Origin of the sequence: Burkholderia sp. ABCPW 11 (assembly GCF_001523445.1) — a bacterium.
GTDB lineage: Bacteria > Pseudomonadota > Gammaproteobacteria > Burkholderiales > Burkholderiaceae > Burkholderia.
The window spans coordinates 1-57,671 of sequence record NZ_LOVM01000093.1 but is presented as its reverse complement, the minus strand read 5'-3'; the positions used below and the strand labels follow the sequence as shown (position 1 = coordinate 57,671).

The following is a 57,671-nucleotide window of genomic DNA, read 5'->3' as shown; positions in this document are numbered from 1 at the left end:
ATCGGATACGGTGCCGGGCATCACCGAGCGTTTCGAGCTGTTCATGACCGGCCGCGAGATCGCGAACGGCTTCTCGGAGCTGAACGACCCGGAAGACCAGGCCGCGCGCTTCAAGAAGCAGGTCGAGCAAAAGGATGCGGGCGACGAGGAAGCGATGTTCTTCGACGCCGACTACATCCGCGCGCTCGAATACGGGATGCCTCCGACGGGCGGCTGCGGGATCGGCATCGACCGTCTCGTGATGCTGCTGACCGACAGCCCGACGATTCGCGACGTGCTGCTGTTCCCGCACCTGCGCCGCGAAGACTGACGCCGTGCCCCCGTATGCGCCGCGCTACGCGGTGCATACGGATCGGCTTTGTAACCGCGCGTAAATCCTGCCTGCCGGCGTTCGCCGGCTTTCGCTCCTCTCCCGTTTTATTCCCTCGTCGCGCCGGCCTTCTCCGGGTTTTCCCGATGGCGCCCGCCGCGCCCGTGCTGCAATTCGTTACACCTTGATACGGCGCGCCGCTTGGCCGTGGACGACACTCCTGTTGCGTCACCACGCATGACCACGGGACCAGAACGAGGCGCCGGAACGCCAAGTCTGCTCGCTCCCGAGCGTGGGATCCTGCTCCGGCCAGTGTGCCGATCCGGATCGACATTGGAGAACAAAATGGACAACCAGAATCAGACCACGCCGCAAAAGCAACGCCTCCACCCGCTCATCGCCACCGCGGCCGGCGCCGTCATCGTCGCCAGCCTCGCGGCGACCGCAGCGATCACGGGCGTCTTCCCGAAGGCGAGCAGCAGCAACGAACAGAACGGTCAGACCCAGGCCGCGCTGATCGCGTCGCAGCCGGCCGTCGACACGGCCGCAGCCGCCAGCGCCGCACTGGCTGCGCAAGCGCAGCGGCAGGCAGCAGAACAGGCCGCCGCGCAGCAGAAGGCCGCCGTCGCGCAGGCCGAACCGAAGCCGGCGCCGCGCCCCGCTGCACCGCACCGCCGTCACGCGACCGCCCCGCAGCCGCCGCAATACGCGCAGCAGCCGTCGGCGCCCGCGCAAGCCTACTGCCAGAGCTGCGGCACGGTCGTCGCGATCACGCAGACGCGCACGCCGGGCCAGAGCTCGGGGATTGGCGCCGTGGGCGGCGCGGCGGCGGGCGGCCTGCTCGGCAACCAGTTCGGCCACGGCAACGGCCGCACCGCGATGACGATCATCGGCGCGCTGGGCGGCGGTCTCGCCGGCAACCAGGTCGAGAAGCAGGTCCGCGCGGAAACCGACTATCAGGTGCAAGTACAGATGGAAAGCGGCGCGACGCGCACGTTCACGTACCGCAACCCGCCGCCGTTCGGCCAGGGCCAGCGCGTGCGGATCGAGAACGGCACGCTGGTCGGCGTGTAAGTACTTACCTGATCGCGCCATCGTCGGCGCCCCTGCCCGCACACCGTGCGCGGGCGGCTCGCCGAAAACGAAAACGGCTCGCGAGCAAACGCTCACGAGCCGTTTTTCATTCGCGCGGCGTGCACCGTTGCGGCGCACGCCGTGACCGGTCGGTCAGTCTTCGTCGTCGAAATCCGATTCGTCGATCCAGTGTGCCTGGATCGCCTCGAGGATCTTCTCGCCGGAGTGCGCGGGATCGTCGGCGAAGCCGTCGAGTTCGAGCACCCACTGGCGCAGATCGACGAAGTTGATCCGCTGCGGGTCGATGTCCGGATACTTGTCCGCCAGCGCAATGGCTATTTCACGCGAATCGGTCCATTTCATCGCCTGCCTCCGGTTCCTGTCAGTGATTTTCCTTCGCGTGGTTGATCGAGTACTTCGGAATCTCGACCACCAGGTCCGAATCTTCCTTCACGATTGCCTGGCACGACAGGCGCGACGTCGGCTCGAGGCCCCATGCCTTGTCCAGCAGATCGTCCTCGTCCTCCTCGGACGGCGTCAGTTCGTTGAAGCCTTCGCGGATCACCACGTGGCACGTCGTGCATGCGCACGACTTCTCGCATGCATGCTCGATCTCGATTCCGTGATCGAGCAGGTTGTCGCAGATACTCTTGCCGGGCGTCGCGTCGATCACTGCGCCATCCGGGCACAGTTCGACGTGAGGCAGCACCACCAGTTGAGGCATGTCCGTTCCGTCAGTCAGGGTGCGGCGCCATGCGCCGCACGGTTCATCGTCGCGCGGGCCGTTGCCGGCCGATGCGCGGTTCGTGGGTTCAGATCTCGTCGAGCCGGCGGCCCGACAGCGCACGCTTGATGCTCTTGTCCATCCGGCGCGCCGCGAATTCGTCGGTACCGTCGGCCAGCGCCTTGGTCGCCGCTTCGATCGCATTCGTGTCGTCGCCCTGCGCGAGCGCGCGCAACGCCGCGGCCAGCGCATCGACCCGCTCGCGCTCGCCGGCATCGAGCAGTTCGCCGTCGGCCGCCAGCGCGGCCTGCGTCGCCTCGAGCATCCGCTCGGCCTCGACCTGCGCTTCGCGCAGCGCGCGGGCACGCATGTCGATTTCGGCGGTCTTGAAACTGTCTTCCAGCATCTTCGCGATGTCGTCGTCGGCGAGGCCGTACGACGGTTTCACGACGACCGATGCCTCGACGCCAGACAACTGCTCGCGTGCAAACACCGACAGCAGGCCATCCGCGTCGACCTGATAGGTCACGCGAATGCGTGCGGCGCCCGCCGTCATCGGCGGAATGCCGCGCAGCTCGAAGCGCGCGAGCGACCGGCAGTCGGCGACGAGCTCGCGCTCGCCCTGCACGACGTGAATCGCCATCGCGGTCTGGCCGTCCTTGAAGGTCGTGAATTCCTGCGCACGCGCGATCGGAATCGTCGAGTTGCGCGGAATGATCTTCTCGACGAGGCCGCCCATCGTCTCGACACCGAGCGACAGCGGAATCACGTCGAGCAGCAGCCAGTCGTCGCCGGTGCCGCGATTGCCCGCGAGCAGGTCGGCCTGGATCGCCGCGCCGAGCGCGACGACCTGATCCGGATCGAGGTTCACGAGCGGCGGCTGGCCGAAATACTTCGCGACCGCGTCGCGGATCACCGGCATGCGCGTCGCGCCGCCGACGAGCACGACGCCCTTGATGTCGGCCGGCGTGACCTGCGCATCGCGCAGCGCCTTGCGGGTCGGCGCGAGCGTGCGCTGCACGAGCGGCTCGACGAGCGACGCGAACGTGTCGTGCGAAATCGTCTGCACCAGATGCGCACCGCTCGACAGCGTCACGTCGAGCGCTGCCTGCGGCGCGGACGACAGCGCCTCCTTCAGCACCCGCACACGATCGAGCAGCAGGCGCACGTCTTCGGGCGCGAGCGTCTTCGCGTCGATACCGGCCTGCGCGAGCACGTGATCGAACAGTGCATGGTCGAAATCGTCGCCGCCGAGCGCCGAATCGCCGCCCGCTGCCAGCACTTCGAACACGCCCTTCGTCAGCTTCAGGATCGACAGGTCGAACGTGCCGCCGCCGAGGTCGTACACCGCGTACAGGCCTTCGGCCGCGTTGTCGAGACCATAGGCGATCGCCGCGGCGGTCGGTTCGTTCAGCAGGCGCAGCACGTTGAGGCCCGCGAGACGCGCGGCATCCTTGGTCGCCTGGCGCTGCGCGTCGTCGAAGTACGCGGGCACCGTGATCACCGCGCCGACCAGCTCGTCGCCGAGCGAATCCTCGGCGCGATACCGCAGCGTCGCGAGAATTTCGGCCGATACTTCGACCGGGCTCTTCACGCCGTCGATCGTGCGGATCTGCACCATGCCCGGCGCATCGACGAATTCGTACGGCGCGTTCGCCGCGCCTTCGACTTCGGCCTTGCCGCGGCCCATGAAGCGCTTGACCGACACGATCGTGTTGCGCGGATCGGTCGCGGCCTGCTCCTTCGCTTCGTGGCCGATGCGGCGGCCGCCCTTCTCCAGGTAACGGACCACCGACGGCAGCAGCACGCGGCCCGCTTCGTCCGGCAGTACTTCAGGCACGCTGTTGCGCACGGCGGCGACGAGCGAGTTCGTCGTGCCGAGATCGATCCCGACGGCGAGCCGCCGCTGGTGCGGCGCCGGCGCCATGCCCGGTTCGGAAATTTGCAGTAAAGCCATCTTGGTTCGTTCGGGCGCTCGGCCCGTTTGCTGCGCGTGCCGCCAGGCACGCGGTTAAGTTTCGAGGCGCTCGATCTGCGCGCTCACTTCCGACGCGACCCGTTCGATGAACATCAGCTGACGCACGGCTTCCGCGGCGGCCTGATCGGCCCCGCTGTCGAGCAGCGTGCCGAGGCGCTCGACGCGCACGCGCTTCTCGTCGCGCAACTCGGCGAGCAATGCATCGAGCGCATCGACGTTGCGGGCGGCCGCGGCATCCTCGATGCCCTCGCGCCACTCCATCTGCTGCATCAGGAATGCAGGCTCCATCGCGGTGTTGTTTTCCGCGCCGATGTCGACGCCGCGCAGCGACAGCAGATAGGACGCGCGCTTCAGCGGATCGCGCAGCGTGCGGTACGCCTCGTTCGCGCGGGTGGCCCATTGCATCGCGATGCGCTTTTGCGCGTCGCCGGCCGCCGCGAAGCGGTCAGGATGCACCTGCGTCTGCACCGTCCGGTAGGCGGCGTCGAGCGCCGTCTCGTCGAGCGCGAATTGCGCCGGCAGGTGAAACAGGTCGAAATGGCTGTCTTTCAGCGAAACCATCGTCGCGTTGAATTCCGGTTCGTCGCGCGGCAAACGCCGCACATTAAAAAGGCGGCCCGTGCCGCCTCTTGCCCGCATCGCGCGGAGGAAGCCGCGTCACACGCGGAACGATTCCCCGCACCCGCACTCGTCCTTCACGTTCGGGTTGTTGAACTTGAACCCTTCGTTCAGGCCTTCGCGGGCGAAGTCGAGCTCGGTGCCGTCGATATAGGCGAGGCTCTTCGGATCGACGACCACCTTCACGCCATGGCTCTCGAACACCTGATCCTCGGGAGCCAGCTCGTCGACATACTCGAGCTTGTACGCGAGCCCCGAGCACCCGGTCGTGCGAACGCCAAGCCGCAGGCCCACGCCCTTGCCGCGACGGACGAGGTATTTCTGGACGTGCTGTGCTGCTTTTTCGGTCAGTGTAATTGCCATGATGTCCTTGCCGCGGCGTGCCGCCGAGGCCCGCCGCGTTTCCTTCCCTAGCCGCTCTCGATGCCGCTCAGGCTGCTGCCTGATCGCTTTCCTTGGTGTCGTGGCGCTTCTTGTAGTCGGCCACGGCTGCCTTGATCGCGTCTTCCGCGAGGATCGAGCAGTGAATCTTCACCGGCGGCAGCGCGAGTTCCTCGGCGATCTGCGTGTTCTTGATCGACAGTGCCTCGTCGAGCGTCTTGCCCTTCACCCATTCGGTGACGAGCGAGCTCGATGCGATCGCCGAACCGCAACCGTAGGTCTTGAACTTCGCGTCTTCGATCACGCCGTCCGCGCCGACGCGGATCTGCAGCTTCATCACGTCGCCGCAAGCCGGCGCGCCGACCATGCCCGTGCCGACCGTGTCGTCGTCCTTCGCGAACGAACCGACGTTGCGCGGGTTTTCGTAGTGATCCAGAACCTTGTTGCTGTAAGACATGACTCAGACTCCTTGACTCGTTACGTCTGCGTGCGTCAATCCGCGCGCGGTTGCATTCAATGCGGTATCAGTGTGCGGCCCATTCGATCGTCGACAGATCGATGCCTTCCTGGTGCATTTCCCAGAGCGGCGACAGTTCGCGCAGCTTCGCGATCTTGCTGTTCAGCAGATCGATCACGAAGTCGACTTCCTGCTCCGTCGTGAAGCGGCCGACCGTGAAGCGGATCGAGCTGTGCGCGAGCTCGTCGTTGCGGCCGAGCGCACGCAGCACGTACGACGGCTCCAGCGACGCCGACGTGCACGCGGAACCCGACGACACCGCGACGTCCTTGATCGCCATGATCAGCGACTCGCCTTCGACGAAGTTGAAGCTGATGTTCAGGTTGTGCGGGACACGGTGATCCATGTCGCCGTTCACGTAGGTTTCCTCGATCTGCGACAGGCCGCGCAGCAGCTTGTCGCGCAGCATGCGGATGCGCTCGTTCTCGGTCGCCATTTCCTCGCGCGCGATGCGGAACGCTTCGCCCATGCCGACGATCTGATGCGTCGGCAGCGTGCCCGAGCGCATGCCGCGCTCGTGACCGCCGCCGTGCATCTGCGCTTCGATGCGCACGCGCGGCTTGCGACGCACGTACAACGCGCCGATGCCCTTCGGGCCGTACGTCTTGTGCGCCGAGAACGACATCAGGTCGACCTTCAGCTTCGCGAGGTCGATCCCGACCTTGCCGGTCGACTGCGCGGCATCGACGTGGAACACGATGCCCTTCTCGCGGCAGATCTCGCCGATCGTCTCGATGTCCTGGATCACGCCGATCTCGTTGTTCACGTGCATCACCGACACGAGGATCGTGTCCGGCCGCAGCGCAGCCTTGAACACGTCGAGGTCGATCAGCCCGTCTTCCTTCACGTCGAGGTAGGTGACTTCGAAACCGTCCCGCTCGAGCTCGCGGCACGTGTCGAGCACGGCCTTGTGCTCGGTCTTCACCGTGACGATGTGCTTGCCCTTGCCCTTGTAGAAGTTCGCGGCGCCCTTGATCGCGAGGTTGTCCGACTCCGTGGCGCCCGACGTCCAGATGATTTCGCGCGGATCGGCGTTCACGAGTGCGGCCACCTGCTCACGCGCTTCCTCGACTGCACGCTCCGCGTCCCAGCCATAGGCATGGCTACGCGACGCCGGGTTGCCGAACTGCTCGCGCAGGTACGGCACCATCTTGTCGACCACACGCGGATCGACCGGCGTCGTCGCGCTGTAATCCATATAGATGGGCAGGTGGAGAGTCTCTTGGGTCATCTGTCGCTCCGGGTATTCTGTGCAGGGACTATGTGCGTTATGGGGTATGGCGGCGCCTTCGCGCTCACGAACTCGCGATGTTGAACACCGAATTGGGGCCAAGCGGCATCGTGCGCACGGGCTCGGCCGGTGCGGCGACGGGCTCCGGCGTGCGACGGTCGCGCAGCACCGCCGGGGCGCCCTCGCGTGCGCGCTGCTGATCGACGAGATCCTGCAGCGACACCGAATCGAGGTATTCGACCATTTTCTGGTTCAGCGTCGACCACAGCTCGTGCGTCATGCAATGGCCGTCGGGCTGCTTCGAGCCGTCGCACGTGCCTTTGCCGCCGCACTGCGTGGCGTCGAGCGGTTCGTCGACCGCGATGATGATGTCGGCAACGGTGACGTCCTGCGCGCGACGCGCGAGGTTGTAGCCGCCGCCCGGGCCGCGCACGGATTCGACGATTTCATGCCTGCGCAGCTTGCCGAACAGTTGTTCGAGATACGAGAGCGAAATCCGCTGGCGCTGGCTGATGCCTGCAAGCGTCACCGGGCCCTGCTCCTGGCGCAGCGCCAAGTCAATCATCGCCGTGACGGCGAAACGGCCTTTGGTGGTGAGTCTCATGGTGTCTAGGGGACTGCAATCTTGACGATTTTGGTCAAGTATAAATATTTGACGTTTTTAGTCAAGTATCCATGCCTTTGAAAGGGTATTCGCAAACCGCTGAATATTGCGCGGTCAGCGCGCCGTACGTGCGCGGAGCGTCTCCAGCAGGCCCGCGCAGGCGCGCTCGACCTGATCGAGCACCTGCTCGAAGCCCTGCGCGCCGCCGAAATACGGATCCGCCACTTCGGTTTCGGTCGCGCCCGGCGCGAACTCCATCAGCAGGCGCACCTTGTCGCGATGCTGCGGCGGGCAACGGCGGCGCAGTTCGGCGAGATTCGCTTCGTCCATCGCGAGCAGCAGGTCGAATCGCTCGAAATCCGCCGCGCTCACCTGTCGCGCGCGTAGCGCCGACAGATCGTAGCCGCGGCTCCGGGCGGCCGCCTGCGCACGCGAATCGGGCGGCTCGCCCACGTGCCAGTCGCCGGTGCCGGCCGAATCGATCGCGATCCGGTCGGCCAGCGCGGCCGCGTCGACCTGGTGACGCATCACGCCCTCCGCAGTGGGCGAACGGCAGATATTGCCGAGACAGACGAAACAGATCGCAACGCGGGTCATCGCACTATCGGAAAGCCGCGGCGGACCGCGTGGGTGAAGAACGCGACATTATACAAAGGGGGCCGAAATCGCGCCGTCGCGCGAAGCGACGGCGCCCTGCCTTACAGCGCCTTCGGCGCAGCGAGCGCAATGTCGCCGGATGCTGCCGGCAGCGGCTGCGCCGCGTCGCCGACCAGCCCGAACGATACCGCGCGCGCCAGCTCGGCGGACGCCTGGTGAACCGCGAGCGGGCCGCGCGACGGCGCACCGTCCATCGCATGCAGATAGGCAACCGCTGCCAGCGGAACCACGATTGCCAGCGGCCAGTACATCGATATTGTCTTTTTCATGATGCGGACCTCCTTGACCTCGTACCCCGAAACCCGATTCCGGGGACTACGAACGAGATTCTATAGATCGCATCTATCGAGATAAATATGCAAATAGCGAACGCACTGTTGCCGCCCGCTGAACAGTGTCAGCCGAGGTGGCTTTGCGACGCCGCGTACAGCTCGCGGAACGTGCGCCCGGTCGGCGTCGGCATGTCGCGTGTATCCATCCAGCCGCCCATCATCGGCAGGCGCCGCAGCGTGCCGGCATCGCCGCCCAGCCGCTCGAGAATGCGCACCGCGAGCTTCGTCGTCAGCGCATACAGCATCGGCCGCCGTGCGAAGAAGCCCCACGCGGCGAGCGCCGCCCGCTCGCGCCACGGCCGAAGATGGCGCTCGACCTGCTTCTCGCGCAGCGTGCGCAACAGGTGCGACAACGGAATCCCGGCCGGGCATACGCTGTCGCATTCGCCGCACAGCGTCGCCGCCTGCGGCAGGTCGAGCGCGCGGTCGAGCCCGACGTAGCTCGGCGTCAGCACCGATCCCATCGGGCCCGGATAGACCCAGCCGTACGCATGACCGCCGACCTTCTGGTACACCGGGCAATGGTTCATGCACGCGCCGCAGCGGATGCAGCGCAGCATCTCCTGGAATTCGCCGCCGATCAGGCCGGTGCGGCCGCCGTCGACGAGCACCACGTAGTTGTGCTCGGGGCCGTCCTCGTCGCCCGGCGCGCGCGGCCCGGTCAGCAGCGAGAAATAGTTCGACGTCTTCTGCCCTGTCGCGGAACGCGGCAGCAAGCGCATCGCGGTCGCGAGATCCTCGAGCGTCGGCAACACCTTCTCGATGCCCGTCACCGCGACGTGCACGCGCGGCATGACCGTGCACATGCCTTCGTTCCCTTCGTTCGTCACGATCGCGACCGAGCCCGTTTCCGCGATCACGAAGTTGCCGCCGGTCACGCCCATGTCGGCCGACATGAAATGCGGACGCAGCACCTCGCGCGCCTCGCGCGTCATGTCCGGAATCTCGGTGAGTCGCTCGCGCTGATGCGTACGCGCGAACAGATCGGCGATCTCGTCCTTGTCCTTGTGCACGACGGGCGCAATGATGTGGCTGGGCGGCTCGTTGTCGTTGATCTGCAGGATGTATTCGCCAAGGTCCGTCTCGATCGACTGCACGCCCATCTCGGCGAGCACCGCGTTCAGGCGCATTTCCTCGGACACCATCGACTTGGTCTTGATGACCTTCTTCACATCGTGGCGGCGTGCGATGTCGGCCACGAGCCGGGCGGCGTCCGCGGTCGTTTCGGCGAACAGCACCGTCGTGCCGCGCCGCGTCGCCTCGCGCTCGAACGCCTCGAGCCACACGTCGAGATTTTCCAGCGCACGGTCGCGGCGCGCCTTGAGCGCGGCGCGCGTGGCCGGGAAGTCGATCATGGTCATCGCATCGGCGCGTGCGGACACGAACTTCGTCGACAGCTTCTTCAGGTTCTGCTGCAGGCGCTGGTCGGCCAGCTTCTGGCCGGCGCGCGCCTTGAAATGCATCGATTGGACTTGCATCGCGGTATCGGGGGAAAAGTGAGCGGAGCCGGGTGTCAGACGTCGCCCGCCAGCACCTGCGCGACGTGCAGCACGCGCGTGTCGCGGTCGCCGGTGCGGCGCAACCGCCCTTCGATGTTCAGTATGCAGCCGAGATCGCCGAGCACGACGGCGCCCGCGCCGGACGCGCGCACGTTCGCGCATTTCTCGTCCGCGATGGCCGCCGAGATGTCACCGTACTTGACCGCGAACGTACCGCCGAAGCCGCAGCAATGCTCGCAGTCCTTCATCTCGGTGACGGTCACGCCGCGCTGCGCGAGCAGCGCGCGCGGCTGCGCCTTCACGCCGAGCTCGCGCAGGCCCGAGCACGCGTCGTGATAGGTGACCGGGCCGGCGAATTCGCCCGGCGCGAGCGACACCTTCGCGACGTTCGCGAGGAAATCGGTCAGTTCGTGGACTTTCTGCTGGAACCGCACGTAGCGCCCCATCAGCTCGGGATCGTCGCGGAACAGGTCGCCGTAGTGCGCACGGATCATCCCGCCGCACGAACCCGACGGCGCGACGACGTAATCGAACTGCTCGAACTCGCGCAGCGTCTTTTCCGCGAGGTCGCGCGCGAGCGCGCGGTCGCCCGAGTTGTAGGCCGGCTGACCGCAGCAGGTCTGCGTGGGCGGCACGATCACTTCGTAGCCGGCGTCGCGAATCAGCTTGAGCGCCGAAAAACCGATTTCGGGGCGCATCAGGTCAACCAGGCAGGTCACGAACAAACCGACTCGCATACGTGCTCCTTCGAGAAAACGGCCCTCATTATCCGACGTTTGGCCGGCAAGACCAACGCCGGCCCGCGCGCAAGCCCGCAGCGCGCGAAGCGAGGACTTCCTCGAACGGCGTTCGCTTTTTTCACGATACGAGATACAATCGATCCAATACCGCTTGACGCGTCAACCGATTCCTCCCCGACATGAGCCAACCCACCCCGGATTCAAAAACGTCGATCCAGGTGATCGAACGCATGATGCGGTTGCTGGACGCGCTCGCCGCGCACAGTGACCCCGTCAGCCTGAAGGAACTCGCGCAGCGCACCGAGCTGCACCCGTCGACCGCGCACCGCATCCTCAACGACATGGTGACTTGCCGCCTCGTCGACCGCTCCGATCCCGGCACCTACCGCCTCGGCATGCGGCTGCTCGAGCTCGGCAATCTCGTGAAGGCGCGCCTGTCGGTGCGCGACGCGGCGCTGATGCCGATGCGCGAGTTGCACCGCCTCACCGGGCAAACCGTGAACCTGTCGGTACGCCAGGGCGACGAGATCGTCTACATCGAGCGCGCGTACTCGGAGCGCTCGGGGATGCAGGTCGTCCGCGCGATCGGCGGCCGCGCACCGCTGCACCTCACGTCGGTCGGCAAGCTGTTCCTCGCGGCCGACGAAACGTCACGCGTGCGTGCCTATGCGACCCGCACGGGGCTGTCCGGCCATACCCAGAACAGCATCACCGATATCGCGAAGCTCGAGCGCGAACTGACCCTCGTCCGCCAGCAATCGTGCGCACGCGACAACGAGGAGCTCGAACTCGGCGTGCGCTGTATCGCGGCCGGCATCTACGACGATTCGGGCAAGCTCGTCGCGGGCCTGTCGCTGTCGGCACCGGCCGACCGCCTGCAGGATGCGTGGCTCGGCCAGTTGAGCCGGACGGCGCTCACCATCTCGGAATCGCTCGGCTACCGGCCGGCGCCCGCGAAGGACATGGACGCGCTGCAGCGGCAGGCGTAAGCGGCGCCATCGACCCGCTTCCGACTCCGGTTTCACCGGACAAAAAAAGCCCCGCGATTGCGGGGCTTTTTCGTTGCGGCGACCGGTACGGCGGCGAACCGCCGCACACGATCAGGTACCGCCGCTCGGCGTGTTGGCCGCCGTCAGGCGCTCGCCGCCGCCGGCATCGAGCCAGTTGCGCAGGCGCGACGCGTCGGCGAAGCGCGAATACTTGCCGAACGAATCGAGCAGCACCATCACCATCGGCCGGCCGTGGATCGTCGCCTGCATCACAAGGCATTCGCCCGCTTCGTTGATGAAGCCCGTCTTCTGCAGGCCGATATCCCACGAACCGTTGCCGCGGATCAGCGCGTTGGTGCTGTTGTAGACCAGGTTGCGCTTGCCCGTGTACACCTCGTAGGTACGATCGGTCGAGAACTGGCGGATCATCGGGTACTGGTACGCCGCATTGACCATCTTCACGAGGTCGCGTGCGCTCGACACGTTCGAGCTCGACAGGCCGGTCGAATTCTCGAAGTGCGTATCGGTCATGCCGAGCGACTTCGCCTTCGCGTTCATCGCCGCGATGAACGCCGGACGGCCGCCCGGGTAGTAACGCGACAGCGCGGCAGCCGCGCGGTTTTCCGACGCCATCAGCGCGATGTGCAGCATGTCCTCGCGCGACAGCACCGAGCCGACCGACAGGCGCGAGCCCGTGCCCTTCTCGTAGTCGCGGTCTTCGTCGGTGACTTCGAGCTGGTCGGTCATCGGCGCCTTCGAGTCGAGCACGACCATGGCCGTCATCAGCTTCGAGATCGACGCGATCGGCACGACCGCGTGCGAATTCTTGTCGAACAGCGGCTCGCCGGAATTCTGGTCGACGACGTACGCGACGCTCGAGCGCAGCGCGAGCGCATCGGGCGTGTCGTGCAGGCCGAATGCCTGGCCGACCGTCGGCCGGCGCGGCTGGAACGCGACCTTGCGCACCGCGCCGCGATGGCCGCCATGCAGGCTATTCGCTGCGAGCGTCACGCGCTTTCGCGACGCTTTCGCGCGCGGCGCATCGGCCTCGGCGACCTTCGCGGATTTGTCGGAGCTCGCCTTGGCCGACTTCTTCTTCGCGGACGAAGCAGGAGCGACGGCTTTTTTCTTGGCGGCTTGGGTCTTCGCAGTGGCGGCGAAGGCGTCGGCAGGCAGGACGGACGCGGTGGTCGCCAGCAACGCGACTGCGACCGACACAGCCGTGCCGAGCGTCATGCTCTGCAACAATCTGCGCGGTGAAAACGATTCGGCTTTCATTGGGGTCTGGACAAAGCGGGCGGGAGGTTTCCGCAAGTGTAGTTAAAGCTGAAAAAAAGAGCAATATTAGGCACTTACCGATCGTCTTTAAACCGGAATGTAAGAGTCGGCCAACCTCCGGCCAATCGACCCTTCCGCTCCCATCGAAAAAAACCATGGGATGCACTGCCCGACAGCGCCCGTCTCCCGATTACCACGCGGTTAATTGAGATAACGTCACTTCGGAGGCGATTTAAAGCGGGGAAACTACGTATCCGGTGCTCGGCGTGCCAAGGGCGCCGGTCTCGACCGTGGCGGCGGCACGTCGCCACGGCACGCGCATCGAAACGGCGCGCTTTTCGACAGGAACAGAAGGATAACGTTCCATGGGCCTGTCAGGTTTACCTGCGCGTGATCATGGTGCGGCGCGCTTGCCCCATCGCCGTGCGCACCATGTGGGAACGCGCCTGAAACCGATTCCGGACGGGCGCGATAACTCGTTGTTTTATCGATAATTTGTCGCGATTGTGCAACGCACAAAAAAGACTTGACATCCGTTTTCTCTGCCCTAAAATAGGCCTCATTGCTGCGCTGCACAAAGCACGCATCGCCGACGTTCCCCAGTGTAGTGCCCTTTATTCTGCGATCGACGCGATCGCTTTTCAGGAGCCTGACATGTCCTTGCTGACCCCCGAGCAAATCGCCGCCGCCCAAAAAGCCAACCTCGAAAGCCTGTTCGGTCTGACGACCAAGGCGTTCGAAGGCGTCGAGAAGCTGATCGAACTCAACCTGCAGGTCGTGAAGTCGACGCTGGCCGAGGGCCAGGAGAACGCACAGCGTCTGCTGTCGGTGAAGGACGCGCAGGAACTGATCGCGCTGCAAGCGAGCCTGTCGCAGCCGGTCGCGGAAAAGGTGCTGTCGTACGGCCGTCACCTGTACGAAATCGCATCGTCGACGCAAGCCGAGTTCGCGAAGGTCGCCGAAGCGCAATTCGAAGAGCAGAACAAGAAGGTCCAGGCACTCGTCGACAACGTCGCGAAGAACGCCCCGGCCGGTTCGGAAACGGCTGTCGCCGCGCTGAAGTCGGCACTGAACGCCGCGAACACCACGTACGAAACGGTTCAGAAGGCCACGAAGCAAGCGGTCGAAATCGCTGAAACGAACTTCAACGCCGCTGCTGCCGTCGCAACGAAGGCTGCCACCGCCGCTGCCGCACGTCGTTCGAGCAAGCCGGCCGCGTAAGCGTCCCCTGCTCCTGAAAGAGCCGCGCCCAGCGCGGCTTTTTCGTTTCCGGCGCAAAAGCGCGCGCGGGTGCAAATGGCCCGCCCCGATCGAGTCTGTCGCGCGCGGCGCAAAAGAAAAACGCCGCCGCCCGGTTTGCCCGGGCAGCGGCGTTTTTTCGTGGCCGGCACCCGGGGCGCCGTGCCGATCGCGTTACTTCTTGCGCTGCGGCGGCAGGTCCGTGCAGACGCCTTCGTACAGCTCGGCGGCCATGCCGACCGATTCGCCGAGCGTCGGATGCGGATGGATCGTCTTGCCGATGTCTTCCGCGTCCGCGCCCATCTCGACGGCGAGGCACACTTCGCTGATCAGGTCGCCCGCGTTCAGGCCGACGATGCCGCCGCCGATCACGCGATGGGTTTCCTCGTCGAAGATCAGCTTCGTGAAGCCTTCGTCGCGGCCGTTCGCGATCGCGCGGCCCGAAGCGGCCCACGGGAACACGGCCTTGCCGTACTTGATGCCCTCGGCCTTGCACTGGTCTTCGGTCTTGCCGGCCCACGCCACTTCCGGATCGGTATAGGCCACCGACGGGATCTGCAGTGCGTCGAAGTACGCCTTTTCGCCGTGCGCGGCTTCCGCGGCGACGTGGCCTTCGTGCACGGCCTTGTGCGCGAGCATCGGCTGGCCGACGATATCGCCGATCGCAAAGATGTGCGGCACGTTCGTGCGCATCTGCTTGTCGACTTCGATGAAGCCGCGATCCGTGACCGCGACGCCGGCCTTGTCGGCACCGATCTTCTTGCCGTTCGGGCTGCGGCCCACCGCGACGAGCACGAGGTCGTAGCGCTGCGCTTCCGCCGGCGCCTTCTCGCCCTCGAACTTCACATAGATGCCGTCTTCCTTCGCTTCCGCGCCGACCGTCTTGGTCTTCAGCATCACGTTGCCGAAGCGCTTCGCGTTGTACTTTTCCCAGACCTTCACGAGATCGCGGTCGGCACCCATCATCAGGCCGTCCATCATTTCGACGACGTCGATCTCGGCGCCGAGCGTCGAGTACACCGTGGCCATTTCGAGGCCGATGATGCCGCCGCCGATCACGAGCATGCGTTTCGGCAGTTGGCGCAGTTCGAGCGCCCCCGTCGAATCGACGACGCGCGGGTCTTCCGGCATGAACGGCAGCTTCACGGCCTGCGAGCCCGCAGCGATGATCGCCTGCTTGAACTTGACGACCTTCTTGCCGTTGTCGCCCTGCACTTCCATGTGGAACGGATCGACGAACGCGCCGACGCCCGTCACCACTTCGACCTTGCGTGCCTTCGCCATGCCGGCGAGACCCGTCGTCAGCTTCTTGACGACGCCGCCCTTGAAGTCGCGCAGCTTGTCGAGATCGACCTGCGGCTTGCCGAACGTGATGCCGTGCGACGCGAGCGCCGCGGCTTCCTCGACGACGAGCGACGTATGCAGCAGCGCCTTCGACGGAATGCAGCCGACGTTCAGGCACACGCCGCCGAGCGTCGAGTAGCGTTCGACCAGCACCGTCTTCATGCCGAGATCGGCAGCGCGGAACGCGGCCGAGTAACCGCCGGGGCCGGCGCCGAGCACGAGCATGTCGCACTCGATGTCGGCGCCGCCGCTGTAGCTGCCGGCTTGCGGCGCGGGTGCCGGAGCGGCTGCGGCCGGCGCCGGTGCAGCCGCTGCGGGCTTCGGCGCTTCGGGCGCTTTCGCGGGTGCGGCTGCGCCTGCCGATGCTTCGACGATGGCGATGACGGTGCCTTGCGAGACCTTCTCGCCGGCCTTGACCTTGACTTCCTTGACGGTGCCGGCGACGTCGCTGGGCACTTCCATGGAGGCTTTATCGGATTCGAGCGTGATGAGCGTTTGCTCTTTTTCGATCACGTCGCCGGGCTTCACGTTGACTTCGATGACATCGACGCCGCTGAAATCGCCGATATCCGGAACCTTGACTTCGATGAGACTCATGACTGTCCCCTTCTTGATTAGCTGCAGAGAGAGAGGGAGGGACTGGCGGAAAGACGGAACCTGACTACATGCGGCCTGACGAGAGAACGCGACGTTGGGCAGGACCACCTTTGCCGTCCGCCCAAGGACGCGCCTTTCTTTTGGTTACTTTTCTTTGGAAGACAAAGAAAAGTGACCGCCGCCCCGCGCAGGGGCGACGCTAGCAGACCGTTGGCAAAACAGGTTCAACGACAAGGGCGTGAAGAATCGACACAAAACCACGCCCCCGCGAGCCCCTCATCTCATCAAAGAATGATGCGACGGAAATCCCCGAGCAACGCCCCGAGATACGCATTGAACCGCGCGGCTTCGGCGCCGTCGATCACGCGATGGTCGTACGACAGCGACAGCGGCAGCATGAGCCGCGGCACGAACTGCTTGCCGTCCCACACCGGCTTCATCTGGCCGCGCGACAACCCGAGGATCGCCACTTCCGGCGCGTTGATGATCGGCGTGAAGTTCGTCCCGCCGATCCCGCCGAGCGACGAGATCGAGAAGCAGCCGCCCTGCATCTGGTCCGGCTTCAGCTTGCCTTCGCGCGCGGCCTTCGACAGGTCGCTCATTTCCTTCGCGATGTCGACGAGGCCCTTCTTGTCCGCATCGCGGATCACCGGCACGACGAGGCCGTTCGGCGTATCGGCCGCGAAACCGATATGGAAGTACTGCTTGAACACGAGGTTGTCGCCGTCGAGGCTCGCGTTGAAGGTCGGGAATTTCTTCAACGCGGCGACGACCGCCTTGATCACGAACGCGAGCATCGTGAATTTCACGCCCGCCTTTTCGTGTTCCTTGTTCAGCTGGACACGCAGCGCTTCGAGCTCGGTGATGTCCGCTTCGTCGTTGTTCGTGACGTGCGGGATCATCACCCAGTTGCGATGCAGGTTCGCGCCCGAGATCTTCTTGATGCGCGACAGCGGCTTCGCCTCGAACGGGCCGAACTTCGCGAAGTCGACCTTCGGCCACGGCAGCAGGTTCAGTTCGCCGCCGCCTGCCGGCGCGGCTGCCGCGGCCGGTGCCGCGCGCTGGCCCGTCATCACGCCCTTCACGAAGCCCGTGACGTCTTCCTTCGTAATGCGGCCCTTCGGACCCGAACCCTGCACGCGCGAAACGTCGACGCCGAGTTCACGCGCGAACTTGCGGACCGACGGCGATGCGTGGCTGGCGCGGTATTCGCCCGACGGCGCGGCGGCCGATGCCGCGGCGGCCGGTGCCGCGGCAGCCGGCGCAGCCTTCGCGGGCGCCGGTGCAGCGGCGGGCGCCGGCGCGGCCGCGGCCGGAGCCGGTGCGCTGGCCTGCGGTGCAGCGGCAGCCGGTGCGCCGGCGGCTTCGAGCAGCACGATCAGCGTGCCTTCCGACACCGAATCGCCCACCTTCACCTTGATGTCCTTCACGACACCGGCAGCCGGGCTCGGCACGTCCATCGTCGCCTTGTCCGACTCGAGCGTGACGAGCGACTGTTCCTTCTCGACCGTGTCGCCGACCTTCACGCCGATTTCGATCACCGGCACGTCCTTGTAGTCGCCGATATCCGGCACCTTCACTTCGAGCGTACCGCCGGATGCGGCCGGTGCGGCAGCGGGCGCCGCGGCCGGTGCCGGCGCCGGCGCTGCTGCCGGAGCCGAAGCCGGCGCAGCCGCGCCGTTCGCCTGGGCGGCTGCGCCGCCTTCGAGCAGGACGATCAGCGAGCCTTCCGACACGGAATCTCCGACCTTGACCTTGATTTCCTTCACGACGCCGCCTACCGGGCTCGGCACGTCCATCGTCGCCTTGTCCGACTCGAGCGTGACGAGCGACTGCTCCGGCTCGACCGTATCGCCGACCTTCACGCCGATCTCGATGACCGGCACGTCCTTGTAATCGCCGATATCCGGCACCTTCACTTCGATCGCTTGACTCATCTGTTTCTGTCTCCATGGCCGCGCGCGCTCCTCGCGGGAGCGACGCGCGGCATCACACGGCGTGTGCGTTAAACGGTCATCGGGTTGGGCTTGGACGGATCGAGGTTGTACTTGGCGATCGCGTCCGCGACCACCTTGCGCTCGATCGTGCCTTCGTCGGCCAGCGCGTTGAGCGCGGCGACGGTGACCCAGTGACGGTCGACCTCGAAGAAGTGACGCAGTTTCTCGCGGGTGTCCGAACGGCCGAAGCCGTCGGTGCCCAGCACGACGAAGCGACGATCGATCTGGCCGCGGATCTGGTCGACCAGCGCACGGACGTAGTCGGTCGATGCGATGACCGGGCCCTGCGTGTCCTTCAGGCACTTCTGCACGTGCGACAGGCGACGCTCCTCGGTCGGATGGAGCAGGTTCCAGCGCTCGACGTCGTGGCCTTCGCGCGCGAGTTCGGTGAAGCTCGGCACGCTCCACAGGTCGGCGGCGACGCCCCAGTCGTTCTTCAGCAGGTCGGCAGCGGCGATCACTTCGTTGAAGATCGTGCCCGCGCCGAGCAGCTGGACGCGCGGCGCCTTCTTGTCGGCGTCGGCCTTCTTGAACGCGTACATGCCCTTGATGATGTCGGCCGCCACGTGCTCGCCCTGCGGAATCGCCGGGTGCTCGTAGTTCTCGTTCATCACCGTGATGTAGTAGTACACGTCTTCCTGGTCCTGCACCATGCGGCGCAGGCCGTCCTGGATGATCACCGCGAGTTCGTAGCCGAACGTCGGGTCGTAGCTCACGCAGTTCGGCACCGATGCCGCCCACAGCAGCGAGTGACCGTCTTCGTGCTGCAAGCCTTCGCCGTTCAGCGTCGTACGGCCCGCCGTGCCGCCCAGCAGGAAACCGCGCGAACGCATGTCGCCCGCGGCCCAGGCGAGGTCGCCGATCCGCTGGAAGCCGAACATCGAGTAGAAGATGTAGAACGGCACCATGATCTCGCCGTGCGTCGAATACGACGTCGCCGCCGCAATCCAGTCGCACATGCCGCCCGCTTCGTTGATGCCCTCCTGCAGGATCTGGCCGGTCTGCGATTCCTTGTAGAACATCAGCTGGTCGGAATCTTCCGGCACGTACTTCTGCCCTTCCTGGTTCCAGATACCGATCTGGCGGAACAGGCCTTCCATGCCGAACGTACGCGATTCGTCCGGGACGATCGGCACGACGCGCTTGCCGAGCGCCTTGTCCTTCAGCAGGATGTTCAGGATCCGCACGAACGCCATCGTCGTCGAGATCTCGCGGCCTTCGCCCGTGCCCTTCAACAGCGGCTCGAACGCGTCGAGCGCCGGCACCGGCAGCGACGTCGCCTTCTCGCGGCGGTGCGGCAGGTAGCCGCCGAGGTCCATGCGCTTCTGGCGCATGTATTCGAGTTCCTTCGAGCCTTCCTCGAACTTCAGGTACGGCACGTCGGCGATCTGCTCGTCGGTGATCGGCAGGCGGAACTGGTCACGGAACTTCTTCAGTTGCTCGACCGGCAGCTTCTTCTGCTGGTGCGTGATGTTCATCGCCTGGCCCGACTCGCCCATCCCGTAGCCCTTGATGGTCTTCGCGAGGATGACGGTCGGCGCGCCCTTCGTGTTCGTGGCTTCGTGGAACGCCGCGTAGATCTTGTGCGGATCGTGGCCGCCGCGGTTCAGCGCCCAGATGTCGTCGTCCGACCAGTCGGCGACGAGCGCCTTCAGTTCAGGCGTGTTGAAGAAGTGCTCGCGCACGTACGCGCCCGACTCCGACTTGTACGTCTGGTATTCGCCGTCGACGCATTCCATCATCCGGCGCATCAGCGCGCCCGTCTTGTCGCGTGCGAACAGCGCATCCCAGCGGCTGCCCCAGATGACCTTGATCACGTTCCAGCCGGCGCCGCGGAATTCCGATTCGAGTTCCTGGATGATCTTGCCGTTGCCGCGCACCGGGCCGTCGAGACGCTGCAGGTTGCAGTTGATCACGAACACGAGGTTGTCGAGCTTCTCGCGGCTCGCCATGCCGATCGCGCCGAGCGATTCCGGTTCGTCCGTCTCGCCGTCGCCGAGGAACGCCCAGACCTTGCGGCCTTCCGTCTTCGCGATGCCGCGCGACTCCAGGTACTTCATGAAGCGCGCCTGGTAGATCGCCATGATCGGGCCGAGACCCATCGACACGGTCGGGAACTGCCAGAAGTCCGGCATCAGCCACGGGTGCGGATACGACGAAATGCCCTTGCCGTCGACTTCCTGGCGGAAGTTGTCGAGCTGCTCTTCCGACAGGCGGCCGAGCAGGAACGCGCGCGAGTACACGCCCGGCGACGAGTGGCCCTGCACGAACACGAGATCGCCGCCGTGCTGGTCGGACGCCGCGTGCCAGAAGTGGTTGTAGCCGACGTCATAGAGCGTCGCGGCCGACGCGAACGACGCGATGTGGCCGCCGACGTTCGTGTCCTTGCCTGCGCGCAGCACCATCGCCAGCGCGTTCCAGCGCGTGTACGAACGGATGCGGTGCTCGATGTCCTGGTCGCCCGGAATCTTCGCCTGGGCTTCGAGCGGAATCGTGTTGATGTACGGGGTATTGGCGGAGAACGGCAGGTGCTCGCCGTGCATGCGGGCGAATTCGATCTGCTTTTCGATCAGGTAATGCGCACGGCCGGTGCCCACGGAGGAGATCACGCCATCGAGCGACTCGAGCCACTCGACGGTTTCTTGCGGGTCGTCGTCACGTTCGGCGGCGACATATTTCATCACTTCGTTCGGTACAGCGGACATTCTCGTCTCCTGGGTCCTGGAATGTGAGGATCGCTCTCGTGCAGACGACGCGACGCGACCGGCTGCGGGCAAGCTCCGACGGATTGTAATGAGCGCGGACGGGCCTGCGCAACAAAATTTTCGAATTATGAGATCTTTTCTCGTCATGCGAAATATTGCTGCGCTGCACCCATATTTCGGGGCTCCGCGGCCCGTCTCGTCGGAACAAAACCGTTTCCGTTCAACATATCCGGTACAGGTTTTCCATGTATTGCGCTGCGCTACAATCCTGCCATGTTGACCGATCGGCTTTTCGCACGCTCGGCGCGACCGCCGGGCCCGCCGGCGGAGTCGCAGCCGTCCCGTTGGCACCACGGACCGTGGTGGTCCAACTCCTATTTGCTGACGCCGCTGCTGTCGATTCTGGTGTTCCTCGTCGTGATGAGCCTCATCCTGTGGAGCCTCAACCGGCGCGAACAGCAGCAGCAGGAAGACACCCTGTTTCGTAACGTCGCGTGGGCCCAGCAGCAGATCCGCCTGTCGATGACGGGCGCGCAGGAACAGCTGCAGGCGCTGTCGCGCGACCTCGCATCCGGCCGCCTCGACCAGAACGCGTTCCAGATGGCCGTCGCGGACGTGATGCAGACGCATCCGGAAATCCTCTACCTGAACTGGTACACGGCGCCCGGCGTGCAGCGCTGGCCGACCGTGCATCCGCCGCTGCTCGGCCAGCGGCTCGCGAAGCCCGGCGACGCGCAGATGCAGGACGCCGTGCGCGGCGCGTACGACGAGGCGCGCAACACGCGCCGCCAGGCCTATTCGCCGCTGATCTACGACGACTTCGGCAACGGCTTCATCACGTTGCAGACACCGGTGATGCGCGGCGACCGCGAATATCTCGGCTCGATCGCCGCGGTGTTCTCGGTCGAGGGCATCCTGAAGCATGACATCCCGCAGGAACTGTCGTCGAAGTACAAGATCTCGATCACCGACTCGAACAACCGCGAACTGTCGTCCACGTCGACGCGCCCGCGCCTGCCGCGCGACTCGCACTACGATCTCCCGCTCGACCCGCCCGGCCAGGGGCTGACGGTGCGCGTGTACGCGTTCCCGCAGCTCACGAACCTGACCAACAACACGCTCGTGTGGCTGGTCGCCGGCCTGTCGTGCTTCGTGCTGTGGAGCCTCTGGAGCCTGTGGAAGCACACGCGCCAGCGCTTCGAGGCGCAGCAGGCGCTGTACGCGGAAGCGTTCTTCCGCCGCGCGATGGAGAACTCGGTGCTGATCGGCATGCGCGTGCTCGACATGCACGGCCGCATCACGCACGTGAACCCCGCGTTCTGCCGGATGACGGGCTGGGACGAAACCGATCTCGTCGGCAAGGTTGCGCCGTTCCCGTACTGGCCGCGCGACGCCTACCCGGAAATGCAGCGCCAACTCGACATGACGCTGCGCGGCAAGGCGCCGAGTTCGGGCTTCGAGCTGCGCGTGCGCCGCAAGAACGGCACGCTGTTCCATGCGCGCCTGTACGTATCGCCGCTGATCGACAGTTCGGGCCGCCAGACCGGCTGGATGTCGTCGATGACCGACATCACCGAGCCGAAGCGTGCGCGAGAAGAGCTGGCGGCCGCGCACGAACGCTTCACGACGGTGCTCGAAAGCCTCGACGCCGCGGTGTCGGTGCTCGCCGCCGACGAAGCCGAGCTGCTGTTCGCGAACCGCTACTACCGCCACCTGTTCGGCATTCGCCCGGACGGCCACCTCGAATTGTCCGGCGGCGGCTTCGACCGCGCGCAGGCGTCGTCCGACTCGATCGACATGGTCGACGCGTTCGCGGGCCTGCCGGCCGCCGCGCTGACCAGCAGCACGGCCGATGCGCAGGAGGTGTACGTCGAGAGCATCCAGAAGTGGTTCGAAGTGCGTCGCCAGTACATCCAGTGGGTGGACGGCCACCTCGCGCAGATGCAGATCGCGACCGACATCACGACCCGCAAGAAGGCGCAGGAACTCGCGCACCAGCAGGAAGAAAAGCTGCAGTTCACGAGCCGATTGATGACGATGGGTGAAATGGCGTCGTCCATTGCTCATGAATTGAATCAGCCGCTCGCCGCGATCAACAACTACTGCTCGGGCACGCTCGCGCTCGTGAAGAGTGGCCGCGGCACGCCCGAGACGCTGCAGCCCGCGCTGGAAAAGACCGCGCAGCAGGCGCTGCGCGCGGGGATGATCGTCAAGCGGATCCGCGAATTCGTGAAGCGCAGCGAGCCGAAGCGCCAGCCGGCGCGGGTCGCGGACATCGTCGCCGACGCGGTCGGACTCGCCGAAATCGAGGCCAGAAAGCGCAGGATCCGGATCGTCACGGAAATCCTCGCAAGAATGCCTATTATTTATGTCGACCCCGTGCTGATCGAACAGGTGCTGATGAACCTGATGAAGAACGCAGCCGAGGCGATGGCCGACGTGAAGCCGGCGTCGGCGGACGGCGTGATCCGCGTCGTCGCCGACATCGATGCGGGCTTCGTCGACATCCGCGTGATCGACCAGGGCCCGGGCGTCGACGAAGCGACGGCCGAGCGCCTGTTCGAACCGTTTTACAGCACCAAGTCCGATGGCATGGGCATGGGGCTGAACATCTGCCGTTCGATCATCGAATCGCATCGGGGGCGTCTGTGGGTGGTCAACAACGTCGAGCCGGACGGCCGCATTTCCGGCGCGACGTTCCACTGCAGCCTGCCCATTGGGGAACCCGCTGATCTCGGCCAAGGGGGGCGCGAGGCATCGGCATCACATACCGTTACGGGAGAACTATGAATAGCCCTGTCACCACCACTCAGGAAACCGTCTTTGTCGTCGACGACGACGAGGCCGTACGGGACTCGCTGCGCTGGCTGCTGGAGGCGAACGGCTATCGCGTTCAATGCTTCTCGAGCGCCGAGCAGTTCCTCGATGCGTACCAGCCGGCGCAGCAGGCCGGCCAGATCGCGTGCCTGATCCTCGACGTGCGGATGTCGGGCATGAGCGGCCTCGAATTGCAGGAACGCCTGATCGCCGACAACGCCGCGCTGCCGATCATCTTCGTCACCGGTCACGGCGACGTGCCGATGGCCGTGTCGACGATGAAAAAGGGCGCGATGGACTTTATCGAGAAACCGTTCGACGAAGCCGAGCTGCGCAAGCTCGTCGAGCGGATGCTCGACAAGGCCCGAAGCGAAAGCAAGAGCGTCCAGGAGCAGCGTGCCGCGAGCGAACGCCTGTCGAAGCTGACCGCGCGCGAGCAGCAGGTGCTCGAGCGGATCATCGCGGGCCGCCTGAACAAGCAGATCGCCGACGACCTCGGCATCAGCATCAAGACGGTCGAGGCGCACCGCGCGAACATCATGGAAAAGCTCAACGTCAACACGGTGGCCGACCTGCTGCGCCTCGCGCTGTCGAAGAAACAGGCCTGAGCGCGTTCCCCGGCCGCGGCGGCGCCGCCCGCCCGGCCCGCAACCGGTGTTTGCCGCCCCGCGCGATGCGGCCCACTCGCGCGGCGGCGGCCGTTCCTCCCGGCGCATGCGCGCCGCGGCCATGACGCTTCCCGTTGATTCGCTGTCGGACGGCAGCAGGCGAACGGTATAATTACGTGCTTTGCTACGGCGCTTCGGGCGCCGTACGCCCGCATTCCAACTTCCCGGCAGAACCCACCACCATGACAGCCCTCCTCATCGACGGCAACGCCCTTTCGAAGACCCTGCGCGCTCAGGCCGCCGAACGCGCCGCCGCGCTGACCGCCCGAGGCCACCAGCCCGGTCTCGCGGTGATCCTCGTCGGCGCCAACCCGGCGAGCGAAGTCTACGTGCGCAACAAGATCAAGGCATGCGAGGACAACGGTTTCTTCTCGCTGAAGGATGCGTACCCGGCCACGCTGTCGGAAGCCGACCTGCTCGCGCGCATCGACGAACTGAACCGCGACCCGAAGATCCACGGCATCCTGGTCCAGCTGCCGCTGCCCGCGCATATCGACAGCCACAAGGTGATCGAGGCGATCGCGCCGGAGAAGGACGTCGACGGCTTTCACGTCGCGAACGCCGGTGCGCTGATGACCGGCAAGCCGCTGTTCCGCCCGTGCACGCCGTACGGCGTGATGAAGATGTTCGAAGCGCACGGCATTGCGCTGCAAGGCGCGAATGCGGTCGTGATCGGCCGCTCGAACATCGTCGGCAAGCCGATGGCGATGATGCTGCTCGACGCCGGCGCGACCGTGACGATCTGCCACAGCAAGACGCGCGACCTCGCCGCGCATACGCGCCAGGCCGACATCGTGGTCGCCGCGGTCGGCAAGCGCAACATCCTGACCGCCGACATGGTGAAGCCGGGCGCGACGGTGATCGACGTCGGCATGAACCGCGACGACGCGGGCAAGCTGTGCGGCGACGTCGATTTCGCGGGCGTGAAGGAAGTCGCCGGCTACATCACGCCGGTGCCGGGCGGCGTCGGCCCGATGACCATCACGATGCTGTTGATCAACACGCTCGAATCCGCCGAACGCGCCGCTGTCGCCGCAGCCTGACGCTCCACTCGCCCAGCCGGCGCGCGATTCCGTGCGCCGGCGCCTCGCCAGCCGCAGTCGCGCGGCTGCCTCGCGCCAGCCGGCATGCCCGACGCCGCGCATCCGACCCTGCGTCAATCGCGTCGTTAGAAACTAACGATTGGAAAGCGCGCGATGCGCCCCAATAATGTCGGTATCGGGCGCGCTCGCGCCCAGCCGCCGTTACCCTTTTCATCCCGGTTCATCCGGCAACAGACAGGGAGTCTTATGTCCGCCAGCGCCAATACCAATCCGCTCCTCGACTTCTCCGGCCTGCCCCGTTTCGGCGAGATCCGCCCGGAGCACGTGACGCCCGCGCTCGACACGCTGCTCGACGCCGCCAGCCGCGCGGTCGAAGCGGCGAGCGCGAGCGAGACGCCGTCGACCTGGGCCGCCGTCGTCGAGACGGTCGAGCAGGCCACGGAGCCGCTCGGCCGCGCATGGGGCATCGTCGGCCACCTGAACGCGGTCGCCGACACGCCCGAACTGCGGGCTGCCTATGGTGAAAACCTGCCGCGCGTGACCGAGTTCTGGTCGAGCGTCGGCCAGAATCTCGCGCTGTACGAAAAGTACAAGGCGATCGCCGCGAGCGCCGAGTACGCGACGCTGTCCGCCGAGCGCAAGAAGATCCTCGACAATGCGCTGCGCGACTTCCGCCTGTCGGGCGCCGAGCTGCCCGAGGACCGGAAGCCCCGCTTCGCGGAACTGCAGGAACAGCAGGCCGCGCTGTCGAAGGCATTCTCCGATCACGTGCTCGACGCGACCAACGCGTACGCATACTTCGCGAAGGACGAAGCCGAGCTGGCCGGCCTGCCCGGCGACGCAATCGAGGCCGCCCGCGAAGCCGCGCAGAAGGACGGCAAGGAGGGCTGGAAATTCACGCTGCATTTCCCGTCGTATTTCCCGGTGCTGCAGTACGCCGACGATCGCGCGCTGCGCGAGACGCTCTACCGCGCCTATGCGACCCGCGCGTCGGAACTCGGGCCGCAGTACGGCGACGGCAAGGCCGAATGGGACAACACGGCGATCGTCGCCGACGCGCTGAAGCTGCGCCGCGAAGAGGCGCAGATGCTCGGCTATCGCAACTTCGCCGAAGTCTCGCTCGCGCCGAAGATGGCCGAATCGCCGCAGCAGGTGATCGCGTTCCTCGAGGATCTCGCGACGCGCGCACGCCCGCACGCGGAGAAAGACTGGGACGAGCTGCGCACGTTCGCCGCGAAGGAACTCGGCCTCGCCGAACTCGCGCCCTGGGACGTCGCGTACGCGGCCGAAAAGCTCCGCCAGCAGCGCTATGCATTCTCGGAAAACGAGGTCAAGCAGTACTTCCCGGAACCGGCCGCGCTGAAGGGCCTGTTCACCGTCACCGAAACGCTGTTCGGCGTACGGATCAAGCCGGACGACGCGCCGGTATGGCACAAGGACGTGCGCTTCTTCCGCGTCGAGAATCGCGACGGCTCGCTCGTCGCGCAGTTCTATCTCGACCTGTACGCGCGCGAAGGCAAGCGCGGCGGCGCGTGGATGGACGACGCCCGTTCGCGCGCGAAGCGCGGCAGCGATGTGCAAACGCCCGTCGCGTACCTGACCTGCAACTTCTCGGCGCCGGTCGGCGGCAAGCCCGCGTGCTTCACGCACGACGAAGTCATCACGCTGTTCCATGAATTCGGCCACGGGCTGCACCACATGCTCACGCGCGTCGACGAACTCGGCGTGTCGGGCATCAACGGCGTCGAGTGGGATGCGGTCGAACTGCCGTCGCAGTTCATGGAAAACTTCTGCTGGGAATGGGACGTGCTGTCGTCGATGTCGTCGCACGTCGATACGGGCGCCGCGCTGCCGCGCGAGCTGTTCGACAAGATGATCGCCGCGAAGAACTTCCAGAGCGGGCTCGGCACGCTGCGCCAGATCGTGTTCTCGATGTTCGACATGCTGCTGCACGTCGACTTCGATCCGGCCGGCGCGACCGACGTGACCGCGTTCGCGCGCGAGATCAACGAGCGCTACCACGTGATCCCGCAGGCCGCGTTCTCGCGCTGGCCCAACACGTTCAGCCACATCTTCGCGGGCGGCTACGCGGCCGGCTACTACAGCTACAAGTGGGCCGAAGTGCTGTCGGCCGATGCGTACGCGGCGTTCGAGGAAGCGGCCGCCGCCAGCGGCAGCGTGCTCGACGCGGCAACCGGCACGCGCTATCGCCGCGAAATCCTCGAGGTCGGCGGCAGCCGTCCTGCGATGGAGTCGTTCAAGGCGTTCCGCGGCCGCGAGCCGCAGATCGACGCGCTGCTGCGCCACAACGGGATGGCCGCGCCCGCGCACTGAGCGCGCCGCCCGCCCGCGCCGGCAGCATCGACAGGCACCGCTTCGGCGGTGCCTTTTTCATTGCGTGGGCGAGGTGTCGTCGAACAGCAGGAATTGCCCGTGGCGCTCGGCCGTGTCCTCGTCGATACGCACGCCGACGCCGAGCAGCCGCACCGGCTGCGCGCGCCGCAACAACCCCTTCGCGAGCAGCGTGACGGCCGTCTCGGCATTCGTCGCGTCGGCCACGCACTCGACCGTCGTGCGCTGGAAATCGGCGAAGCGAATCTTCACGTACAGCTTGCGGATCGATCGCGCGGCGCCCGCGCGATCGATCCGCGCGTCGAGTTGCACGACGAGGCGGCGGATTTCGTCCGCGCATTGCTCGAGCGTCGTCAGGTCGGTCACGTAGGTCGTCTCGACGCTGACCGACTTGCGCTCCTGATCGGCCTGCACGGGCCGCTCGTCGATCCCGCGCGACAGTTCGTACAGCCGCCGCCCGAACGCGCCGAACTCGCGGTGCAGGTCGATCAACGGCCAGTCGCGCAACTGCGCGCAAGTCTGGATGCCGAGCCGGTCGAGCCGCGTGGCCGTCACCTTGCCGACGCCGTGCAGTTTGCGCACCGGCAGCGCCGCGACGAACGCGTCGATCTCGTGCGGCCGCACGACGAACAGCCCGTCGGGCTTGTTCCAGTCGGATGCGATCTTCGCGATGAACTTGTTCGGCGCGACGCCCGCCGATACGGTCACGCCGACCGTGTCGCGCACGCGCTCGCGGATCTCGCGCGCAATCAGCGTCGCACTGCCCTGGCAACGTTCCGACCCGCTGACGTCGAGGTACGCCTCGTCGAGCGACAGCGGCTCGACGTCCGGCGTGTAGTCGCGATAGATCGCCATGATCTGCCGCGATGCCGCACGGTACTTGTCCATCGCGGACGGCAGGATCAGCAGGTCCGGGCACTTGCGCATCGCCAGTGCCGACGACATCGCCGAATGCACGCCGTAGCGCCGCGCCTCGTAGTTGCAGGTCGCGATCACGCCGCGCTGGTCGGGCCGGCCGCCGACCGCGAGCGGCCGGTTGCGCAGCGACGGGTCGTCGCGCATCTCGACCGACGCGTAGAAGCAGTCGCAATCGCAGTGAATGATCTTGCGCGCGCGCGGCAGCGTGTCGCCCGGCGGCGCGTGCGGATCGGCTGGCGAAATGATGGTCGGGTTCACGGTGCCGATACTGTACAAAAACACAGTGCCGGTTTCAACTGCTGCGTACGTCCACGGCCGGCAGCGCCGTACCGGCCCGATTTGCGCGGATCGTACCGGCCGGGCTCCGGCAGCGGCGCCTATACTCGTCTGCCGCGACACACGAAACGCAAAGGTGACGGATGAAGACGATCGGACTGATCGGCGGCATGAGCTGGGAATCGTCGGCCGAGTACTACCGGATGATCAACCGGCACTCGAAGGCATTGCACGGCGGGCATCACAACGCGAAAAGCGTGCTGGTCACGGTCGACTTCGCCGAAATCGAAGCGCTGCAGCGCACGCACGACTGGGCCGCGCTCGGCGAACGAATGGCCGATGCCGCGCGGCAGCTCGAAGCGGCCGGTGCCGATCTCGTCGTCCTCACGACCAATACGATGCATCGCGTGCACGACGCGATCGAAGCCGCGGTGAAGCTGCCGTTCCTGCACATCGCCGATCCGACCGGTGCCGCGCTGCGCGACGCGGGCGTCGAGCGCGTCGCCCTGCTCGGCACGCGCTACACGATGGAGTTGCCGTTCTACGCGGAGCGGCTGCGCGGGAAGTTCGGGCTCGACGTGCTGGTGCCGGACGAACGCGGGCGCGACGACGTGCACCGGATCATCTACGACGAGCTGTGCCACGGCGTCGTCGCGGCGCCATCGCGCGCGACGTATGTGTCGATCATCGACGGACTGGCCACGCGCGGCGCACAGGCCGTGATCCTCGGCTGCACGGAAATCACGCTGCTGATCGGCGCGGACGATTCGCCGCTGCCGGTATTCGATACGACCGCGCTACATGCGAAGGCGGCCGTCGAGTGGGCGGCGCGCTGAACGACGCGCGCCGTCGCGTATCGACATCGCCGCCGGGTGGCATCGCCGCATTGTTCCGCGCGCCGGGATTCACTCTCCCGGGGCGCACGTCGCAGCCCGCCCGACTCCGTGCTCTCGCCCATCCCCCGGGCCCGGCAGGGGCGCCCCGCAAACCACGCGACGCGGTTCACGCGGGCGCGCCGACACAACGGGTTATTCATTGGTAATAAAGTGACCGCAAATTGGTACGCGAGCAGCGGCGCCGCAATCGACGCTGCTCGTCGCGGTCTCTTTTCCACCAACGGGAAACAGGAACATGAACAGACTCAGCACCGTGTTCGGCGCACTGCTCGCCGTGTCGGCCACGCTCAACGCGCACGCCGACCCCAACATCACCGCATCGGCGGCCACCACGCCCAGTGACGGCTTCGATCGCATGACGTGGAACCTCACGCCCGAAGTCGTGCCGACCCGGGTCAACGCGAGTTACTACTGGGCCAACCAGTTATCGTCGCAACATGGCGGGCACGCGATCTACACCGGCATCCAGCCACGCACCCTCAGCACCAACGTGGTGATCTTCAGCGCGTTCGGCACCGGCACGGCGCCGCTGTCGGCGAATTGCCGAGGCGGCGCCGACGGCGGCTCCGGAACGTCGTGCTCGATCGCGTATCCGTGGAAAACGGGCCACGCCTATCGGCTGCAGATCACCGTGACGCAGGCCAATCGCAGCGACGGGCGCTCGACCGTCGACGGTTTCATCACGGACATCGCAACCGGCGCCACGACGCCGACCGGCAGCATCGCGGTGCCCGCCGACTGGGGCGGCCTGTCGAATTCGGCTTACCTGTTCGACGAGTACTTTCCGTTCAACGCCGCGCCGAAGGACCCGCTGCAGCGGCCATGCGTGCCGTATGCGCGCTACATGACGTCGCTGCCGCATTTCTATCTGAAGGATGTGGACTATCCGACGACCGAGCGGTCGATGCGGCTGAATACGGGCAAGGACAAGTGCGCGGTGCTGTCGGGCACGCCGAACGCAAGAGCCACGCTGGTCAACACGACGACCTATCTGATCGAGAACGGCTTCCTGCCCGGGAGCCCTGGCGCGCCGAAATAACGGGCGGGCGCGGAAAACAAAAAACCCGGCACGGAGCCGGGTTCTTGTCGACGAAGTGCGCATCGGTCAATTGCGCTGCACATCGTCTGGTGTGCTTGGTTGCGGGGACAGGATTTGAACCTGTGACCTTCGGGTTATGAGCCCGACGAGCTGCCAGACTGCTCCACCCCGCGTCAGAGAAATAAATTATAGGGTGAGGAAGTACTCACGTCAATACTTTTGTCACAATTTCTCCATTGCCCGGGCGCCGATGCGGGACACGTGCACGATGCAGCATGACGCGCGCGTTCGAACCCCATGCTCGCGGTAAGATGGCGGCCTTCGCATTCACGCCGCACACACCCTCCCGTTCATGAAAATCGCCACCTGGAACGTCAATTCGCTCAATGTCCGCAAACAGCATGTGCTCGACTGGCTCGCGCAAAGCGGAGCCGACGTGCTGTGCCTGCAGGAGCTGAAGCTGCCGGACGAGAAATTCCCGCGCGCCGATCTCGAGGCAGCCGGCTACCGTAGCTGGTTCACGGGCCAGAAGACCTACAACGGCGTCGCGATCCTCGTGCGCGACACGCTCGCCGTCGACGAATCGGACGTCGTGCGCAACATCCCGGGCTTCGACGATCCGCAGCAGCGCGTGATCGCCGCGACGGTCGACGGCGTGCGCATCGTGTCCGCCTACTTCCCGAACGGCCAGGCGCTCGACTCCGACAAGTTCGTCTACAAGATGCAGTGGCTCGACGCGCTGCAGGCGTGGCTGCGCACCGAGCTGCAGCGCTACCCGAAGCTCGCGCTGCTCGGCGACTACAACATCGCACCGGAAGACCGCGACGTGCACGATCCCGCGAAATGGGAAGGCCAGAACCTCGTGTCGCCGCAGGAGCGCGCACACTTCGCGCAGCTGATCGAACTCGGCTTCGTCGATGCGTTCCGCCGCTTCGAGCAGCCCGAGAAAACCTTCACGTGGTGGGACTACCGGATGATGGCGTTCCGCCGCAACGCGGGGCTGCGCATCGACCACATCCTGCTGTCGCCGGCGCTCGCGGCAACCTGCGCATCGTGCGAAGTCGATCGCACGCCGCGCACGTGGGAACAGCCGTCCGATCACACGCCCGTCGTCGCGATCGTCGGCTGAACGCGCAAGCGCCCTCGCGCGATCAGCGCCGCGCGGGCGCCGGCCCGAGATGGGCCCACAGGAAACCGAATTCGGCTGCGTCGGCTTCCGCGCGCTCGAGGTCGTCGGCGCTGCCGTGGCCGCCGTCGGTGTTCTCCCAGTACCACACCCGCTCGTGACCGAGCGCCTGCATACGCGCGGCCATCTTGCGCGCATGTGCGGGATGCACGCGATCGTCGCGGGTCGACGTCGTCAGCAACAACGGCGGATACACGACGCCTTCGCGCACGCGGTGATACGGCGAATACGCGGCCAGCGCCGCGCCTTCGCGCGGATCGTCGGGGTCGCCGTATTCGTCGAGCCAGGCGGCGCCCGCGTGCAGCTTCGGATAGCGCTGCATGTCGAGCAGCGGTACGCGGCACAGCACCGCGCCGAACAGCTCGGGCCGCTGCATCATGCACGCGGCGACCAGCAGCCCGCCGTTGCTGCCGCCCTCGATCCCGAGTTGCGCGGCGGTCGTCACGCCGGTCGCGGCCAGATCCTCGGCGACCGCGATGAAATCGTCGAACGAACGTTGCCGGTGTTCGCGCTGCGCGTCGACGTGCCAACGCGGCCCGAATTCGCCGCCGCCGCGAATGTGCGCGAACGCCATCACGCCGCCGCGTTCGAGCCAGCCGATGCCGAACGCATCGCTGTAGCCCGGCAGATTCGGGATCGCAAAGCCACCATAGCCGGACAGCAGGCACGGCCGCGCGACGCGCGCCCCGCCTTCCGGCACGTCAAGCGCATCGCGCGGCCCGATCAGCGTGTACGGCACCACCGTGCCGTCGCGCGAACGCGCGCTCGCGCGGCGTACGACGAGCCCGGCCGCGTCGAACTGCACCGGCGGCCGGTCGAGCAGCACGCGGCGCGACGGCGCATCGTCAGCGCGATCGGCAAGATCGGCCAGCCAGCATTCGGGCGGATCGAGATACGTATCGACATCGACGTACACCTCGTCGTTCAGCGTCGATTCGACGGGCTCGATATCGATCTGTGCATCGCCCGGCCAGTCGAACGGCCGCGCATCCCACGTCCACGCACCGTCGTCGGCCTGCCGCGGCTGCCACAGCATCGTGCAGTTGTGCACGTCGTCGAGCCAGCTCGCGATCAGCGTCGTGCGCGTGTGCGTCCACGTACAGGCGGACGTCGTCGGCCGCGGCGCGAACAGTGTCGTGAATTCGCGCGCGCCGGCGAGGAACGCCTGCTCGCGGATCGCGAGCAGCGAGCCGCCCGCGTGGCGCACGCCGTCGCAATCCCAGTCGAGGCGCGGCTCCAGCACGAGCCAGCCTTCCCAGAACCCGACCTCGACGTGCGTCGGCACGTCGTAGCGCCCCCATTCGCCGGCGTCGGTCAGCCGGTATGCGTGCGCGTCGAAGAAATCGACGCTGCGCCACGCGACGTGACGGCGGTCGATCGGGTCGTACCATGCGCCCGCACTGATGTCGTCCGGCTCGCCGCGGAACACGACGGGCGCGTCGGCGAGCGGCGTGCCGCGCATCCAGCGCCGCACTTCATACGGATAACCGGCCGCGGTCGCATGTGCTTCGCCGCGATCCCAGCTCACGTAGACGGTGTCGCGATCGATCCAGCCGACCGTGTGATGGCCCGGCGCGTCGATCGTGAAGCCGCCGTCGACGAAACGGCGCTCGACGAGGTCGAATTCGCGCACGACGACCGCGTCGGCGCCGCCCGGCGACAGCGACAGCAGCACGCGATCGCCGTCCGGATACAGGATCGCCTCCTGCTCGAACACCCACGACTCGCCCTCTTCGGCGCCGAGCGCGTCGACGTCGAGCAGCGTTTCCCAGGCTGGCTGGCCGGCCCGCCAGTCGGCCCAGCGCGTGCGGCGCCACAGTCCCTTCGGATGGAGATCGTCCTGCCACAGGTCGTACGCCCAGTCGCGCCAGCGGGTCGGAATCACCGGGCGTTCGCGCGGCAGATACGCTTTCGCGAGACGCGCGGTCAGCGCCCGATACGCATCGTCGTCGCGCAGCGCGGCGTGCGTGCGCGCATTCTGCTCGTCGACCCACGTGCGAGCGCGCTTGCTGTCGAGCGCTTCGAGGAAACGGAACGGGTCGGCCCCGGCGGGCCAGCGGAAGGAATCGGACATGGTGGATCGGCGGAATGGCAAGCTGCGAGCAAACCGCGATTATGTCCGATCGCGGCATGCGCGGGCCCGCGCATGCCGCGAATCGTGCTCGGTCAGGGCTCCAGATGGAGTTCCTGGATCTTGCGCGTGATCGTGTTGCGGCCGATGCCGAGCCGCTCCGCGGCCTCGACCTTGCGGCCGCGCGTGAAGTCGAGCGCCTCGCGGATCACGGCCGCCTCGAAGCGACGCGCGAGCTCGTCCATCACGTCGGCAGAGTTCTCGCGCAACAACCGCGCGACTTCGGTGCGCAGCCCGTGCTCCCACATTGGGTAGCCGGCCGGCGCGCTGCCGTTCGCCGCACTCGCGACGGGCACGGCGGCGGGCGGCGCTGCACCGATCGCGGCAGGCGCTGCCGCGTGGCCACCGCTGCCGTGTACGTCCGCGCCGTCGCCCGACGCGACGACCGGCGCCCCGGCCGGCACGAGGTCGGGCGGCAGGTCCTTGATCTCGACCGTCTGCGCGGGCGCCATCACGGTCAGCCAGTTCGCCAGATTCTCGAGCTGGCGCACATTGCCGGGAAACGGCAGCGACGTGAGATACGCGAGCGCATCGTCGGACACGCGCTTCGGCTCGACGCCGAGATCGCGTGCGCTCTTCTGCAGGAAGTGGCGCGTGAGCAGCGCGATGTCCTCGCTGCGTTCGCGCAGCGGCGGCAGGCGCAGCCGGATCACGTTGAGCCGGTGGTAAAGGTCCTCGCGGAACAGCCCCTGCCGCACGCGCGACTCGAGATTCTGGTGCGTCGCGGCGATCACGCGCACGTTCGCGCGCAGCGGGTTGTGCCCGCCGACCCGATAGAACTGCCCGTCCGACAGCACGCGCAACAGGCGCGTCTGCAGGTCGAACGGCATGTCGCCGATTTCGTCGAGGAACAGCGTGCCGTTCTCGGCTTGCTCGAAGCGGCCCTGCCGCGTCGTCTGCGCGCCGGTGAACGCGCCGCGCTCATGGCCGAACAGCTCGGACTCGAGCAGATCCTTCGGAATCGCCGCCGTGTTCAGCGCGATGAACGGCCCGTTCGCGCGCGGGCTGTGACGGTGCAGCGCCCGTGCGACGAGCTCCTTGCCGGTGCCCGACTCGCCGGTGATCAACACGGTCGCGGCCGAATGCGACAGCCGGCCGATCGCACGGAACATGTCCTGCATCGCGGGCGCCTGGCCGAGCATCTCGGGCGCGTCGGCCACGCGCTCGTCCTGCGGCGCGCCGCCGCGCAGGCTTTCTTCCACCGCGCGGCGGATCAGCTCGACCGCCTTGTCGACGTCGAACGGCTTCGCGAGGTATTCGAACGCGCCGCCCTGGAACGCCGCGACGGCGCTGTCGAGATCGGAGAACGCCGTCATGATGATGACGGGCAGGCCCGGCAGCCGCTCGTGCATCGCCTGCAACAACTCGAGGCCCGAGCCGCCCGGCATCCGGATGTCGGACACCAGTACCTGCGGCGTCTCGTGGTCGAGCGCGGCCAGCGCGTCGCGCACGTTCGCGAAGCTCTTCGTCGCGAAGCTGTCCCGGGCGAGTGCCTTTTCAAGCACCCAGCGGATCGATTGGTCGTCGTCTACTATCCAGATCGGCTTCATAGGTCGGTCAGGTATGGGGAAATCCGGTGAATCGCACTGTCGCCGCTCAATGGTCGAGCGGCAGCAGAATCTGAAATTCGGTACGTCCGGGCCGGCTTTCGACCTCGATCATCCCGTCGTGCTGCTGCACGAACGTCTGCGCGAGCGTGAGGCCGAGGCCGCTGCCGTCGTCGCGTCCGGACACGAGCGGGTAGAAGATCCGGTCGCGGATCTCTTCCGGAATGCCGGGCCCGTTGTCGATCACGTGCAAGTCCAGTGCCAGCCGGTACAGGCGCTTGGCGATCGTCACCTTGCGCGCGATGCGCGTGCGCAGCTCGATCTTCGCGTCGCCCTGCGCGATCCGTTCACGCAGCGCCTGCGCGGCGTTGCGCACGATGTTCAGCAGCGCCTGGATCAACTGCTCCTTGTCGCCGCGCAGGTCCGGCACGCTCACGTCGTAATCGCGCTCGATCGTGAGCCCGCGCGGGAATTCCGCGAGCATCACCGCGCGTACGCGTTCGCACACTTCATGAATGTTCACGTCGCCGACGATATGCGGATGCCGGTGCGGCTCCAGCAACCGGTCGACGAGCGTCTGCAGGCGGTCGGACTCCTTGATGATCACCTGCGTGTATTCGCGCAACTCGCCGCGCTCGCGCTCGCCCAGTTCGAATTCGAGCAGCTGGGCTGCGCCGCGAATGCCGCCGAGCGGGTTCTTGATCTCGTGCGCGAGGTTGCGGATCAGTTGCTTGTTGACCGCCGTCAGGTCGTGGATGCGCTCTTCCCGATCGGTGCGCGACTGCCGTTCGTTCTCGAACAGCTCGACGAGCACGAAATCGGGTGCGGTCTCGAGGAAGCCGACGATCGCGTGCACATGCAGCGGCTCACGGCCGGGCCGGTCGAGCACGGTATCGAGGTGCGTCGCGTGAAAGCGTTCCTGGCCGATCGCGGTGATCGTCGATGCAAGCTCGTTCGCGTTCGGGAAAATTTCGCCCCATGGCCGCTGCGCGAGCTGCCGCCGCGAGATGTCGAGCATCGCCTCCGCGGACGGGTTCGCGAACGCGATCCGCAGCGTCTTGCGGTCGAGCACGATCACGACCGTCGGCAGCGCTTCGAGCCCCGCCAGCAGACCCGAGCGCGAGAGCCGCTCGTCGTCCGTCAGTCGTTCGGGCTGCCCCGTTTTCGCCTTGATCAGATTCTTCAGAACCATCTGCGTGCTTGTCGCGCCTCACCGGGCAGAAAATGAAAATCGTCGGAACAAAAAAGGGACGGCCGGACGCCGTCCCCTTTCAGACTCCGCCGCTCCCGCCGCACACTGCGCGACGGGAACGAACCGGCATGACGGCGCCGAATCGAAGCGCCATCGCCGATTAGAGCGAGTAGTACATCTCGAACTCGATCGGGTGCGTCGTCATGCGGAACTTCGCCAGCTCCTGCTCCTTCAGCCCGAGGTACGCGTCGATCATGCCGTCCGTGAACACGCCGCCGCGCGTCAGGAACTCGCGATCCTTGTCGAGCGCCTCGAGTGCCTGGTCGAGACCCGCGCACACGGTCGGGATCTTTGCATCCTCTTCCGGCGGCAGGTCGTACAGGTTCTTGTCCGCTGCTTCGCCCGGATGGATCTTGTTCTGGATCCCGTCGAGGCCGGCCATCATCAGCGCCGAGAACAACAGGTACGGGTTCGCCATCGGGTCCGGGAAGCGCGTTTCGATACGGCGGCCCTTCGGGTTCGACACGTGCGGAATGCGGATCGATGCCGACCGGTTGCGTGCCGAGTACGCGAGCTTGACCGGTGCTTCGAAGTGCGGGACCAGACGCTTGTACGAGTTCGTCGTCGGGTTCGTGATCGCGTTCAGCGCGCGAGCGTGCTTGATGATGCCGCCGATGTAGAACAGCGCCAGTTCCGACAGGCCGGCATAGCCGTTGCCCGCGAACAGGTTCTGGCCGTCCTTCCAGATCGACTGGTGAACGTGCATGCCCGAACCGTTGTCGCCGACGACCGGCTTCGGCATGAACGTCGCCGTCTTGCCGTACGAGTGTGCGACGTTATGGATGATGTACTTCGACCATTGCGTCCAGTCCGCGCGTTGCACGAGCGTCGAGAACTTCGTGCCGATTTCGTTCTGGCCCTGGCCCGCCACTTCGTGGTGGTGCACTTCGACCGGGATGCCGAGCTGTTCGAGCAGCAGGCACATTTCCGAGCGCATGTCCTGGAACGTGTCGACCGGCGCGACCGGGAAGTAGCCGCCCTTCGTGCCCGGACGGTGGCCCGTGTTGCCGCCTTCGAATTCCTTGCCTGCCGACCACGGCGCTTCTTCCGAGTTGATCTTCACGAAGCAGCCCGACATGTCCGTGTTCCACTGGACCGAGTCGAAAATGAAGAATTCCGGCTCCGGACCGAAGTAGGCCGTGTCGCCGATGCCCGTGCTCTTCAGGTAGGCTTCCGCGCGCTTCGCGAGCGAACGCGGGTCGCGCTCGTAGCCCTTGCCGTCGGCCGGCTCGACCACGTCGCAGGTCAGCACCAGCGTCGATTCTTCATAGAACGGGTCGATGAACGCAGCGCTCGGATCCGGCATGAGCAGCATGTCCGACGCCTCGATACCCTTCCAGCCCGCGATCGACGAACCGTCGAATGCATGACCGCTTTCGAACTTGTCTTCGTCAAACGCCGAAACCGGCACCGACACGTGCTGTTCCTTGCCGCGCGTATCCGTGAAGCGGAAATCGACGAACTTGACGTCCTCGTCCTTCACGAGCTGCATGACGTCGGCGACGGTTTTACTCATAACCTCTTCTCCTGATTGAACAATTCCGGCGGACTGGGAACCGCCTCGTTTATCGAGCTGACCGGGGTCTTGCTTTGGCGCAGCGCGCCCCGATTCGACCGAATTCTATATAGCACCTTCCGTGCCAACCATCGCAAAACCGACGCGGATCGCGCCGGCCCGCGCCGCAGCGGGGCTCGCCTGCGCAATTGCAGGGCCCGGGGCCGCACCGACGCCGACCGGATTGCACCCATACGGTGCAATCCCCGGGGTGCGGCGGCGCGACCGAGTTATTCTGGTGCATGCGCGCAATTCTGCACCTTTTTGGTGAACCCGTGGCCCGTGCATGCGCCGCAGGCCGCGCGGACGTCCGTACCGCCCCACCGCGCTAGAATGCTCGTTTGACCGATACGGAGACTCCCTGCCATGAGTACGCTGGACCAGCTTTACGCGAAGGCCGACGAACGCCGCGCACAAAGCGCGCTCAACTACGCCGGCGCGCTGCTGCCGGTCGAGGCATTCGAACTGCTGCAGCTCGACCCGTCTGCGCGCCTCGTCGACGTGCGCACGCGCGCCGAGCTCGACTGGATCGGCCGCCCGCTCGTCGGCGACGGCCAGTACCTGCACATCGAATGGACGCGCTACCCGGGCGGCGTGCCGAACGCCGAATTCGTCAACGAACTGAAGGCGGCCCTGCCGGCCGATACGCCGATCCTGTTCCTGTGCCGCAGCGCCGCGCGCTCGAAGCTCGCCGCGGTCGCGGCCGCGCAGGCCGGCTACACGAAGGCGTTCGACCTGCTCGAAGGCTTCGAGGGCGCGAAGGACGCCGAAGGCCACCGCAAGACCGTCGACGGCTGGTGCTTCCGCAAACTGCCGTGGATCGGCGCCTGACGGCGCGCCAAGGCCGCCGGTTGCGACAGCCTCATCGTCGAGCCAGGGGATGACATGCCGATGACGGGCCGCGTTGCGCGGCCCGTTGCTTTTGGTACGGCAGCGTGGCAGGTCGCTCAGGCATGCGGCTCAGGCTCGACGACGTCGCCGCCGAGCAGGTGCACGCCTTCGCGCAGCTTCACGAACGCGGCCGCGACCGCTTCCGGCTCGCCCTTCACGCCGAGATCGATGTGACGGCGCGCGTAGATGCCGCCGCGCTCCGCGTCGCCGACGCTCGGCAGGCTGAACACGCGCACGCCCGGGAAATCGCGCTCGATCTTCTCCATCAGCGGTGTGAGCGTCGATTCCGGCAGCTCGAACACGTACAGCGAGCGCTCGGCATGCGGCGTCGCGTGATGCAGATGCGCATACTGCGTATCGAGCACCCATTCGATCATCGGCCACGCCATCACCGGGAAGCCCGGCACGAAATGGAGATGGCCGACCGAGAAGCCGGGAATCCGGTTGTAGCCGTTCGGGATGATCGTCGCGCCGGCCGGGAACACGCCCATGTTGAAACGGTGCTGGTTCTCCGGCGACTCGAAATCGACCGGCGCGGCCGGATCGGCGTGCATCTCGCGGATCCGCTCCGTAATCAGCGCCTTCGCTTCCGGATGCAGCTCGAGCGGCACGCCGAGCGCGGCCGCCGCGCACTGGCGCGTGTGGTCGTCCGGCGTCGCGCCGATCCCGCCCGTCGAGAACACGATGTCGCCCGACGCGATCGCGCGCGCGAGCGTCGCCGTGATGCGCGCCGGATCGTCGCCGACGTATTCGGCCCAGTCGAGCGCGAGGCCGCGCGCGCCGAGCAGCTCGATGACCTTCGCCAGATGCTTGTCCTGCCGGCGGCCCGACAGGATTTCGTCGCCGATGATGATGATGCCGATGCTCATGCCTGCCCCATGTCGATTGCGGTGGCGCGCGCACTCGCGCGCAAGTCTTCCAGCGCGCGCAGGCAGTAGTGCCCGAACCACAGCGCCGAGAAGACGAGGATGAAAGCGTAAACCCAGATCATGGCGGCCGCGACGAACGGGAACAGCACCATCATCCAGACCGACGACACCCACACGAAGGTTGGCACGGTGCCGAGCAGCCCGGTCGCGACGCCGATGCCGATCAGCGGCCAGCGGTGCCGGCGCACGAGCGCGCGACGCTCGTCGCGGCTCGCGTGCAGCGCGAGCGCATCGTAGGTCATCACGCGATACGTGAGCCAGCCCCAGATCACCGGCGGCAGCAGCGCGAAGAACGGCGGAATCAGCCACAGCGGGATCGTGACGACGAGCAGCACGACGCCGACGAGCGCCGCGCCGAGCGAATTGAACACGCTGCCGAGGAAGGTGCCGCCCCGCTTCGGCTCGAGCGCCGCGAACTGCCGGTTCGACAGGTGCTTGATCACGACCGGCATCGAGATCGTCGCGATCAGCAGCAGCACGGTCAGCACGATCAGCGGAATGGCGAGCGACACGACCACGAACGGCGCGACGACCGCATGCAGCTGCGACATGCCGATCGCATCGAACGCGCGATACAGCGCGGCCGTCAGCACGAAGCCGTCGAGTGCACCGCGCGCGAGGTCCAGCAATGTCTGCCACGAGAACCACAGCACGGCGCCCCACAGCAGCGCCGACACGACGAACGGCATCAGGGTGAGCCACAGCATGCGCGGATGCAGCGCGCTGACGAGCGCCCGGACGAAGGAACGCAGCAAATCGTTCATGCGAGCCTATGGAGTCTGGATTGACGGAGAAAAACGGGGAAAGGATAAACCACGCGGCCCGCATGCGCCAAAGCGCATGCGGGCCGCGTGCAAGCGTCGTTCGACGGGAAAGCGGACGGATCGGGATCAGGCCGACGCCGCGCCGCGCTTCGCGGGGAACAGGCGCCGGAAGATCCGCACGAACGCCAGGCCGTGCTGCGACCAGAAGCCGTCGCCATAGGACACGCCCTCGATCTGCTCGCGGATGCCGGTCGGCTCGACCGTGCGGTTCCACGACGCGGTGCCGAACATCATGTCCCACCACGGAAACAGCACGCCGAAGTTGCAGCCGTACTTGGTGCCTTCGTGGCCGTAACCGACCGCATGATGCCGGCGGTGGAAGACCGGGCTGACGAGCAGGCGCTCGCCGATGCGGCCGTACGACAGCCGCGCATTCGTATGCTGGATGCTCTGCAGGAAGTTGGTGACCGCGGTCAGCACGACGAACTGCGACGGCGTCACGCCGATCACGAGCGCGATCGCCGCGAAAAAGCACGACTGGAGCACGTCGTCGAGCAGGTGGTTGCGGTCGTCGCACCACAGCGACATCTGCCGCTGGCTGTGATGGACCGCGTGCAGCTCCCACCAGACGCCGAACTTGTGCTGCCAGCGGTGATACCAGTAGCCGGCGAAGTCGAGCACGACGAGGTAGATCGCGAACGCGACGATCGGCTGCGAAGTCACGCCCGGCCACAGATAGTCGAGGTTGACGTTCGCGACGCCATGCAGGCGCAGCCACGCCTGGAAGCTGTCGAACACCGGCTGCAGCGCGAAGAAGAAGAACAGCGTGTAAATGCCGAGCTTCGAGATCGCCGTGTAGATCACGTCGACCCGCACCGCGCGTCGGTTCGTCCAGCGCTCGACCGGCAGCAGCGCCTCGAGCGGGCGCAGCAGCGCGAACATCAGCACCATCTGCAGCGCGCCGATGATCACCCAGTACAGCGCGTCGTAGGTGTCCTCGTCATAGTCCATCAGGTTGAACTTGAAGAGGAGCGGCTGCACGACATCGACGTACAGCCAGGTCTGGATGTCCGACACGAACGCATCGATCAGGTGCAGCATCGTTCGCCTCCGCCCGTCACGCGCCGTTCGCCGCCTTCCACGGCGCGCGGTCGTAGAAGTAGATGCCGTGCGGCGAGCGGCCGACGGCAATCGTCTGCACCAGCTTGCGCGAGGCCAGATCGATGATCCCGACCTTCTTCGCGAAACGGAACGTCACCCACAGCGTCTTCTTGTCGGCGGACAGCTCCATGTCGTCGGGGCCCGGCAGCAGGCCGGTGATGTCGCCGACGTTGGTGAGCGTGTTCTCGTCGATGATGCTGATCGTGTTCGCGACGCGGTTCGTCACCGCGACGTGCGTGCCGTCGGCGAGCGAGCGGAAGTTGTGCGCGCCCTTGCCCGTGTAGATCTGCTTGACGACCTTCTGGTTGCGCCAGTCGACGACCGCGACGTAATCCGCGCCGGTCATCCCGACCAGCAGGAATTTGTCGTCCGGCGTGAGCCACAGGCCGGCCGGCACCTTGCCGACCTTCATCTTCCATTTGACCGTCTGCGTCGGCAGGTCGATCGCCGCGATCTCGCCGGACACCTGCAGCGACACGAGCAGCGTCTTGCTGTCCTTCGTGAACGCGAGGTGGCTCGGCATCACGGCGAGCGGCACGCGCTTCACGAGGTGCAGGTCGCGGCCGTCGTAGCCGTAGATGTCGACGCGATCGAGCCGCAGGCCGGCCGCCGCGAACCACTTGCGGTCGGGCGAGAAGCCGAGCTGGTAAGGATCGTCGATCCCTTCGACGGTGCGCTGCAGCTTGCCCGTCTTCGGATCGAGGAACATCAGGCTGTTCGAGACCGAATTCGCGACGATCAGCGACGCGTTGTCGGGCGTCGCCATCAGATGGTGCGGTTCCTTGCCGGTCGGCATCGTGGAAACGACTTCGCGGGTCTGCTGGTCGATCAGGGAAAGCGTCGCTTCGGCCGAATTGAGGACGATCACGTTATTCGCGTGTGCGGCAGGCGCCAGCACGGCGGCGGCCAGCGCAAGCGTGCGGCCGAAGGAAAGGAAAGTGCGCATGAAGACTCACGTCGTGGAACAGCTGTCATTGTAGAACGTTCGGCGGGCCCCTCCGGTTGACCCATGCCGGTATTGCGCCACTTCGACGCACGCCCCGCCTGCCGGACGAACCGCCGCGGCAGGCGGCTGCGGTGCGGGCCCCGGGCGGCCGCCGAGGCGGCCCGGCAAACCGATGTTGCGCTAGCGCTGCATCGACTCCCAGACCTTGTGCAGACGCTTGACAGAGACCGGCATCGGCGTGCGCAGTTCCTGCGCGAACAGCGAAATCCGCAATTCCTCGAGCAGCCAGCGGAATTCCGCGAGCCGCGCATCGGCGACGCCGCCGCGCTGCGACACCGCGCGCTGGTACTGCTGGGCGAGCGGCAGCAGCTCGGCCGACTGCTTCGCGTCGCGCGCCGGGTCGGCCTTCAGCTTGTCGATCCGCAGCGCGATGCCCTTCAGGTAGCGCGGGAAATGCGCAAGCTGCGCGTAAGGCGTGTCGATCACGAAGCGCTTGCCGACCAGCGCGGCCAATTGCTGCTGCAGGTCCGCATGGGCCTGCGCGAACGGCTTCGCCTGCGCGAGCTTCTTCACGAGGCCCGCGTATTCGGCCAGGATCTGCCCGACGAGCCGCGCGATTTCCTGCGCGAGCAGGTTCAGGCGGCTGCGGCCCTCGTCGCGGCGCGCGTGGAAGCTCGCGTCGTCGTCGGGCAGCGGGTCCTGCAGGCACGCGCGATCGAGCGCCGTGTCGATCAGTTGGTCGCGCAACTCGTCCTGCGTGCCGAGCGACATGTACTGCATCGCCATCTCGCGCAGGCCCGGCAGGTTCTTTTCCAGGAACTTGATCGGCTCCTTCAACTGCAGCGCGAAGAGCCGCCGCAAGCCGGCCCGGTGGATGCGCGCGGCCTCCTCCGGCGAATCGAACACCTCGACGTCGCAATGCGTGCCACGGTCGACGAGCGCCGGATAGCCGTACAGCGTCTGGCCGCGCCGGCGGATTTCCAGCAGCTCGGGCAGCTTGCCGAAATTCCACGTCGTCAGGTTCTCGTACAGCGCCGTCGCGCCGGTTTCCGCCGCGGCGGCCGTCTGCGGCGCCGCGCCCTTGCCGGCCTTCGCGCCGCGGGCAGGCACCCCGGCCGCGACACCCGACGCGGGCGCGTGGCCGAGCGCCTGACCGGCGTCGGCGTCGCCGCCGGTCGCGAGCGTCGACGCCGCCGCGATCTTCTGGAACTGCTGCTGCGCCTGCGCGCCCAGCTCCTGGCGAAGCTGCGCGAGATTGCGCCCCATCGCGAGCTGGCGGCCGTGCTCGTCGATCACCTTGAAATTCATGAACAGGTGCGCGGGCAGCGTCTCGAGCTTGAAGTCGGCCGTTTTCATCGCGACCTGCGTCTCGTCGCGCACGTCGGCGATCAGCGCCTCGACGAGCCCGCCCGCACCGAAGCGCTCGCGGCCCATCCGCTCGACGAAGCCGGCCGCGTACTCGGGCAGCGGCACGCAGTGCCGGCGCAGCTTCTGCGGCAGCGACTTCAGCAGCAGTTGCACCTTTTCCTTCAGCATCCCCGGCACGAGCCACTCGCAGCGGCGCGCGTCGACCTGGTTCAGCGCGAAGAGCGGCACCGCGAGCGTCACGCCGTCGCGCGGCGTGCCGGGTTCGAAGTGGTACGTGAACGCCATCTCGACACCGGCCATCGTTGCGCGCTTCGGGAACAGGTCGGTCGTCACGCCCGCCGCCTCGTGGCGCATCAGGTCGTCGCGCGACAGGTACAGCAGCCGCTGCTTGTCCTCCGCCTGGCCGCCCTTCTTCACCTCGTCGCGATACCAGCGCTCGAACGCGGCGCCCGTGTGGATGCCCTCCGGAATCGCCTGGTCGTAGTACGCGTAGATCAGCTCGTCGTCGACCAGCACGTCCTGCCGGCGCGACTTGTGCTCGAGCTGCTCGATGTCGGCGAGCAGCTTGCGGTTGTGCGCGAAGAACGGCAGTTTCGTGTCGAACTCGCCTTCGACCAGCGCGCCGCGGATGAACAGCTCGCGGGCACGCGCCGGGTCCTGCTTGCCGAACGCGACGCGCCGCCGATGGTAGATCGGCAGCCCGTACAACGTCGCGCGCTCGAACGCGCTGACCTGCGCCGGCCGCTTTTCCCAGTGCGGTTCCGACAGCGATTTCTTCAGCAGGTGCGCGCCGATCTTCTCGACCCATTCGGGCTCGATCTTCGCGAGGCAGCGCGCGTACAGCCGGCTCGTCTCGACGAGCTCGGCCGCCATCACCCAGCGGCCGGCCTTCTTCGCGAGCACGGAGCCCGGCCACAGGTAGAACTTGATGCCGCGCGCGCCGAGGTAATGCGGATCGTCGTCGGCCTTCATCCCGAGGTTGCCGAGCAGCCCCGTCAACAGGGCCAGATGGATCTGCTCATAGGTGGCCTCGACTTCGTTGAGCCGCCAGCCGTGCTCGCGCACGACCGTCAGCAACTGCGAATGGACGTCGCGCCATTCGCGCAGCCGCAGATGCGACAGGAAGTTCTGCCGGCACGCGTCGACGAGCTGGCGATTCGACTTCTTGTGCGCGACGGCCTCCTCGAACCACGCCCAGATCTTCAGCCACTGCAGGAATTCGGAGCGCTCGTCGGCGAACCGGCGGTGCGCCTGGTCGGCCTGCTCCTGCGCTTCGATCGGACGATCGCGCGGGTCCTGCACGGACAGCGCGCTCGCGATGATCAGCACCTCGCGCAACGACTGCTGGTCGCGCGCGGCGAGAATCATCCGGCCGACGCGCGGATCGAGCGGCAGCCGCGCGAGCTCGCGGCCGAGCGGCGTCAGCGCGTTGTCGTCGTCGACCGCGCCGAGCTCGTTGAGCAACTGGTAACCGTCCGCGATCGCGCGGCCGGGCGGCGGTTCGAGGAATGGGAACGATTCGATCGCGCTCAGGTGCAGCGACTTCATCCGCAGGATCACCGACGCGAGCGACGAGCGCAGGATTTCCGGGTCGGTGAAGCGCGCACGCGCCTGGTAGTCGCTTTCCTCGTACAAACGGATGCAGACGCCGTCGGCCACCCGGCCGCAGCGGCCCGCGCGCTGGTTCGCGGCGGCCTGCGAGATCGACTCGACCTGCAACTGCTCGACCTTGTTCCGGTACGAATAGCGCTTCACGCGCGCGAGGCCGGTGTCGACCACGTAGCGGATGCCCGGCACCGTCAGCGAGGTTTCGGCCACGTTGGTCGCAAGCACGATCCGGCGCGCGTTCGACGCCTTGAACACCTTGTCCTGGTCGGCCGCCGAGAGCCGCGCGAACAGCGGCAGAATCTCGGTGTGCGGCGGATGGTGCTTGCGCAGCGCTTCGGCCGCCTCGCGGATCTCGCGCTCGCCGGGCAGGAACACCAGCACGTCGCCGGGGCCTTCGCGGCACAGCTCGTCGACCGCGTCGACGATCGCGTCCATCAGGTCGCGTTCGGCTTCGCGCGCGGTCTTCACGCGATCGCGGCCGCCCGTACCCTCGGCGTTCTTCACCGCCGGGCGATCCTCGGCCACCGGGCGGTAGCGCATCTCGACCGGATACAGCCGCCCGCTCACCTCGATCACGGGCGCCGGGCGTGCGTCGGTGCCGAAATGGCGCGCGAAGCGATCGGCGTCGATCGTCGCGGACGTGACGATCAGCTTCAGGTCCGGCCGCCTCGGCAGGATTTCCTTCAGATAGCCGAGCAGGAAGTCGATGTTCAGGCTGCGCTCGTGCGCCTCGTCGATGATCAACGTGTCGTACGCCTTCAGCAACGGGTCGGTCTGCGTCTCGGCGAGCAGGATGCCGTCGGTCATCAGCTTGACGGACGCGCCCGGCGCGAGATTGTCGGTGAAGCGCACCTTGTAGCCGACCACCTCGCCGAACGGCGTGCCGAGTTCCTCGGCGATCCGGCGGCCGGTCGACGATGCGGCCAGGCGCCGCGGCTGCGTATGGCCGATCAGGCCCGTGCCGCCGGCGCCGAGGCCGCGGCCGAGATCGAGACAGATCTTCGGCAATTGCGTGGTCTTGCCCGAGCCGGTTTCGCCGCAGACGATGACGACCTGATGACCGGCGATCGCACGCGCGATTTCGTCGCGCTTGCCCGACACGGGCAGGCTTTCCGGGTACGTGATCGGCGGAACGGGATTCGGCGGGACGGCGGCGCGCGGCGCACGCTCGCGGCGCGGGGCCCGCTCGCCCGTCGGCTGCGGCGCACCCTTCGCGGCCGACTGGCGCGCGTCGCCGCGCCGTTCGTCATTGCGCGGCCCGCGCGGCGCGTGTGCCGGCGTGCCCGCCGGCTTGTCCTGCTGCTGGCGCGGCGGCTGGCCCGGCTGCTCGCGCGCGTCGGCCGCACCATCCGGGTGCTTCGCCGACGGCGTATTGGCCCGCGTCGGCGCGGGACTTTTAGAAACATTCGACATGGGGGCGCATTATAATCCCGGCCATGAATTCCCAAACCGACCTCCCTCCCGCCCAGACCGGCGCCGCGACGCCGCCGGCCGCCGACGATTCGGCCGCCAGCCACGCGCAGTTCGTCGACTGGATGCGCTCCGTCGCGCCCTATATCCACAAGTTCCGCAACAGCACGTTCGTCGTGGGGTTCGGCGGCGAGGTGGTGCAGCAGGGGCTGCTGAATGCGCTCGTGTCCGACATCGCGCTCTTGCAGGCGATGGGCATCCAGATCGTGCTGGTGCACGGCTCGCGCCCGCAGGTCGAGGAGCAGTTGAGCCTGCACGGTGTCGAATCCGAGTTTTCGCACGGCCTGCGCATCACCGATGCGCGCGCGCTCGAATCCGCGAAGGAAGCGGCCGGCGAAGTGCGTCTCGACATCGAGGCCGCGATCAGCCAAGGTCTGCCGAACTCGCCGATGGCGCACGCGCACATCAGCGTCGTGTCGGGCAACTTCGTGACCGCGCGGCCGGTGGGGATTCTCGACGGGGTCGATTTCGCGCACACGGGCATCGTGCGCAAGATCGACGCCGAATCGATCCGTCATTCGCTCGCGAGCCGCAAGCTCGTGCTGCTGTCGCCGCTCGGGTTCTCGCCGACCGGCGAGGCGTTCAACCTGTCGATGGAGGACGTCGCGTCGGCGGCCGCGATCGCGCTGCGCGCCGACAAGATCATCTTCCTGACCGAAGGGCCCGGCATCGTCGACGACGAAGGCGAGCTGGTGCGCGAAATGTCGCTCGACGCGGCCGCCGAACTGCTCGATTCCGGCAACATCCAGGGCGACGACGCGTTCTTCCTGAAGCATTCGATCCGCGCATGCCGCGGCGGCGTGACCCGCGCCCACCTGATCCCGCAGTCGCTCGACGGCAGCATGCTGCTCGAACTGTTCCTGCACGACGGCGTCGGCACGATGATCTCGTACGAGAACCTCGAAAGCCTGCGCGAGGCGACCCCGGACGACGTCGGCGGCATCCTGTCGCTGATCGAGCCGCTCGAGTCGGACGGCACGCTGGTGCGGCGCGGCCGCCACCAGATCGAGCGCGACATCGACCACTTCTCGGTGATCGAGCACGACGGCGTGCTGTTCGGCTGCGCGGCGCTGTACCCGTACCAACAGGAAAAGATCGGCGAAATGGCGTGCCTGACGGTCGCCCCCGAAGCGCAGGGCTCGGGCGACGGCGAACGCCTGCTCAAGCGCATCGAGCAGCGCGCCCGCGCGCGCGGCCTCACGCACATCTTCGTGCTCACGACGCGCACCGAGCACTGGTTCCTCAAGCGCGGCTTCGTCAAGGTCAGCGTCGACGACCTGCCGGAAGACCGTCGCAAACTCTATAACTGGCAGCGCAAGTCGCTCGTGCTGATGAAGCAGCTCTGAGCACCGGCACGACTGCCCTTCCCCCCAGACACCGATTACAGGAGAAGTACACGATGGCTCGAATGATCCAATGCGCGAAGCTCGGCAAGGAAGCCGAAGGCCTCGATTTCCCGCCGCTGCCGGGCGAACTCGGCAAGCGCATTTACGAGAGCGTCTCGAAGGAAGCGTGGCAAGGCTGGCTCAAGCAGCAAACGATGCTGATCAACGAAAACCGCCTGAACATGGCCGACCCGCGCGCGCGCCAGTACCTGATGAAGCAGACGGAGAAGTACTTCTTCGGCGAGGGCGCGGATCAGGCGTCCGGCTACGTGCCGCCGACGGAAGGCTGAGCGCCGCGAATCGCGCAGGCGGCGCGCGCTTGCGTCGTCGCGCGAATAGCGCAAACGGCACCGTGTGATCGCACGGTGCCGTTTGCTTTTGGGGCAGCCCAATCGACGCAACCCCGCCGACGCGCGCGCGACGGCGCCCGGGCGAGCCGGCGTGCCCGCCTCATCCCGCCGGTTTCAACGTGCCGCGATCGTCCGGCGGCGCGCCCGCGCCGGCCGGCTGATCCGCGCCCGCGCCTTCCGTGCCCCATTCCGCCGCATCGCTGCGTTCGGCCGTCGACAGCTCGTCCGCGCGATACCCGGTGCGATTGAGCAGCGCGAGCATGCACGCAAGCGACACGAGCGCATACAGCCCCGACGCGATCGCGACGCCGACGATGCTGCCGGTCGCGTTCAGGATCGCCTGCGCGAGCACCGGCGTGCCGCCGCCGACGACCAGCGCGCTCAACTGATACGCGAGCGACAGGCCCGTATAGCGGATGTTGGCCGGGAACACGCGCGCGAGCACGCCGCCGACCGCGCCGTAGAACATCGCCGACGGAATCGTCGAAATGCACATGCCCGCGACGGCGACCCAGTACGAACGCGTCGCGAGCGCATGGAACATCATGGGCATCAGCACGATTTCCGGAATCAGGATCCAGCACATCGCGCGCCGCATGTCGACCTTCGACACGAACCACGCGCCGACCGGCTGCATCAGGAATTGCACGACGAGCGAGATCGACAGGATGCCGAGGAACGTGCCCTGCGCGTAACCGAGCGTCTTCGTCGCCCACGACAGCGCGAACGTGCTGCGGAAATACGTGACGTTGATCACCGGCAGCGTGCCGGCCGCGAGCAGCACGACGACCCAGTGGTCGCGCACGACGTCGCGCAGCGGCAGCTTCACCGTGCGCTTGCGCGCGAGCACGCGCTGCATGTCGACCGACTCCTCGAGCTTCAGCCGGATCACCATGCCGATGATCACGAGCACGGCCGACAGCAGGAACGGAATGCGCCAGCCCCACATCAGGAACGACGGCGTCGGTAGCGCGCTCAGCGCGAAGAACGCGGCCGTGGCCAGCAGGTTGCCGGTGGGCGAGCCCTGCTGGGCGAACGCCGCGTACAGGATGCTGCGATGCTTCGGCGCATTCTCGCTCGCGATCAGCACCGCGCCGCCCCACTCGCCGCCGACCGCGATGCCCTGCAGCACGCGCAGCACGACGAGGCCTGCCGGCGCCCATACGCCGATCGACGCATAGCCGGGCAGCAGGCCGATGCCGGTCGTCGCGAGCCCCATCATCACCAGCGTGATCACGAGCGCGGTCTTGCGGCCGACGCGATCGCCGAGATGGCCGAACACGATCCCGCCGAGCGGCCGCGCGGCGAACCCGGCCCAGAACGTGACGAACGCGAGCAGCGTCGCGACGCCGGGATCCATCGTGCTCGAAAAGAACACCTTGCCGAATACGAGCGCCGCAGCGGTGCCGTAAATGTAGAAGTCGTACCACTCGATCGTGGTGCCGACGAACGCCGCGAGGGCGGCGCGGCCTGGCCGCGGCTGCGCGGCGGGCGGGGATTGCGGACGGCTCATCGATGTCTCCATGTCGGTGATCGGGGTGCGACTGTCGCGCACTTGCCGGATGGCCGGCCTTCGCCGGCCGGCGGGGTTACGCTACGTTGCGATCGGTCGATTCCGGGCGACGTTCGTCTGCGGCGCCCGTCGGTCCGTCAGGTCTGGCCGGGCGCGACACGCAGCACACCGGCATCGAGCAGTTGCTGCTGAAGTGCGCGATCGACGCCGAGCCGGTCGAGCACCGCACGCGTATCGCGACCGAGCGCGGGAGGCGCCGACCGGTAGGTGGCCGGCGTGCGCGACAGCTTCACCGGCGACGCGGTGCCGCGATACGCGCCGATCTCGATGAACAGGTTGCGGTGCAGCGCATGCGGATCGTGCGCGACGTCGGCCACCGTGCGTACCGGCCCGCACGGCACGCCGGCCGCCATCAGGTCGCGCGCGAGCGGCTCGCACGCGTGCACGGCGAGCCGCACTTCCAGCTCGACCTTCAACTGCGCCCGGTGCGCGCAGCGGCTGCGGTTGTCGACGAAGCGCGGATCGCTGGCGAGCGCCGGCGCGCCGAGATGCGCGACGAGCCGCGCAAACTGCCGGTCGTTGCCGACCGCGAGGAAGATCGGCACGGTGGCCGTGCGGTAGCTGTCGTACGGTGCGATGTTCGGATGCGCGTTGCCGCTGCGCTCCGGCACACGGCCCGAACCGAAGAAGTTCGGCAGATGCGGATGCAGCAGCGACACGCCGCAGTCGTACAACGCCACGTCGATCGACTGTCCGCGCCCGCTCTTCTCGCGCTCCGCGAGCGCCAGCAGGATGCCGGCGAGCGCGTTGAGCCCCGTGACCATGTCGACGATCGGCAAACCGATGCGTGTCGCGCCGCCATCGCGTTCGCCGTTCACGCTCATCAGCCCGGCCATCGCCTGGATCACCGCGTCGTAGCCCGGCAGGCCGCCGAGCGGGCCGTCGTCGCCGAAGCCCGTCACCGCGCAGTGGATCAGGCGCGGGAAGCGCGGTTGCAGGTCGCGTGCGTAGTCCATGCCCCAGCGCGCGAGCGTGCCCGGCTTGAAATTCTCGACGAGCACGTCGGCCTCTTCGAGCAAGCGCCACAGGATCGCCCGCCCTTCGTCGTGCGACAGGTCGAGCGCGAGCCCTTCCTTGTTGCGGTTCACGCCCATGAAATACCAGGCCGTGTCGCCGAGGAACGGCGGGCCCCAGGCGCGCGTCTCGTCGCCGGCGGGCGGCTCGATCTTGACCACCGTCGCGCCGTGATCGGCGAGCGCCTGCGTGCAGTACGGGCCGCCGAGCACCCGGCTCAGGTCGACGACCTTCAGGCCGTCCAGTGCGCCACGCGTCGTGCTCATCTCTCGACCTCCGGCAGCAGGTCGAGCGCCGTGTCGAGCGCGACCGGCAGGCCGCGCAGCAGCGCGTCGGACGCGGCCGATTCGTCGTCGCGCGGGGCCGGCTCGAGCGGATCGACCGGCAGCAGCTTGTGCCGCACGATCAGGTGCGCCAGCGCGAGACGCCTGAAATCCGGCGCGAGCCGTGCGCCCTCGCAGGCCATCAGCACGGCCGCGCTCGCGTAATACAGCGCGGACGCGGCCTGCCGCACGCACGCATCGTCGCCTTCCTCGCCGACCCGCACGAGCGCATCGCACGCCCGCGCGAGAATGCGCCGCAACGCCGTGCGGCTCGCGTCGGGCAGCGGCGCCGCGCCCAGACGATCGCCGAGGAACGTGCGCAGCGCGTCGAGCGCATGTTCGCGCTGCGCGGCGCGCGCGACGTCGAGCGCGACGATGTTGCTCGTGCCTTCCCAGATCGAACCGAGGTGCGCGTCGCGCACGAGCCGTGCATCGCTCCACTCCTCGATATAGCCGGTGCCGCCGCGTACTTCCATCGCATCGCCCGTCACGCGGCGCGCGTCGCGGCACGCGCGGAACTTGATCAACGGCGTCAGGATCCGCACGCAGCGCGCAGCCTGCTCGTCGCCCGCGTCGGCCTGCGGCAGCAACAGCGCGATCTGCATGAACATCGCGCGCGCGGCCTCGGCCGGCAGCAGCATCTTCATCAGCTGGCGCCGCATCAGCGGCATCTCGATCAGCTTGCGGCCGAACGCCTCGCGATGCGCGGCGACGTGCAACGCTTCGTTCAGCGCGCGCCGCATCAGCCCGGCTGCACGCACGCCGTTCGACAGTCGCGACATGTTGATCATGTCGGCCATCTGGTGAAAGCCGCGGCCGATCTCGCCGATCAGGTACGCCTGCGCGCCTTCGAGCGCGATCTCGCCGCTCGCCATCGAACGGCTGCCGAGCTTGTCCTTCAGGCGCACGATCCGGTAGCGGTTGCGCGTGCCGTCCGGCAGCGTCTTCGGCAGCAGGAACAGTGCGAGGCCCTTGATGCCGTCCGGTGCGCCGTCGGGCCGCGCGAGCACCATCGCGAGATCGGCGTCGGCATTCGAGCAGAACCACTTGTCGCCGGTCAGGCGCCAGATGGTGCCGCCGTGCGCGTCGGTTTCGCAGGTCGCGCGCGTCGCGATACGGCCGACGTCGGAGCCGGCCGCCTGCTCGGTCATGAACATCGCGCCCTGGTACAGCGTGTCGAAGTCGCGCGACGCGAGCCTCGGCAGGTAGCGCGCGACGAGCGCGGGGTCGCCGAAGCGGCGCAGCGTGCGCGTCAGCGAATCGGTCATGCTGACCGGGCAGCACAGCCCGAATTCCGCCTGCACGAACAGGAACGTCAGCGCGTACTTGACGAGCGGCGGCACGGTTTCGGATCCGTGACTCAGCGACGCGAGCCCGAGCTCCGCATACGCGACCCGTTCGAGCGCGACGTACGCCGGATCCTTGTCGATCCGCTGCACGGCCTCGCCGCGCCGGTTGCGGTGCTCGAGCACGGGCGGATGCTTGTCCGCGCGCGCCGCCCATTCGTCGAGTTCGCCCGATACGCGCTCGCCGAGCGCGCGCAGCCGCGGCTCGAGTTCCGCATAGTGCGCATCGCCGAGATGCAGCTTCAGCAACGCGCCGAGATCGGGGTCGACGGTGAAGAAATTGATGCCCCGGCTGTCGGGGATATTGGATGCGCCGGTGTCCGGCGTGCGAGCGGTGTCGTTCATGCGTGCGTCTCCTGGGTTGCCTGCACGTCGGCCGCGACCGACGCCGCAGCGCCCGGCCGGCCCGGTGCAAGGCCTTTGCGGAGCGTAGGCGCGCGGTCGATAAGCGTCCAATACACGATTTATCCGGTACGATAGATATCGCTTATCGATGCCGATGCCGGGAGGAGACACCGTGGAACTGAGGCAGTTGCGCTACTTCGTGGCGGTCGCCGAGGAGCTGCATTTCGGGCGCGCGGCGAAGCGCCTGTTCATCTCGCAGCCGGCGCTGAGTTTCGACATCCGCAAGTTCGAGGACGCGCTCGGCGTGCAGCTTTTTTCCCGCACCAACAAGACCGTCGCGCTGACCAACGCGGGCGCGGTGCTGCTCGGCGAGGCGCGCCGGCTGCTGCTGCAGGCGGCCGAGGCCGAGCGCCTGGCGGTGCGCTCCGCGTCGGGGCTCGCCGGCCGGCTGCGGATCGGCTTCGTCCATTCGATGCTGTATCGCGGGCTGCCCGACGCGGTGCGACGCTTCGAGGCCGACTATCCGGGCGTCGAGATCGTGCTGAGCGAGATGAACACGCACGCGCAGGTGCAGGCGATCCAGCGCGGCCAGATCGATCTCGGCTATGCGCACTGGGGCCACTGCCCGCCCGAAGTCGAATCGGCGCCCGTCTATGCGGAGCCGTTCGTGTGCTGCCTGCCGGCCGCGCATCCGCTCGCGCGGCGCCGGCAGGTCGCGCTCGCCGCGCTGACCACCGAACCGTTCATCCTGTTTCCGCGCGACGCGGCGCCGCACTATCACGACCTGATCATCGCGCAGTGCGTGAACGCGGGATTCAGTCCGCTGATCCGGCACGAGGCGCGGCTGTGGCAGACGATCCTGTCGATGGTCGAATTCGGGATGGGCATCGCGCTCGTGCCGCGCGTGCTGCAGCAGGTCAAGAGCGACCGGCTCGCGTTCCGGCCGCTGAAGGATGCGTCGCTCGAATCGCACACACTGGAGCTGAAGCGCAGCGGCACCGCCGAGCCGGTTGCGCTGCGCTTCGCCGACTACGTGCGCGCGTCGATCGACGCGCTGCCCGCGCTCGTGGGCTGAACGCGCGGCTCGCGAACGGGCGCCGGCGGCCGTTTTAAAAAAATTTGCAGAAAGGACTTTACGAACCCAAAAAGCTCTGACATAATTTCAGCTTCTTTGGGCGGTTAGCTCAGCGGTAGAGCACTGCCTTCACACGGCAGGGGTCACTGGTTCGATCCCAGTACCGCCCACCAAAGAATTCAACGACTTACGGCCAATGCAGCTGTCTCATACGTCAAATGTACGGACAGCCATACGGAAATTGTACCGTGAGTCTCTCAGGCCAGCGCGGCCGCAGCTAGACCTCCCCTCATTTCACCCGTCCTTCTAGACCGGTTAGCCACTTCCCGCACCTACCGACGCATCGCGCCGATAAGCCGGGTCGCGGCGCCAATCAATCCCGGTTCGCCTCGATGATCTGCTGCAGAGCATTGGCATCGTCCGTAGGCTCTTCCGTGCCGCGAAATACGCAGACCTCGGTGTGCCCGTCTCGGAACACGTCCACCTCTACTCGCATCCCAACCACAGTGACCGAAACCAACACCGTATCCGGTCGATTTCGGCTCAAGGTGTAGTGAATCTTCGCAGAGTCGAGTTGGTCGAGCAGATCGAACAATGTGTTTGTTGTCATGTCGGGTGCCTATTTCTTGAAACGGTTATCGTTGAGCAACTTGAGCGCCTTGCGCGCTTCTTTGACGCCATCGCTCGCATCGCCCTGAATCTCCTTGAGCGTCGAGTTCAGATACTGTCCGGGGAACTCACGCAACACCGATCCCTTGCATTCCGCATTGATGATGTCGCAGGCCATCATATCGCCCCGGTCAATACCCGCAACTTGAACCGCGTCACCTAGGGCATCGGCCGAAAAGTCGAAAGGTGACGCATCGCCGAGCGGAGAGGAATCAGCAAATCCCGCCCCTCCCGCTAAATCCGCCACTCCACCAGCACCACCGCCCGCGCCTACAACGCTTTCCAGATAGCTCATAAGGTCGCCCGCAGACACATCGCTAGGCGTCGCCCAACTCGGCAGCGGCTTGTCTGCCGGCAAAGAGGCCACGGACGGGACACTGGCGAGCCTATTGGCGCGAGGGAATGGCGGGGTTGAGGGTGGACCACCGGCCGCACCGCCACCACCGATAGCCTGTCGGTCGATCTCGACCGTTACGCGGCCTCCTTCTATGGCGGCTCTCAGCGCATCGAGCGGGACGCCCGAGAACGCATCTAGACCAAGTTGCCGCAGGTATGTCAGCGCGTTCGCGGAAAGGCCAGTGTACTTCGGCCAGTGCAACATCAATTCGGAAACATCGCTGCGTTGGCTGGCCGACAAGTTCGCGCCGATCGAACCTGCAGAACGGGTCAGCGTGGCGCGCTTCCCAGAACCCAGATCAATAGTCACTGAAGCCATGAATCCTGTTCTCCGTATCGGCTTCGCACGGCAAGACGTTGCTCTCTCAACGCCGGCCATGTACTTTGAAGCCCATACTTTAGCAGGTGCGCTCTCAGCGACAGCGCGACTCGCTCCGGTCAGTGCGCCTTGCGCTTGTCGATTTCCGCCGCGCCACCCGGCCCGAAAGCGATCAACCGTTGCAGGTCTTTCATCGCCCTCAGACGTGTCGCACCGGGCTGACTTGTGTCTTCCGAAATCTCGCGAAGTGCTTCCAGCATGCTGTCCACCGGGTTGCTGCCTCTTCGAAGGTTTCGACATGTCCCAACGATTGATACTGCTGGCGACCGGTGGACTCGTCGCGCTGGCGAGCGATCCATGTGCCCTCGCCCTCAGAAAGCCGCCTATAGCCCACGGCCAGACCTTTGCGCAGAACGCACCAATACGGCTCGCGACGGACGGCCAGACGCGCCCTTGCGGCGGTGTTTACGATAGAGATTTGCTTGCTCATGACTACGGATTCCGTACGGAAAGAGCACGCAAAACTGAGGCAATCCAGCAGCTTTACGTGCTCGGTAGAATTCGTAAGTCATTGATTCTTTGTGTTTTGCGTACCGCTCTTCGGTCACCCACGAGCTTTCACACGGCAGGGGTCACTGGTTCGATCCCAGTACCGCCCACCAAAGAATTCAAGGGCCTGCGTCTCACGACGCAGGCCCTTTTCGTTTTGGCGGCGCGCGTGCCCTGCGCGATGCGGGCGCCGCGTCAGTCGACGCCGCGCCCGCACGCAGCGCCGGCTTACCGTGCCTGCCCCACCCGCTCCGCCGTCGCGTCGAACGCGCGCTTCGCCTTGTCGACGATCTCGTCGACCTCCGCCTCGCGAATCACGAGCGGCGGCGACAACAGCATCCGGTCGCCGGTCGCGCGCATGATCAGGTTGCCGTTGAAGCAGAAGTCACGGCAGATCGTGCCGATATCGACGTCTGCGCCGAAGCGCTCGCGCCGGCGCCCGTCGCGCGCCAGTTGAACGCCGGCAACCAGCCCCGCCCCCGCAATCTCGCCGACGATCGGATGATCGCCCAGCGCGTCGCGCAGCCGCCGCTGGAAATACGGGCCGATGTCGGTCTTCACGCGCTCGACGATGCCTTCGTCGCGCAGCAGCTTCAGGTTCGCGACCGCGACGGCCGCCGCCACCGGATGGCCCGAGTACGTGAGGCCGTGATTGAATTCGCCGTTGTCGATGATCGGGCGCGCGATGCGCTCGTG

General features: G+C 66.7%; 48 protein-coding genes and 2 tRNA genes (1 of these 50 running past the window's edge). 16 read left to right on the top strand and 34 right to left on the bottom strand.

Annotated features, from left to right (window positions below):
- Both lysS and WS61_RS29230 read left to right on the top strand, forming a co-directional pair.
- Positions 1-310: the final stretch of a lysine--tRNA ligase gene (gene lysS / locus WS61_RS29235; protein WP_059505766.1), read on the top strand. 1,217 nt of this gene lie to the left of the window's left edge; 310 of the gene's 1,527 nt are visible here — the last part of the coding sequence; its start codon lies off the left edge, out of view; the stop codon is at positions 308-310.
- A 345-nt stretch (positions 311-655) separates the two neighbouring features.
- Complete coding sequence (locus tag WS61_RS29230) at positions 656-1,384, top strand: glycine zipper 2TM domain-containing protein (protein WP_059505765.1); 729 nt, start codon at positions 656-658, stop codon at positions 1,382-1,384.
- Between the two features lie 153 nt (positions 1,385-1,537).
- Here the strand turns inward: WS61_RS29230 and iscX are convergent, their stop codons facing one another.
- The 12 genes from iscX to WS61_RS29170 all read right to left on the bottom strand — a co-directional run bounded on the left by iscX (position 1,538) and on the right by WS61_RS29170 (position 10,662).
- Positions 1,538-1,747, bottom strand: a complete 210-nt coding sequence (iscX, locus tag WS61_RS29225) for a Fe-S cluster assembly protein IscX (protein ID WP_059505763.1) — start codon at positions 1,745-1,747, stop codon at positions 1,538-1,540.
- Positions 1,748-1,766: 19 nt separating this feature from the next.
- Entirely contained in the window at positions 1,767-2,108 is a 342-nt protein-coding gene (gene fdx, locus WS61_RS29220; RefSeq protein ID WP_059506086.1) for an ISC system 2Fe-2S type ferredoxin, read from the bottom strand.
- 88 nt (positions 2,109-2,196) lie between these two features.
- On the bottom strand, positions 2,197-4,065 hold the full coding sequence (gene hscA, locus WS61_RS29215; protein ID WP_059505761.1) for a Fe-S protein assembly chaperone HscA: 1,869 nt from the start codon (positions 4,063-4,065) through the stop codon (positions 2,197-2,199).
- A 54-nt stretch (positions 4,066-4,119) separates the two neighbouring features.
- On the bottom strand, positions 4,120-4,647 hold the full coding sequence (gene hscB, locus WS61_RS29210; RefSeq protein WP_059506084.1) for a Fe-S protein assembly co-chaperone HscB: 528 nt from the start codon (positions 4,645-4,647) through the stop codon (positions 4,120-4,122).
- Positions 4,648-4,743: 96 nt separating this feature from the next.
- On the bottom strand, positions 4,744-5,067 hold the full coding sequence (gene iscA, locus WS61_RS29205; protein WP_011885413.1) for an iron-sulfur cluster assembly protein IscA: 324 nt from the start codon (positions 5,065-5,067) through the stop codon (positions 4,744-4,746).
- Positions 5,068-5,134: 67 nt separating this feature from the next.
- The gene (gene iscU, locus WS61_RS29200) at positions 5,135-5,542 is read right to left on the bottom strand and encodes a Fe-S cluster assembly scaffold IscU (RefSeq protein WP_006478389.1); all 408 of its coding nucleotides are present in this window, start codon (positions 5,540-5,542) and stop codon (positions 5,135-5,137) included.
- 67 nt (positions 5,543-5,609) lie between these two features.
- Entirely contained in the window at positions 5,610-6,833 is a 1,224-nt protein-coding gene (locus WS61_RS29195) for an IscS subfamily cysteine desulfurase (RefSeq protein ID WP_059505759.1), read from the bottom strand.
- A 64-nt stretch (positions 6,834-6,897) separates the two neighbouring features.
- The gene (gene iscR / locus WS61_RS29190; RefSeq protein WP_009691731.1) at positions 6,898-7,437 is read right to left on the bottom strand and encodes a Fe-S cluster assembly transcriptional regulator IscR; all 540 of its coding nucleotides are present in this window, start codon (positions 7,435-7,437) and stop codon (positions 6,898-6,900) included.
- Between the two features lie 114 nt (positions 7,438-7,551).
- Positions 7,552-8,034 (bottom strand): low molecular weight protein-tyrosine-phosphatase, encoded by a 483-nt coding sequence (locus tag WS61_RS29185; RefSeq protein ID WP_059505757.1) that lies wholly within the window; start codon positions 8,032-8,034, stop codon positions 7,552-7,554.
- A gap of 101 nt (positions 8,035-8,135) precedes the next feature.
- On the bottom strand, positions 8,136-8,363 hold the full coding sequence (locus tag WS61_RS29180) for a hypothetical protein (protein ID WP_034207755.1): 228 nt from the start codon (positions 8,361-8,363) through the stop codon (positions 8,136-8,138).
- Positions 8,364-8,491: 128 nt separating this feature from the next.
- The gene (locus WS61_RS29175) at positions 8,492-9,904 is read right to left on the bottom strand and encodes a lactate utilization protein B (protein WP_059505755.1); all 1,413 of its coding nucleotides are present in this window, start codon (positions 9,902-9,904) and stop codon (positions 8,492-8,494) included.
- A 35-nt stretch (positions 9,905-9,939) separates the two neighbouring features.
- The gene (locus WS61_RS29170) at positions 9,940-10,662 is read right to left on the bottom strand and encodes a (Fe-S)-binding protein (RefSeq protein ID WP_059505754.1); all 723 of its coding nucleotides are present in this window, start codon (positions 10,660-10,662) and stop codon (positions 9,940-9,942) included.
- A 182-nt stretch (positions 10,663-10,844) separates the two neighbouring features.
- Here WS61_RS29170 and WS61_RS29165 point away from each other — a divergent pair, with 182 nt between their 5' ends.
- On the top strand, positions 10,845-11,654 hold the full coding sequence (locus WS61_RS29165) for an IclR family transcriptional regulator (protein WP_059505752.1): 810 nt from the start codon (positions 10,845-10,847) through the stop codon (positions 11,652-11,654).
- Positions 11,655-11,765: 111 nt separating this feature from the next.
- On the opposite strand, the gene pbpG is transcribed toward WS61_RS29165, so the two are convergent.
- Entirely contained in the window at positions 11,766-12,932 is a 1,167-nt protein-coding gene (gene pbpG, locus WS61_RS29160) for a D-alanyl-D-alanine endopeptidase (RefSeq protein WP_059505750.1), read from the bottom strand.
- Positions 12,933-13,586: 654 nt separating this feature from the next.
- On the opposite strand from pbpG, the gene WS61_RS29155 reads away from it, so the two are divergent.
- Complete coding sequence (locus WS61_RS29155) at positions 13,587-14,153, top strand: phasin family protein (RefSeq protein ID WP_006481973.1); 567 nt, start codon at positions 13,587-13,589, stop codon at positions 14,151-14,153.
- A gap of 192 nt (positions 14,154-14,345) precedes the next feature.
- On the opposite strand, the gene lpdA is transcribed toward WS61_RS29155, so the two are convergent.
- The 3 genes from lpdA to aceE all read right to left on the bottom strand — a co-directional run bounded on the left by lpdA (position 14,346) and on the right by aceE (position 20,814).
- Positions 14,346-16,112, bottom strand: coding sequence for a dihydrolipoyl dehydrogenase (gene lpdA, locus WS61_RS29150; RefSeq protein WP_059505748.1), 1,767 nt, complete (start codon positions 16,110-16,112; stop codon positions 14,346-14,348).
- Positions 16,113-16,396: 284 nt separating this feature from the next.
- Positions 16,397-18,049, bottom strand: coding sequence for a dihydrolipoyllysine-residue acetyltransferase (gene aceF / locus WS61_RS29145; RefSeq protein WP_059505747.1), 1,653 nt, complete (start codon positions 18,047-18,049; stop codon positions 16,397-16,399).
- 68 nt (positions 18,050-18,117) lie between these two features.
- The gene (gene aceE / locus WS61_RS29140; RefSeq protein WP_059505745.1) at positions 18,118-20,814 is read right to left on the bottom strand and encodes a pyruvate dehydrogenase (acetyl-transferring), homodimeric type; all 2,697 of its coding nucleotides are present in this window, start codon (positions 20,812-20,814) and stop codon (positions 18,118-18,120) included.
- Positions 20,815-21,087: 273 nt separating this feature from the next.
- Here aceE and fixL point away from each other — a divergent pair, with 273 nt between their 5' ends.
- The 4 genes from fixL (at position 21,088) to WS61_RS29120 (ending at position 27,676) form a co-directional block, all read left to right on the top strand.
- A complete protein-coding gene (fixL, locus tag WS61_RS29135) occupies positions 21,088-23,604 on the top strand; it encodes an oxygen sensor histidine kinase FixL (RefSeq protein WP_059505743.1) in 2,517 nt (838 codons plus the stop codon).
- On the top strand, positions 23,601-24,239 hold the full coding sequence (gene fixJ, locus WS61_RS29130; protein ID WP_006493245.1) for an oxygen response regulator transcription factor FixJ: 639 nt from the start codon (positions 23,601-23,603) through the stop codon (positions 24,237-24,239). The genes fixL and fixJ overlap by 4 nt, the downstream gene beginning before the upstream one ends.
- Positions 24,240-24,481: 242 nt before the next feature.
- The gene (gene folD / locus WS61_RS29125) at positions 24,482-25,342 is read left to right on the top strand and encodes a bifunctional methylenetetrahydrofolate dehydrogenase/methenyltetrahydrofolate cyclohydrolase FolD (RefSeq protein WP_059505741.1); all 861 of its coding nucleotides are present in this window, start codon (positions 24,482-24,484) and stop codon (positions 25,340-25,342) included.
- A gap of 246 nt (positions 25,343-25,588) precedes the next feature.
- Positions 25,589-27,676 carry a M3 family metallopeptidase gene (locus WS61_RS29120; protein ID WP_059505739.1) on the top strand — a complete coding sequence of 696 codons (2,088 nt, stop codon included), beginning with the start codon at positions 25,589-25,591 and terminating at the stop codon, positions 27,674-27,676.
- A gap of 57 nt (positions 27,677-27,733) precedes the next feature.
- On the opposite strand, the gene dinB is transcribed toward WS61_RS29120, so the two are convergent.
- Entirely contained in the window at positions 27,734-28,894 is a 1,161-nt protein-coding gene (gene dinB, locus WS61_RS29115) for a DNA polymerase IV (RefSeq protein WP_059505737.1), read from the bottom strand.
- A 137-nt stretch (positions 28,895-29,031) separates the two neighbouring features.
- On the opposite strand from dinB, the gene WS61_RS29110 reads away from it, so the two are divergent.
- Both WS61_RS29110 and WS61_RS29105 read left to right on the top strand, forming a co-directional pair.
- Positions 29,032-29,724 carry an aspartate/glutamate racemase family protein gene (locus WS61_RS29110; protein ID WP_059505736.1) on the top strand — a complete coding sequence of 231 codons (693 nt, stop codon included), beginning with the start codon at positions 29,032-29,034 and terminating at the stop codon, positions 29,722-29,724.
- A gap of 295 nt (positions 29,725-30,019) precedes the next feature.
- The gene (locus tag WS61_RS29105; RefSeq protein WP_059505734.1) at positions 30,020-30,823 is read left to right on the top strand and encodes a DUF3472 domain-containing protein; all 804 of its coding nucleotides are present in this window, start codon (positions 30,020-30,022) and stop codon (positions 30,821-30,823) included.
- A gap of 96 nt (positions 30,824-30,919) precedes the next feature.
- Here the strand turns inward: WS61_RS29105 and WS61_RS29100 are convergent.
- A tRNA-Met gene (locus WS61_RS29100) sits at positions 30,920-30,996 on the bottom strand.
- Positions 30,997-31,175: 179 nt separating this feature from the next.
- Between WS61_RS29100 and xth the strand changes: the two genes are divergently transcribed.
- Complete coding sequence (gene xth / locus WS61_RS29095) at positions 31,176-31,952, top strand: exodeoxyribonuclease III (protein ID WP_034207767.1); 777 nt, start codon at positions 31,176-31,178, stop codon at positions 31,950-31,952.
- A gap of 22 nt (positions 31,953-31,974) precedes the next feature.
- Here the strand turns inward: xth and WS61_RS29090 are convergent, their stop codons facing one another.
- The 4 genes from WS61_RS29090 to glnA all read right to left on the bottom strand — a co-directional run bounded on the left by WS61_RS29090 (position 31,975) and on the right by glnA (position 38,455).
- Positions 31,975-34,083 (bottom strand): prolyl oligopeptidase family protein, encoded by a 2,109-nt coding sequence (locus WS61_RS29090; protein ID WP_059505732.1) that lies wholly within the window; start codon positions 34,081-34,083, stop codon positions 31,975-31,977.
- A 92-nt stretch (positions 34,084-34,175) separates the two neighbouring features.
- Positions 34,176-35,690: a nitrogen regulation protein NR(I) gene (gene ntrC, locus WS61_RS29085; protein ID WP_059505730.1), complete on the bottom strand. Its 1,515-nt coding sequence runs from the start codon at positions 35,688-35,690 to the stop codon at positions 34,176-34,178.
- Between the two features lie 46 nt (positions 35,691-35,736).
- Complete coding sequence (gene glnL, locus WS61_RS29080) at positions 35,737-36,879, bottom strand: nitrogen regulation protein NR(II) (protein WP_059505728.1); 1,143 nt, start codon at positions 36,877-36,879, stop codon at positions 35,737-35,739.
- 160 nt (positions 36,880-37,039) lie between these two features.
- Entirely contained in the window at positions 37,040-38,455 is a 1,416-nt protein-coding gene (gene glnA / locus WS61_RS29075; protein WP_034207771.1) for a type I glutamate--ammonia ligase, read from the bottom strand.
- 405 nt (positions 38,456-38,860) lie between these two features.
- On the opposite strand from glnA, the gene WS61_RS29070 reads away from it, so the two are divergent.
- Positions 38,861-39,325, top strand: coding sequence for a rhodanese-like domain-containing protein (locus tag WS61_RS29070; RefSeq protein WP_059505726.1), 465 nt, complete (start codon positions 38,861-38,863; stop codon positions 39,323-39,325).
- A 116-nt stretch (positions 39,326-39,441) separates the two neighbouring features.
- On the opposite strand, the gene WS61_RS29065 is transcribed toward WS61_RS29070, so the two are convergent.
- From WS61_RS29065 to hrpA, 5 genes are all read right to left on the bottom strand, one after another.
- Positions 39,442-40,254: a molybdopterin-binding protein gene (locus WS61_RS29065; protein ID WP_059505724.1), complete on the bottom strand. Its 813-nt coding sequence runs from the start codon at positions 40,252-40,254 to the stop codon at positions 39,442-39,444.
- A complete protein-coding gene (locus tag WS61_RS29060; RefSeq protein ID WP_059505722.1) occupies positions 40,251-41,078 on the bottom strand; it encodes an EI24 domain-containing protein in 828 nt (275 codons plus the stop codon). Before WS61_RS29060 ends, WS61_RS29065 begins: the two co-directional genes overlap by 4 nt.
- A gap of 126 nt (positions 41,079-41,204) precedes the next feature.
- Positions 41,205-42,179 (bottom strand): sterol desaturase family protein, encoded by a 975-nt coding sequence (locus WS61_RS29055; RefSeq protein ID WP_059505720.1) that lies wholly within the window; start codon positions 42,177-42,179, stop codon positions 41,205-41,207.
- Between the two features lie 16 nt (positions 42,180-42,195).
- The gene (locus WS61_RS29050) at positions 42,196-43,185 is read right to left on the bottom strand and encodes a beta-propeller fold lactonase family protein (protein ID WP_059505718.1); all 990 of its coding nucleotides are present in this window, start codon (positions 43,183-43,185) and stop codon (positions 42,196-42,198) included.
- A gap of 180 nt (positions 43,186-43,365) precedes the next feature.
- Positions 43,366-47,574 (bottom strand): ATP-dependent RNA helicase HrpA, encoded by a 4,209-nt coding sequence (gene hrpA, locus WS61_RS29045; RefSeq protein ID WP_059505716.1) that lies wholly within the window; start codon positions 47,572-47,574, stop codon positions 43,366-43,368.
- 23 nt (positions 47,575-47,597) lie between these two features.
- Here hrpA and argA point away from each other — a divergent pair, with 23 nt between their 5' ends.
- The gene (gene argA / locus WS61_RS29040) at positions 47,598-48,977 is read left to right on the top strand and encodes an amino-acid N-acetyltransferase (protein WP_006485509.1); all 1,380 of its coding nucleotides are present in this window, start codon (positions 47,598-47,600) and stop codon (positions 48,975-48,977) included.
- A gap of 53 nt (positions 48,978-49,030) precedes the next feature.
- Positions 49,031-49,306 carry an oxidative damage protection protein gene (locus WS61_RS29035; protein WP_009692666.1) on the top strand — a complete coding sequence of 92 codons (276 nt, stop codon included), beginning with the start codon at positions 49,031-49,033 and terminating at the stop codon, positions 49,304-49,306.
- A 160-nt stretch (positions 49,307-49,466) separates the two neighbouring features.
- Here the strand turns inward: WS61_RS29035 and WS61_RS29030 are convergent, their stop codons facing one another.
- From WS61_RS29030 to WS61_RS29020, 3 genes are all read right to left on the bottom strand, one after another.
- Positions 49,467-50,879 carry an MFS transporter gene (locus tag WS61_RS29030; protein WP_059506082.1) on the bottom strand — a complete coding sequence of 471 codons (1,413 nt, stop codon included), beginning with the start codon at positions 50,877-50,879 and terminating at the stop codon, positions 49,467-49,469.
- 137 nt (positions 50,880-51,016) lie between these two features.
- The gene (locus WS61_RS29025) at positions 51,017-52,219 is read right to left on the bottom strand and encodes a CaiB/BaiF CoA-transferase family protein (protein ID WP_059505714.1); all 1,203 of its coding nucleotides are present in this window, start codon (positions 52,217-52,219) and stop codon (positions 51,017-51,019) included.
- The gene (locus WS61_RS29020) at positions 52,216-53,967 is read right to left on the bottom strand and encodes an acyl-CoA dehydrogenase family protein (RefSeq protein ID WP_059505712.1); all 1,752 of its coding nucleotides are present in this window, start codon (positions 53,965-53,967) and stop codon (positions 52,216-52,218) included. Before WS61_RS29020 ends, WS61_RS29025 begins: the two co-directional genes overlap by 4 nt.
- Positions 53,968-54,139: 172 nt before the next feature.
- On the opposite strand from WS61_RS29020, the gene WS61_RS29015 reads away from it, so the two are divergent.
- Entirely contained in the window at positions 54,140-55,042 is a 903-nt protein-coding gene (locus WS61_RS29015; protein ID WP_059505709.1) for a LysR family transcriptional regulator, read from the top strand.
- A 98-nt stretch (positions 55,043-55,140) separates the two neighbouring features.
- Positions 55,141-55,215 (top strand) — tRNA-Val (locus WS61_RS29010).
- A 200-nt stretch (positions 55,216-55,415) separates the two neighbouring features.
- Here the strand turns inward: WS61_RS29010 and WS61_RS29005 are convergent.
- From WS61_RS29005 to WS61_RS29000, 4 genes are all read right to left on the bottom strand, one after another.
- Entirely contained in the window at positions 55,416-55,652 is a 237-nt protein-coding gene (locus tag WS61_RS29005) for a hypothetical protein (protein ID WP_059505707.1), read from the bottom strand.
- 9 nt (positions 55,653-55,661) lie between these two features.
- Positions 55,662-56,426, bottom strand: a complete 765-nt coding sequence (locus WS61_RS34445; protein WP_179949719.1) for a hypothetical protein — start codon at positions 56,424-56,426, stop codon at positions 55,662-55,664.
- Positions 56,427-56,545: 119 nt separating this feature from the next.
- Complete coding sequence (locus tag WS61_RS35085; protein ID WP_157692793.1) at positions 56,546-56,686, bottom strand: hypothetical protein; 141 nt, start codon at positions 56,684-56,686, stop codon at positions 56,546-56,548.
- Positions 56,687-57,203: 517 nt separating this feature from the next.
- A partial coding sequence (locus WS61_RS29000) for an aminotransferase class III-fold pyridoxal phosphate-dependent enzyme (RefSeq protein ID WP_157692792.1) occupies positions 57,204-57,671 on the bottom strand: 468 nt, incomplete at its 5' end.

Coding starts and splice junctions, on each gene's coding strand:
- WS61_RS34445 (WP_179949719.1), bottom strand. CDS start 56,426: ATGGCTTCAGTGACTATTGATCTGGGTTCTGGGAAGCGCGCCACGCTG.
- WS61_RS29055 (WP_059505720.1), bottom strand. CDS start 42,179: ATGCTGCACCTGATCGATGCGTTCGTGTCGGACATCCAGACCTGGCTG.
- WS61_RS29175 (WP_059505755.1), bottom strand. CDS start 9,904: ATGCAAGTCCAATCGATGCATTTCAAGGCGCGCGCCGGCCAGAAGCTG.
- WS61_RS29105 (WP_059505734.1), top strand. CDS start 30,020: ATGAACAGACTCAGCACCGTGTTCGGCGCACTGCTCGCCGTGTCGGCC.
- iscA (WP_011885413.1), bottom strand. CDS start 5,067: ATGGCAATTACACTGACCGAAAAAGCAGCACAGCACGTCCAGAAATAC.
- WS61_RS29065 (WP_059505724.1), bottom strand. CDS start 40,254: ATGAGCATCGGCATCATCATCATCGGCGACGAAATCCTGTCGGGCCGC.
- fixL (WP_059505743.1), top strand. CDS start 21,088: ATGTTGACCGATCGGCTTTTCGCACGCTCGGCGCGACCGCCGGGCCCG.
- WS61_RS29170 (WP_059505754.1), bottom strand. CDS start 10,662: ATGCGAGTCGGTTTGTTCGTGACCTGCCTGGTTGACCTGATGCGCCCC.
- WS61_RS29195 (WP_059505759.1), bottom strand. CDS start 6,833: ATGACCCAAGAGACTCTCCACCTGCCCATCTATATGGATTACAGCGCG.
- fixJ (WP_006493245.1), top strand. CDS start 23,601: ATGAATAGCCCTGTCACCACCACTCAGGAAACCGTCTTTGTCGTCGAC.
- fdx (WP_059506086.1), bottom strand. CDS start 2,108: ATGCCTCAACTGGTGGTGCTGCCTCACGTCGAACTGTGCCCGGATGGC.
- WS61_RS29110 (WP_059505736.1), top strand. CDS start 29,032: ATGAAGACGATCGGACTGATCGGCGGCATGAGCTGGGAATCGTCGGCC.
- hrpA (WP_059505716.1), bottom strand. CDS start 47,574: ATGTCGAATGTTTCTAAAAGTCCCGCGCCGACGCGGGCCAATACGCCG.
- WS61_RS29180 (WP_034207755.1), bottom strand. CDS start 8,363: ATGAAAAAGACAATATCGATGTACTGGCCGCTGGCAATCGTGGTTCCG.
- folD (WP_059505741.1), top strand. CDS start 24,482: ATGACAGCCCTCCTCATCGACGGCAACGCCCTTTCGAAGACCCTGCGC.
- xth (WP_034207767.1), top strand. CDS start 31,176: ATGAAAATCGCCACCTGGAACGTCAATTCGCTCAATGTCCGCAAACAG.
- lpdA (WP_059505748.1), bottom strand. CDS start 16,112: ATGAGTCTCATCGAAGTCAAGGTTCCGGATATCGGCGATTTCAGCGGC.
- WS61_RS29005 (WP_059505707.1), bottom strand. CDS start 55,652: ATGACAACAAACACATTGTTCGATCTGCTCGACCAACTCGACTCTGCG.
- iscU (WP_006478389.1), bottom strand. CDS start 5,542: ATGTCTTACAGCAACAAGGTTCTGGATCACTACGAAAACCCGCGCAAC.
- WS61_RS29050 (WP_059505718.1), bottom strand. CDS start 43,185: ATGCGCACTTTCCTTTCCTTCGGCCGCACGCTTGCGCTGGCCGCCGCC.
- pbpG (WP_059505750.1), bottom strand. CDS start 12,932: ATGAAAGCCGAATCGTTTTCACCGCGCAGATTGTTGCAGAGCATGACG.
- WS61_RS29035 (WP_009692666.1), top strand. CDS start 49,031: ATGGCTCGAATGATCCAATGCGCGAAGCTCGGCAAGGAAGCCGAAGGC.
- WS61_RS29030 (WP_059506082.1), bottom strand. CDS start 50,879: ATGAGCCGTCCGCAATCCCCGCCCGCCGCGCAGCCGCGGCCAGGCCGC.
- WS61_RS29120 (WP_059505739.1), top strand. CDS start 25,589: ATGTCCGCCAGCGCCAATACCAATCCGCTCCTCGACTTCTCCGGCCTG.
- glnL (WP_059505728.1), bottom strand. CDS start 36,879: ATGGTTCTGAAGAATCTGATCAAGGCGAAAACGGGGCAGCCCGAACGA.
- hscB (WP_059506084.1), bottom strand. CDS start 4,647: ATGGTTTCGCTGAAAGACAGCCATTTCGACCTGTTTCACCTGCCGGCG.
- iscX (WP_059505763.1), bottom strand. CDS start 1,747: ATGAAATGGACCGATTCGCGTGAAATAGCCATTGCGCTGGCGGACAAG.
- glnA (WP_034207771.1), bottom strand. CDS start 38,455: ATGAGTAAAACCGTCGCCGACGTCATGCAGCTCGTGAAGGACGAGGAC.
- hscA (WP_059505761.1), bottom strand. CDS start 4,065: ATGGCTTTACTGCAAATTTCCGAACCGGGCATGGCGCCGGCGCCGCAC.
- WS61_RS29230 (WP_059505765.1), top strand. CDS start 656: ATGGACAACCAGAATCAGACCACGCCGCAAAAGCAACGCCTCCACCCG.
- WS61_RS35085 (WP_157692793.1), bottom strand. CDS start 56,686: ATGCTGGAAGCACTTCGCGAGATTTCGGAAGACACAAGTCAGCCCGGT.
- WS61_RS29020 (WP_059505712.1), bottom strand. CDS start 53,967: ATGAACGACACCGCTCGCACGCCGGACACCGGCGCATCCAATATCCCC.
- WS61_RS29090 (WP_059505732.1), bottom strand. CDS start 34,083: ATGTCCGATTCCTTCCGCTGGCCCGCCGGGGCCGACCCGTTCCGTTTC.
- WS61_RS29185 (WP_059505757.1), bottom strand. CDS start 8,034: ATGACCCGCGTTGCGATCTGTTTCGTCTGTCTCGGCAATATCTGCCGT.
- WS61_RS29165 (WP_059505752.1), top strand. CDS start 10,845: ATGAGCCAACCCACCCCGGATTCAAAAACGTCGATCCAGGTGATCGAA.
- WS61_RS29155 (WP_006481973.1), top strand. CDS start 13,587: ATGTCCTTGCTGACCCCCGAGCAAATCGCCGCCGCCCAAAAAGCCAAC.
- iscR (WP_009691731.1), bottom strand. CDS start 7,437: ATGAGACTCACCACCAAAGGCCGTTTCGCCGTCACGGCGATGATTGAC.
- WS61_RS29060 (WP_059505722.1), bottom strand. CDS start 41,078: ATGAACGATTTGCTGCGTTCCTTCGTCCGGGCGCTCGTCAGCGCGCTG.
- ntrC (WP_059505730.1), bottom strand. CDS start 35,690: ATGAAGCCGATCTGGATAGTAGACGACGACCAATCGATCCGCTGGGTG.
- WS61_RS29070 (WP_059505726.1), top strand. CDS start 38,861: ATGAGTACGCTGGACCAGCTTTACGCGAAGGCCGACGAACGCCGCGCA.
- aceF (WP_059505747.1), bottom strand. CDS start 18,049: ATGAGTCAAGCGATCGAAGTGAAGGTGCCGGATATCGGCGATTACAAG.
- argA (WP_006485509.1), top strand. CDS start 47,598: ATGAATTCCCAAACCGACCTCCCTCCCGCCCAGACCGGCGCCGCGACG.
- aceE (WP_059505745.1), bottom strand. CDS start 20,814: ATGTCCGCTGTACCGAACGAAGTGATGAAATATGTCGCCGCCGAACGT.
- WS61_RS29025 (WP_059505714.1), bottom strand. CDS start 52,219: ATGAGCACGACGCGTGGCGCACTGGACGGCCTGAAGGTCGTCGACCTG.